Origin of the sequence: Pseudomonas sp. Ag1, from assembly GCF_000278565.1 — a bacterium.
In the GTDB taxonomy this organism is placed as follows: Bacteria; Pseudomonadota; Gammaproteobacteria; order Pseudomonadales; family Pseudomonadaceae; genus Aquipseudomonas.
In genome coordinates this window covers 227745-284797 of the sequence record NZ_AKVH01000110.1, presented here as the reverse complement: position 1 = coordinate 284797, position 57053 = coordinate 227745, and the positions used below count along the sequence as shown (strand labels likewise).

55 protein-coding genes (2 of these 55 cut by a window edge) are annotated in these 57053 nt (G+C 61.7%); 33 read left to right on the top strand and 22 right to left on the bottom strand.

Annotated elements, in window-relative coordinates; all coding sequences use genetic code 11:
- On the top strand, positions 1-256 hold the end of the coding sequence (locus tag A462_RS04835; protein ID WP_008438573.1) for a Leu/Phe/Val dehydrogenase. Its footprint begins 764 nt before the window's first position; 256 of the gene's 1020 nt are visible here — the last part of the coding sequence; its start codon lies beyond the left edge, outside the window; it ends in the stop codon at positions 254-256.
- Between the two features lie 6 nt (positions 257-262).
- Here A462_RS04835 and A462_RS04840 read toward each other — a convergent pair whose 3' ends face one another.
- On the bottom strand, positions 263-1570 hold the full coding sequence (locus A462_RS04840) for an acetamidase/formamidase family protein (protein WP_008438572.1): 1308 nt from the start codon (positions 1568-1570) through the stop codon (positions 263-265).
- Positions 1571-1787: 217 nt separating this feature from the next.
- Between A462_RS04840 and A462_RS04845 the strand changes: the two genes are divergently transcribed.
- Positions 1788-2513 carry a dienelactone hydrolase family protein gene (locus A462_RS04845; RefSeq protein WP_008438571.1) on the top strand — a complete coding sequence of 242 codons (726 nt, stop codon included), beginning with the start codon at positions 1788-1790 and terminating at the stop codon, positions 2511-2513.
- A 189-nt stretch (positions 2514-2702) separates the two neighbouring features.
- Here the strand turns inward: A462_RS04845 and A462_RS04850 are convergent, their stop codons facing one another.
- Complete coding sequence (locus A462_RS04850) at positions 2703-2963, bottom strand: YebG family protein (RefSeq protein WP_003212789.1); 261 nt, start codon at positions 2961-2963, stop codon at positions 2703-2705.
- Positions 2964-3268: 305 nt separating this feature from the next.
- Between A462_RS04850 and A462_RS04855 the strand changes: the two genes are divergently transcribed.
- Positions 3269-3526 (top strand): DUF6124 family protein, encoded by a 258-nt coding sequence (locus A462_RS04855; RefSeq protein ID WP_008438570.1) that lies wholly within the window; start codon positions 3269-3271, stop codon positions 3524-3526.
- A gap of 283 nt (positions 3527-3809) precedes the next feature.
- Entirely contained in the window at positions 3810-4298 is a 489-nt protein-coding gene (locus A462_RS04860; protein WP_003212783.1) for a phosphate-starvation-inducible protein PsiE, read from the top strand.
- On the opposite strand, the gene A462_RS04865 is transcribed toward A462_RS04860, so the two are convergent.
- The 3 genes from A462_RS04865 to A462_RS04875 all read right to left on the bottom strand — a co-directional run bounded on the left by A462_RS04865 (position 4295) and on the right by A462_RS04875 (position 7645).
- Positions 4295-4612 (bottom strand): DUF3509 domain-containing protein, encoded by a 318-nt coding sequence (locus A462_RS04865; protein WP_003212781.1) that lies wholly within the window; start codon positions 4610-4612, stop codon positions 4295-4297. The genes A462_RS04860 and A462_RS04865 overlap by 4 nt on opposite strands.
- Before the next feature lie 300 nt (positions 4613-4912).
- Entirely contained in the window at positions 4913-6208 is a 1296-nt protein-coding gene (locus tag A462_RS04870) for a serine/threonine transporter (RefSeq protein WP_008438568.1), read from the bottom strand.
- A 60-nt stretch (positions 6209-6268) separates the two neighbouring features.
- Positions 6269-7645 carry an L-serine ammonia-lyase gene (locus A462_RS04875; protein WP_008438553.1) on the bottom strand — a complete coding sequence of 459 codons (1377 nt, stop codon included), beginning with the start codon at positions 7643-7645 and terminating at the stop codon, positions 6269-6271.
- A gap of 137 nt (positions 7646-7782) precedes the next feature.
- Here A462_RS04875 and A462_RS04880 point away from each other — a divergent pair, with 137 nt between their 5' ends.
- Entirely contained in the window at positions 7783-8730 is a 948-nt protein-coding gene (locus tag A462_RS04880) for a LysR substrate-binding domain-containing protein (RefSeq protein WP_003212775.1), read from the top strand.
- A gap of 211 nt (positions 8731-8941) precedes the next feature.
- Positions 8942-9352 (top strand): HPF/RaiA family ribosome-associated protein, encoded by a 411-nt coding sequence (locus tag A462_RS04885; RefSeq protein WP_003212772.1) that lies wholly within the window; start codon positions 8942-8944, stop codon positions 9350-9352.
- Between the two features lie 72 nt (positions 9353-9424).
- Here A462_RS04885 and A462_RS04890 read toward each other — a convergent pair whose 3' ends face one another.
- On the bottom strand, positions 9425-10933 hold the full coding sequence (locus A462_RS04890) for an MFS transporter (protein ID WP_008438550.1): 1509 nt from the start codon (positions 10931-10933) through the stop codon (positions 9425-9427).
- A 104-nt stretch (positions 10934-11037) separates the two neighbouring features.
- Between A462_RS04890 and A462_RS04895 the strand changes: the two genes are divergently transcribed.
- Positions 11038-11910 (top strand): LysR family transcriptional regulator, encoded by an 873-nt coding sequence (locus A462_RS04895; protein WP_008438547.1) that lies wholly within the window; start codon positions 11038-11040, stop codon positions 11908-11910.
- On the opposite strand, the gene fecA is transcribed toward A462_RS04895, so the two are convergent.
- The 3 genes from fecA to A462_RS04910 all read right to left on the bottom strand — a co-directional run bounded on the left by fecA (position 11911) and on the right by A462_RS04910 (position 15773).
- Positions 11911-14256: a TonB-dependent Fe(3+) dicitrate receptor FecA gene (gene fecA / locus A462_RS04900; RefSeq protein WP_008438539.1), complete on the bottom strand. Its 2346-nt coding sequence runs from the start codon at positions 14254-14256 to the stop codon at positions 11911-11913.
- A gap of 90 nt (positions 14257-14346) precedes the next feature.
- On the bottom strand, positions 14347-15288 hold the full coding sequence (locus A462_RS04905; protein WP_003212764.1) for a FecR domain-containing protein: 942 nt from the start codon (positions 15286-15288) through the stop codon (positions 14347-14349).
- Positions 15285-15773: a sigma-70 family RNA polymerase sigma factor gene (locus A462_RS04910; RefSeq protein WP_008438527.1), complete on the bottom strand. Its 489-nt coding sequence runs from the start codon at positions 15771-15773 to the stop codon at positions 15285-15287. Before A462_RS04910 ends, A462_RS04905 begins: the two co-directional genes overlap by 4 nt.
- Positions 15774-15932: 159 nt before the next feature.
- On the opposite strand from A462_RS04910, the gene A462_RS0132770 reads away from it, so the two are divergent.
- From A462_RS0132770 to A462_RS04935, 6 genes are all read left to right on the top strand, one after another.
- A complete protein-coding gene (locus A462_RS0132770; protein ID WP_032899785.1) occupies positions 15933-16235 on the top strand; it encodes a DUF3649 domain-containing protein in 303 nt (100 codons plus the stop codon).
- Positions 16232-17806 (top strand): PepSY-associated TM helix domain-containing protein, encoded by a 1575-nt coding sequence (locus A462_RS04915; RefSeq protein WP_008438526.1) that lies wholly within the window; start codon positions 16232-16234, stop codon positions 17804-17806. The genes A462_RS0132770 and A462_RS04915 overlap by 4 nt, the downstream gene beginning before the upstream one ends.
- Positions 17807-18133 (top strand): DUF3325 domain-containing protein, encoded by a 327-nt coding sequence (locus A462_RS04920; RefSeq protein ID WP_003212755.1) that lies wholly within the window; start codon positions 17807-17809, stop codon positions 18131-18133. It begins immediately after the preceding gene.
- 11 nt (positions 18134-18144) lie between these two features.
- Complete coding sequence (locus tag A462_RS04925) at positions 18145-18705, top strand: RNA polymerase sigma factor (RefSeq protein WP_003212753.1); 561 nt, start codon at positions 18145-18147, stop codon at positions 18703-18705.
- Complete coding sequence (locus A462_RS04930; protein WP_008438525.1) at positions 18702-19691, top strand: FecR family protein; 990 nt, start codon at positions 18702-18704, stop codon at positions 19689-19691. The genes A462_RS04925 and A462_RS04930 overlap by 4 nt, the downstream gene beginning before the upstream one ends.
- A gap of 272 nt (positions 19692-19963) precedes the next feature.
- Positions 19964-22204: a TonB-dependent receptor gene (locus A462_RS04935; RefSeq protein ID WP_008438524.1), complete on the top strand. Its 2241-nt coding sequence runs from the start codon at positions 19964-19966 to the stop codon at positions 22202-22204.
- Between the two features lie 135 nt (positions 22205-22339).
- Here the strand turns inward: A462_RS04935 and A462_RS04940 are convergent, their stop codons facing one another.
- The gene (locus A462_RS04940; protein WP_003212747.1) at positions 22340-22690 is read right to left on the bottom strand and encodes a glutaredoxin family protein; all 351 of its coding nucleotides are present in this window, start codon (positions 22688-22690) and stop codon (positions 22340-22342) included.
- Complete coding sequence (gene yejK, locus A462_RS04945) at positions 22690-23694, bottom strand: nucleoid-associated protein YejK (protein WP_003212745.1); 1005 nt, start codon at positions 23692-23694, stop codon at positions 22690-22692. Before yejK ends, A462_RS04940 begins: the two co-directional genes overlap by 1 nt.
- A gap of 396 nt (positions 23695-24090) precedes the next feature.
- Here yejK and A462_RS04950 point away from each other — a divergent pair, with 396 nt between their 5' ends.
- A complete protein-coding gene (locus A462_RS04950; RefSeq protein WP_003212743.1) occupies positions 24091-24372 on the top strand; it encodes an HU family DNA-binding protein in 282 nt (93 codons plus the stop codon).
- Between the two features lie 64 nt (positions 24373-24436).
- Here A462_RS04950 and rlmF read toward each other — a convergent pair whose 3' ends face one another.
- The 5 genes from rlmF to A462_RS04975 all read right to left on the bottom strand — a co-directional run bounded on the left by rlmF (position 24437) and on the right by A462_RS04975 (position 31122).
- Positions 24437-25459, bottom strand: coding sequence for a 23S rRNA (adenine(1618)-N(6))-methyltransferase RlmF (gene rlmF, locus A462_RS04955; protein ID WP_003212741.1), 1023 nt, complete (start codon positions 25457-25459; stop codon positions 24437-24439).
- A gap of 248 nt (positions 25460-25707) precedes the next feature.
- The gene (locus A462_RS04960; RefSeq protein ID WP_008438518.1) at positions 25708-28554 is read right to left on the bottom strand and encodes a valine--tRNA ligase; all 2847 of its coding nucleotides are present in this window, start codon (positions 28552-28554) and stop codon (positions 25708-25710) included.
- Between the two features lie 185 nt (positions 28555-28739).
- Positions 28740-29144: a hypothetical protein gene (locus A462_RS04965; RefSeq protein WP_008438517.1), complete on the bottom strand. Its 405-nt coding sequence runs from the start codon at positions 29142-29144 to the stop codon at positions 28740-28742.
- A 7-nt stretch (positions 29145-29151) separates the two neighbouring features.
- Positions 29152-29580: a DNA polymerase III subunit chi gene (locus A462_RS04970; RefSeq protein ID WP_008438516.1), complete on the bottom strand. Its 429-nt coding sequence runs from the start codon at positions 29578-29580 to the stop codon at positions 29152-29154.
- 51 nt (positions 29581-29631) lie between these two features.
- The gene (locus tag A462_RS04975; protein ID WP_008438515.1) at positions 29632-31122 is read right to left on the bottom strand and encodes a leucyl aminopeptidase; all 1491 of its coding nucleotides are present in this window, start codon (positions 31120-31122) and stop codon (positions 29632-29634) included.
- A 282-nt stretch (positions 31123-31404) separates the two neighbouring features.
- Here A462_RS04975 and lptF point away from each other — a divergent pair, with 282 nt between their 5' ends.
- The 10 genes from lptF to tadA all read left to right on the top strand — a co-directional run bounded on the left by lptF (position 31405) and on the right by tadA (position 41877).
- The gene (gene lptF, locus A462_RS04980; protein ID WP_008438514.1) at positions 31405-32523 is read left to right on the top strand and encodes an LPS export ABC transporter permease LptF; all 1119 of its coding nucleotides are present in this window, start codon (positions 31405-31407) and stop codon (positions 32521-32523) included.
- On the top strand, positions 32516-33595 hold the full coding sequence (gene lptG / locus A462_RS04985; protein ID WP_003210440.1) for an LPS export ABC transporter permease LptG: 1080 nt from the start codon (positions 32516-32518) through the stop codon (positions 33593-33595). Before lptF ends, lptG begins: the two co-directional genes overlap by 8 nt.
- Before the next feature lie 151 nt (positions 33596-33746).
- Positions 33747-35546: a translation elongation factor 4 gene (gene lepA, locus A462_RS04990; RefSeq protein WP_003210439.1), complete on the top strand. Its 1800-nt coding sequence runs from the start codon at positions 33747-33749 to the stop codon at positions 35544-35546.
- Positions 35547-35551: 5 nt separating this feature from the next.
- Complete coding sequence (gene lepB / locus A462_RS04995; RefSeq protein ID WP_003210437.1) at positions 35552-36406, top strand: signal peptidase I; 855 nt, start codon at positions 35552-35554, stop codon at positions 36404-36406.
- A gap of 147 nt (positions 36407-36553) precedes the next feature.
- Positions 36554-37243 carry a ribonuclease III gene (rnc, locus tag A462_RS05000; protein ID WP_003210434.1) on the top strand — a complete coding sequence of 230 codons (690 nt, stop codon included), beginning with the start codon at positions 36554-36556 and terminating at the stop codon, positions 37241-37243.
- A complete protein-coding gene (gene era / locus A462_RS05005) occupies positions 37236-38138 on the top strand; it encodes a GTPase Era (protein WP_003210432.1) in 903 nt (300 codons plus the stop codon). Before rnc ends, era begins: the two co-directional genes overlap by 8 nt.
- 164 nt (positions 38139-38302) lie before the next feature.
- Positions 38303-38992: a DNA repair protein RecO gene (gene recO / locus A462_RS05010; protein WP_003210428.1), complete on the top strand. Its 690-nt coding sequence runs from the start codon at positions 38303-38305 to the stop codon at positions 38990-38992.
- A gap of 52 nt (positions 38993-39044) precedes the next feature.
- Positions 39045-39788 (top strand): pyridoxine 5'-phosphate synthase, encoded by a 744-nt coding sequence (gene pdxJ, locus A462_RS05015; RefSeq protein WP_003210427.1) that lies wholly within the window; start codon positions 39045-39047, stop codon positions 39786-39788.
- A 218-nt stretch (positions 39789-40006) separates the two neighbouring features.
- Positions 40007-41386, top strand: a complete 1380-nt coding sequence (locus tag A462_RS05020; protein WP_008438510.1) for a multicopper oxidase family protein — start codon at positions 40007-40009, stop codon at positions 41384-41386.
- Entirely contained in the window at positions 41386-41877 is a 492-nt protein-coding gene (gene tadA, locus A462_RS05025) for a tRNA adenosine(34) deaminase TadA (RefSeq protein WP_008438509.1), read from the top strand. The genes A462_RS05020 and tadA overlap by 1 nt, the downstream gene beginning before the upstream one ends.
- A gap of 138 nt (positions 41878-42015) precedes the next feature.
- Here tadA and cmoB read toward each other — a convergent pair whose 3' ends face one another.
- The 6 genes from cmoB to A462_RS05055 form a co-directional block, all read right to left on the bottom strand.
- Positions 42016-42972, bottom strand: coding sequence for a tRNA 5-methoxyuridine(34)/uridine 5-oxyacetic acid(34) synthase CmoB (gene cmoB / locus A462_RS05030; protein ID WP_008438508.1), 957 nt, complete (start codon positions 42970-42972; stop codon positions 42016-42018).
- Positions 42969-43712, bottom strand: a complete 744-nt coding sequence (gene cmoA / locus A462_RS05035; RefSeq protein WP_003210418.1) for a carboxy-S-adenosyl-L-methionine synthase CmoA — start codon at positions 43710-43712, stop codon at positions 42969-42971. The genes cmoB and cmoA overlap by 4 nt, the downstream gene beginning before the upstream one ends.
- Before the next feature lie 136 nt (positions 43713-43848).
- Complete coding sequence (locus tag A462_RS05040; RefSeq protein WP_003210415.1) at positions 43849-44493, bottom strand: lysoplasmalogenase; 645 nt, start codon at positions 44491-44493, stop codon at positions 43849-43851.
- A gap of 1 nt (position 44494) precedes the next feature.
- Positions 44495-44887 (bottom strand): protease inhibitor I42 family protein, encoded by a 393-nt coding sequence (locus tag A462_RS05045; protein ID WP_003210413.1) that lies wholly within the window; start codon positions 44885-44887, stop codon positions 44495-44497.
- A gap of 199 nt (positions 44888-45086) precedes the next feature.
- Entirely contained in the window at positions 45087-47507 is a 2421-nt protein-coding gene (lon, locus tag A462_RS05050; RefSeq protein ID WP_008438507.1) for an endopeptidase La, read from the bottom strand.
- A 222-nt stretch (positions 47508-47729) separates the two neighbouring features.
- Complete coding sequence (locus A462_RS05055) at positions 47730-48719, bottom strand: GntR family transcriptional regulator (RefSeq protein ID WP_003210410.1); 990 nt, start codon at positions 48717-48719, stop codon at positions 47730-47732.
- A 336-nt stretch (positions 48720-49055) separates the two neighbouring features.
- Between A462_RS05055 and A462_RS05060 the strand changes: the two genes are divergently transcribed.
- The 9 genes from A462_RS05060 to A462_RS05095 all read left to right on the top strand — a co-directional run.
- Complete coding sequence (locus tag A462_RS05060) at positions 49056-50399, top strand: amidase (protein ID WP_032899782.1); 1344 nt, start codon at positions 49056-49058, stop codon at positions 50397-50399.
- Between the two features lie 11 nt (positions 50400-50410).
- Positions 50411-51289 (top strand): polysaccharide deacetylase family protein, encoded by an 879-nt coding sequence (locus A462_RS05065; RefSeq protein WP_003210406.1) that lies wholly within the window; start codon positions 50411-50413, stop codon positions 51287-51289.
- 42 nt (positions 51290-51331) lie between these two features.
- Positions 51332-52672, top strand: coding sequence for an MFS transporter (locus tag A462_RS05070; protein WP_003210404.1), 1341 nt, complete (start codon positions 51332-51334; stop codon positions 52670-52672).
- Between the two features lie 12 nt (positions 52673-52684).
- Positions 52685-53446 carry an SDR family NAD(P)-dependent oxidoreductase gene (locus A462_RS05075; RefSeq protein WP_003210402.1) on the top strand — a complete coding sequence of 254 codons (762 nt, stop codon included), beginning with the start codon at positions 52685-52687 and terminating at the stop codon, positions 53444-53446.
- Between the two features lie 73 nt (positions 53447-53519).
- Entirely contained in the window at positions 53520-54269 is a 750-nt protein-coding gene (locus A462_RS05080) for an SDR family NAD(P)-dependent oxidoreductase (RefSeq protein WP_008438505.1), read from the top strand.
- Between the two features lie 13 nt (positions 54270-54282).
- Positions 54283-54576: a hypothetical protein gene (locus tag A462_RS0132765; protein WP_003210398.1), complete on the top strand. Its 294-nt coding sequence runs from the start codon at positions 54283-54285 to the stop codon at positions 54574-54576.
- 85 nt (positions 54577-54661) lie between these two features.
- Positions 54662-55636, top strand: coding sequence for a CobW family GTP-binding protein (locus A462_RS05085; RefSeq protein WP_008438504.1), 975 nt, complete (start codon positions 54662-54664; stop codon positions 55634-55636).
- Complete coding sequence (locus A462_RS05090; protein ID WP_008438503.1) at positions 55633-56808, top strand: ABC transporter substrate-binding protein; 1176 nt, start codon at positions 55633-55635, stop codon at positions 56806-56808. The genes A462_RS05085 and A462_RS05090 overlap by 4 nt, the downstream gene beginning before the upstream one ends.
- 201 nt (positions 56809-57009) lie before the next feature.
- Positions 57010-57053, top strand: partial view of a putative bifunctional diguanylate cyclase/phosphodiesterase gene (locus tag A462_RS05095; RefSeq protein WP_008438502.1) — the beginning only. Its footprint extends 2293 nt past the window's final position; 44 of the gene's 2337 nt are visible here — the first part of the coding sequence; its start codon is at positions 57010-57012; its stop codon lies off the right edge, out of view.

Below are 57053 nucleotides of genomic sequence, written 5' to 3'. Positions count from 1 at the left end.
TGCGCAACTGACCAACCTGCAAGTGGCCGATCAGTTGGAAGGGCGTGGGATTCTTTACGCGCCGGACTACGTGATCAACTCCGGTGGGCTGATCTACGTGGCCCTCAAGCACGGCGGCGCGGAGCTGGAAGCCATCACCGCGCACCTGTCGAACATCGGCACGCGCCTGACCGAGATCTTCGCCCATGCCCAGGCTGAAAAACGCTCACCCGCGCGGGTAGCGGATGAGCTGGCGGAGCGCTTGCTGTACAGCTGAGGCGGGTCAAAGCTGATATTTCTCCCGGGCCAGTTGGCCCACGCCCATACGATCAAGGATGTGCATCGGGCACAGAATCGTGACCCGCACGGTTCCCGGCAGGCGGCTGATTTCAATCGAGCCGTTGATGGTCGCGCGGTTGCGCACTTCGTCGAGCGGCAGCCCGGTCACGGCGGCGGCGCGTTCCAGTCCGTTGTCTGTCGCGACGTTGAGATTGATCCCACTGCCGATGAAGGTGATGGGCGCGTTCTCCTCGATCTCCACCTGGCCCCAGCGCTCCCCCAGTGCCTTCACCCGCAGGCGCTGCTCCGCGGTCATCGGGCGCGCCATGGGCGGCAGGTCATCGAGGTTTTGCAGCAGGATCGGCCCGTCCAGGCTCAGGCCCTTGATCACCTGCACCGTCAGTTCGGTTTCCCCCGACACATCGGTGGCATGCCCGGCAATTTCGCCATTGCCCTGTTGAGCATGCATATCGCCCATGTACACCCCGGCGCCGGGGACCTTCACCGGGCAGATCAGGATGCAGCCTTCGCGCACTGAGTTTGTGTCCATGTGGCCATCGGTTTTCGCGGCGTGCAGTTCATCGTGGGTCATGCTGTAGCGATGGGGCGCGCCCACCAGGTACTGGCCGAAGTCGCCGCAGTTGTGGGAATCCGGCAGATCCCGTGAAGGCGTGGTGCCGATGTTGCCCAGGAATGGGCGCATATGCGCGGCCAGGCCCGGGATATCGGCGCGGGCCAGGGACAGGATCGAGTGCTGGGCAGACAGTTCGGGCAGCGCCGACATGTCCGATGCCTTGCCGGCCAGGCGATCCGCCACGGCCTGGTTGACCGTCAGGCTCACCTGATGCTCGGCATCCAGAACGATCACGTAACCATTGCTGAAACGAAACGCACTGACCTCGGCGCCACAGGCATCGCAACGAATGGCGTCATCGCCAATGCCTTCGACGTGGCTGGCGGGATGCTCTTGCCCGCAGTTGGAGCAGAACTTCGCGACGAACGGGTCGCCGTGGTACCGCCCTTCGACAAAACTCATGACCCCCGAGGACGTGGCCAGGGAGGTGACGCGCATGCGCTTGATCTTCAGCGCCACCGCGTCGCCGATGTCGGCGCCGGCGATGAACACGGGCTGGGTCACTTCATGGCCACCCTCAAAGGCCGGCGTGATCATCGGGCCCCAGCAACCGGGCGGGGTGCCGGTGATCAAGGTGCCACCGTCGGCCAGCGGGCCGAGCATTTTCTGGCTGGGGCCGAGCAGCCCATTGGTGTAGGAGGTGACGGTGAGACGGTCGACAGAAGGGAGGTTATTCATTTTATTTTCCGGGCCCTGGGTGATTGAATGTTGAACAGGCTTCATCACTTAAGCGCCGATGTGTATCTGTCGTGTGTCGCGCTGCCGCGATTGCCGGTACGTGTGTATCTCAGGGGCATCCATACACACTCTGATACACCCGCAGTGGCGGACACGTGCAAATACAGATATCTCTGTTATCGGCTTATTTTTTCAAACCCATCAGAACGAGGTTGGCATGTCCAAACAAACAGCAGGGCGCTCCAGCGGGCGCATGATCACCTTCAAACGCCCGGATGGCGCTGACGTCAACGGCTACCTGGCCAGCCCGGCGGTACTCGAAGGTGCGCCAGCAATTGTGGTGATCCAGGAGTGGTGGGGCCTTAACGACCAGATCAAGGGCGTGGCCAATAGACTGGCCGAATGCGGCTACCGGGTGCTGGTGCCGGACCTTTATCGCGGCGTGTCGACCGTGGAAGAGGAAGAGGCTCACCACCTGATGGATGGGCTGGATTTTGGTGACGCGGTTTCCCAGGACATCAAGGGTGCTGTGCAGTACTTGCAGGCGGATTCGAAAAAAGTTGGTGTGACCGGTTACTGCATGGGCGGGGCGTTGACGTTGCTGGCGTTGAACGCGATTCCGGAAGTGGCTGCGGGCGTGGTGTGGTACGGCTTCCCGCCGCTGGAGTATCTGGATGCTTCGAAGATCAAGGCGCCGCTGATCGGGCACTGGGGCACGCAGGATGCCTTCTTCAATATCGACACCGTGGCGGAGCTGGAGGCAAAACTGCATGCTGCGGGTGTGGACGCGACTTTCCATCGCTACCTGGCGCGCCATGCGTTTGCCAACGAGACGGCGATTGGTGATGGTCGGATTGCAGACACGCAATACGATGCCGCCTGGTCGCAACTGGCGTGGGACCGCACGTTGACGTTCTTCGGCAAGACCTTGTGGCAGGCATGACACATGTGAAAGGCATCAACGCATAACCTGTGGCGAGGGAGCTTGTTGTGGCGAGGGAGCTTGCTCCCGCTGGAGTGCGCAGCGCTCCCAAGCTTTTGGGTCTGCTGCGCAGCCCAGCGGGAGCAAGCTCCCTCGCCACAGCAAGCTCCCTCTGCCACAGCAAGCCCTTTCGCCACTACTGGCAATGCATCACTCAGCCGCTGGCTGCCCAATCTCCGCCAATGCACTCGCATTGTTCTTGAACGCCGCCGCAAACGCCGCGCGGTTCTTGGCCATGAAAATACCGGCATCTTCTGCCTGCTTCTCGCTCAAGCCTTCGACGTTTTTCAACAGCACTTCCATCAGGGACTCTGCCAGCTCAAGCATCTGGTCGTGTGCGTCGGCAAGTTTGCGATCCACGAATGTAGTCTCCAGGTCACGGGTACTGCGATACAGGGTTTCAACAGCCATTTTTCGGCCTCGTCATCGGTGCAGTATTGAAGGGAGTTGCCCTTGGTTCGAGTGTCGCCAAGCGTTTTTGCGACTACTGTATTTATATACAGCTAAAAGCATAAGCCAATCCATGGGGTTTGGGTAGTGGCTTTTTAATGTAGCTGGCAAATGCTGGTTTGCCCTATCGGAAACTTCTCACAGGTTGGTGGGGTTGCAGGAGCGTCATTCAGTGGCTTACCTTCTCCGGGCTTCGCTTATGCGGTACACGAGTTTGGCGGCTCGAATTTAAGGAGCAAACATCTTGTAAATCCAAGGAATGCACCATGGTAAAAATGACTGCCTGTTTTTCTGAATCGCCTATAAAGCCGCCTACCGCGCTTTTCGCTGTGACCCCAAATACTGACACTGAAACATTACTCGCCAACGCCAGCGAAACCTTGAACAGTGCCCGTGAAATGGCCAGTAGCCTGGCTTTTGAGCTTGAAGGACCACAGCGCAGCTTGTTGCTGGCGATCCATCAACTGCTGGAAATGAGTGGTTTGTTGGTTGATCAGGCGTTGGACCAAGTCGCCCCGACCTGACCTGAATCACCCGGTCACCTGGATCGTTCCCACGCTCTGCGTGGGAATGCATACCGTGACGCTCCGCGTCACCTCTATCCGAAACCGTGGGGCATTGGACGCGGAGCGTCCGGGGCGGCATTCCCACGCAGAGCGTGGGAACGATCATCAAGCAGCAAGATAAGTGCCTCATATCACCCCGCCACCATCTCACTTCCTGTTCCCTGGCCTTTTTTCTGCATGCAGAGAAACCGTCACGTCCAACCCGCATTATCCGGTCGAGCCGACCTAAGGAAGCATCATCGTGAAAATCAACTGGGCTGAAAACCTGCGCAAGACCGTGCACCAACTGGCCGAGTCCTTGGGAAATCTGTTCGTCGAGACGTTCCACTACCTGGCGTTGTTCGCCATTGGTGCGGTGACCGCCTATGCCGCGGTGATGGAATTTCTGGGGATGCTGGAGACGGGGCACATCAAGATCGATGACATCTTGCTGCTGTTCATCTACCTGGAACTGGGGGCGATGGTCGGGATTTATTTCAAGACCAACCACATGCCGGTGCGTTTCCTGATCTACGTGGCGATCACGGCGCTGACCCGTCTGCTGATTTCCAACGTGTCCCACCACAACCCGCCCGACATCGGCATCATCTACCTGTGCGGTGGGATTCTGCTGCTGGCGTTCGCGATTCTGGTGGTGCGGTATGCGTCGTCGGCATTTCCGTCGGTGAAGGTCGAAGGCCCGCGCCGCAAGGGCGAAGCGAGCCTTGAAACAGAGAAGGGCGAGCTCTAGAACCCTGCGTTGAGCGGCGGCCTGCTGACCGGCGGCCGCTGCAGTACCTGGTGGCTGTCCCCATCGGTCATCACCGCCAATATCTCCATCGCGCTGTGCCCCTGCTCGATCGCAATCCCGAATTGCACACTCTGCACCAGCCGTTTCAGGCGCTGGGGGTCGTTGCGTTGTTCGGCGCTGATCATGCGTTTGGCCACGACGCCGTCTTCATCGGACAGGGTCAGCATGATGCTGCCGTCCAGCCGCTGGATGCTTAAATTGACCCGGTATTTCGGGGCGAAGGTGTCGGTGATGATCTGAAAAGGGTTGTCCATGGTGCGTTACCGCCTGATAAGAACATGCAGTCATTGACGACCGGTGTCGGGATTAGTTCGCGTTTCCTGACCACCGGCCATTCGCTCGCTGAGGTTTTCACAAGGTCCGTTTTCCTCAAGTGCTGTACAGCAAGGGGCGTGCCGTACAGCAATCTGCCTGCCATCAAATTTCCCCTGTGGGAGCGGGCTTGCTCGCGAATGCGGTGTGTCAGCCAATGATTGCTCAGCTGAACGACCGCTTTCGCGAGCAAGCCCGCTCCCACAGTGGGTGGGTGGTGTTTTTGAGTTCGGTGATCCGTTTCAGGGCATGACCGAAAAAACGATCGCAGACAGCGCAATCAAACCGATCAACACCACAAACACGTTGGACGCCTGGCCCGAGTACTGGCGCAGGGATGGCACTCGGCGGATAGCGTACATCGGCATCAGGAACAACAGGCAGGCGATGATCGGCCCGCCCATGGTTTCGATCATGCCGAGGATGCTCGGGTTGAAGGTGGCCACGGCCCAGCAGGTGAGCACCATGAACAGCGCGGTGCAGCGCTCCAGCCACTTGGCCGACATGCTGCGGTTGCGCCCGCGCAGGGATTTGACGATCAGGCCCTGGAAACCTTCGCTGGCGCCGATGTAGTGGCCCAGGAAGGATTTGGTGATCGCCACCAGCGCGATCAACGGTGCGGCGTAGGCGATGACCGGGGTCTGGAAGTGGTTCGCCAGGTACGACAGGATCGAGATGTTCTGCGCCTTGGCGGCGGCGAGGTCAGCCGGCGACAGGGCCAGCACGCAGCTGAAGCAGAAGAACATCACCGTCAGCACCATCATGCTGTGGGCCATGGCCAGGATGCCGCTGCTTTTGCGTTCGGCTTGCGGGCCGTACACGCGTTTCTGGTCGACGGCGAAGGCGGAGATGATCGGCGAGTGGTTGAAGGAAAACACCATCACCGGGATCGCCAGCCACAAGGTCTTGAAGAAGGCCGGCAGGGGCATGCCTTCGCTGGCGGAGGCGAAGAATGCGCCGTTCCAGTTGGGGATCAGGCTCACCGCCAACAGCAGCAGGGCGGCGACGAAGGGGTACACCAGCACGCTCATGGCCTTGACGATCACGCCCTGGCCGCAGCGCACAATGGCCATCAGGCCGAGGATCAGCACCAGCGACAGGATTGCCCGGGGCGGTGCAGCCAGGTGCAGTTGGTGTTCCATAAAGCTGGTCAGGGTGTTGGTCAGCGCCACGCTGTACACCAGTAAAATCGGGAAGATCGCGAAGAAGTACAGCAGGGTGATCAGCTTGCCGGCGCCGATACCGAAGTGTTCTTCCACCACTTCGGTGATGTCGCCGGATTTGCCCGACAACACAAAGCGCGTCAGCCCACGGTGGGCGAAGAAGGTCATCGGGAAGGCCAGCAGCGCCAGCACGATCAACGGCCAGAAGCCGCCCACGCCAGCGTTGATCGGCAGGAACAAGGTGCCGGCACCGATGGCGGTGCCGTAGAGGCCGAGCATCCAGGTGGTGTCGTGTTTGTTCCAGCCTTGTGTAACGGTGGTCGGCGTCAGGTCTACAGCGGTATTTTCGGCAGCAGGTGTACGTACATCGGTCATCGTTATTGCCTCGTTATTATTTTTGCGCGGGCTCACGTTGGGGCGATCAGGGAATGCTCCTCAGCACTCCACCCAGCTGACGGCCAGGCCGCCCCGTGAAGTTTCTTTGTATTTGTCGTGCATGTCGGCGCCGGTGTCGCGCATGGTGCGGATCACCCGGTCCAGGGAGATGAAGTGCTTGCCGTCGCCGCGCAGGGCCATTTGCGTGGCGTTGATCGCCTTGACCGCGGCGATGGCGTTGCGCTCGATGCACGGCACCTGGACCAGGCCGCCAACCGGGTCGCAGGTCAACCCCAGGTTATGTTCCAGGCCGATTTCGGCGGCGTTTTCCAGTTGCTCCGGGGATGCGCCGAGCACGTCTGCAAGGCCGGCAGCGGCCATGGCGCAGGCGGAACCGACTTCGCCCTGGCAGCCGACTTCGGCGCCGGAGATCGAGGCGTTTTTCTTGCAGAGGATGCCGACGGCGGCGGCAGCCAGGAAGAAATTCACCACGTCATCGTCGGACGCGTCCGGGTTGAACTTCATGTAGTAGTGCAGCACCGCCGGGATGATTCCCGCCGCGCCATTGGTCGGCGCGGTGACCATGCGCCCGCCGGCGGCGTTTTCTTCATTGACGGCGAGGGCGAACAGGTTGACCCATTCCATGGCCGACAAGGTCGAGGTGATGACGTTGGGTTTGCCGATTTCCAGCAGGCTGCGGTGCAATTTCGCGGCGCGCCGTGGCACATCCAGACCGCCGGGCAGGATGCCTTCGTGGCGCAGGCCTTGTTCGACGCATTCACGCATCACCGACCAGATATGCAGCAGGCCGCTGCGGATCTCGGCATCGCTGCGCCAGGCCCGCTCGTTGGCCATCATCAGCTCGGAAACCCGCAGGCCGTGCTTGTTGCACAAGGCCAGCAGTTCGACGGCGCTCGAAAAGTCGTAGGGCAATTGCACTTCGCTGGTAGGCGCGATGCCGGACTCGGCTTCTGCCGCTTCGATGATGAAACCGCCGCCCACCGAGTAGTACGTTTGCTCGCTCAACGGGCCGTTTTCGCCGTAGGCATGCAGGGACATGGCGTTGGGGTGGTAGGGCAGGCTTTCGTCCAGCAGCAGGAGGTCGTGTTGCCAGTTGAAGGCAATCGACGTGCGGCCGCCGAGCAGCAATTGGCCTGACTCGCGCAGTTGCTGGATGCGTGGGCCGATACTGGTGGGGTCGATGCTGTCAGGCCATTCGCCCATCAGGCCCATCACACAGGCGCGGTCGGTGGCGTGGCCGACACCGGTGGCGGACAGCGAGCCGTACAAACGCACCTCTACGCGACGGGTTTCGTCGAGCAATTGCTGGTCGATCAGCGCTTGGACGAAGGTCGCCGCGGCCCGCATCGGGCCGACGGTATGGGAGCTGGAAGGACCAATGCCCACTTTGAATAGATCGAAAACACTGATAGCCATGCTAAACCCTTACAAGCAATGGAGTAGGAATCGCTGCCATGTTTTGTAGGACAAGCGGAATTGGCGCGATACTGAGCCTCTGGATCGGCACTGACCAACGAATTATCCTAAGACACCCTTTAGCAGGACTAAACCCTATGGCTCGCCCGCTTCATGGCCAGACCTACGTCTGGTTGCACGTTTTTTCCTGCGCGGCACGGCATTTGTCGTTCACCCGTTGCGCCGAGGAACTGCACATCACCCCGGGCGCGGTCAGCCAGCAAATCCGTCAGTTGGAGGAGCGCCTGGGCTTTCGCCTGTTCCATCGGCGCGCACGCGGGGTTGAGCTGAGTGCAGAGGGCCAGCGGTTGGCGATCACCGTGGGCGAGGCCTATGGCAGCATCGATGCCGAGCTGCAGCGGCTGGACGCCGGGATGATCAGCGGCACCTTGCGCCTGCGTTCGATCCCGTCGTTTCTCGGCAAATGGCTGACCCCGCGTTTGCCGCGTTTGCAGCAGCGCTTCCCGGATATCCAGTTGCGCATGGTTGCCGAAGACAGCAGCGTCGCCCTGCACGAGGGCGACTTCGACCTGGCCATCGACCTTAACGACGGCAGCTATCCCGGCTTGTTGTCCACAGCCTTGCTGGACGAGCAGATTTTCCCGGTGTGCGCACCGAGCCTGCTGCGGGGGCGACCGCCACTGCATGGCCCCGCTGACCTGGTGCATTTCCCGCTGCTGCACGACATCACTGCCTGGCGTGGGAGTTATGAGTACGCAGAGTGGGAGTTCTACCTGAATGCCATCGGCTACGACGCTGCCGACGTACGGCGCGGGCATACCTTCAACCGCAATCACCTGACTATCGAGGCGGCGATTGCGGGCATGGGCGTGGCGATTGCCCGGCGAACCTTGCTCAATGACGAACTGGAACGCGGCACCTTGATCGTGCCATTCGGCCTCGCCGTTCCCAACCACAAACGCTATGTGCTGCTGTACGCGCCGGGTGCGTTGAGCCATCCGGGCGTGCGGGCGGTGCATGACTGGCTGGTGGAGGAAGCGGAGATTTTTCGCGGATTGCACCCGTTGGGAGAGGGGCAATTGTAAGGAAGTTGGCGGTAAGAAGATGTAACCAACTCCCCACCCTAACAGCGTTTTTGGTTGTAGTCAGAGTTAATTTGTAATGTGGGATTTATCTTTGCAAAGGGGTTGAAATGTTCCTCTGTCTGCTCAATTGTGTAATCAGGAGGTCATGGTTTTCACCCATCCGGTGAAGCAGGAATGGCCTTCGGCGAGCTAGCTGAAATAAGGGAAAACTATGCAAATCCAAGTCAATAGCGATAACCATATTGAAAGCAGCATCCGACTGGAGGAGTGGGTACGTACCACCATTGAGAGCACGCTCGAACGTTACGAAGAAGATCTGACCCGCGTCGAGGTTTACCTGCGGGACGAGAACGGTGACAAGCCCGGCCCACACGATCTGAGTTGCCGACTGGAAGCACGGCCAAAAGGCCATCAACCGCTTTCGGTCCTCCATAAAGCCGATACGCTGGAACAGGCGATCGATGGCGCAGCGACCAAGCTGGAGCATGCCCTGGAGCATCTGTACGGCAAACTGCGCGGCAAACCACGCGCCGCGGGTCAAAGCCTGCCCAATACCAAGGCCGACGAGGCCGAGCTAGAAGAGGAATTCCTGGAAAACGAACAGGCTGCGCTTAACGGCTGATAGCTGATACTTTTTTCAACCCCACTGAAAACGGGCCTGCAGATGCAGGCCCGTTTTTTTATGCGCAAAAGGTCAGCGCGGGCTGCGCCGGAAAAAACAGGCGCTCAAGGCCGCCAGTGCGCACGCTCCAACGCCGGCATACAACATGGCCCATCCCGCACCGTTGCGCAGCGCGGCCTGGGCGATCAGTGGGCCCTGCGGCAACACGTCCAGCTTGCCGGCGGCGATGTCCTGACTGAGGGTCGCCAACTGTGCCGTGCCAGGCAATACGCCAGCCAGATAATGAGCGATCCCGAGTATCAACACCAACCCCATCAACGCGATATTCAGCGCCAGGGTGATCAGACGTGCACTGAAGTCGATGCCCGAGGCCATCCCTGCGCGGTCGGATGAAACTGAGCCGGTGGTGGTGTTGGTGGTGGGCGAGTTGGTAAACGCCAAGCCGCTGCCGGCAATCCCACAGGCGATCAGGACCCATACCACACTGGGCTGGCCGCTATGATTGATCGCCGCCATTGTCACAAACCCCACGCCCATCAGGCCCAGGCCCAATGGAATGATGCGTTCGGCGCCATAGCGCAGGGCCAGGCGTTCAGCCAGCGGCGGCACCACCAACGTGGGCAGGGTATAGGCGAGCAGGGCGAGCCCGGTGAGCATGGTGTCGTAGCCCAGGCCGGCCTGGAAATACAGCGGCAGGTAGATCATGAAGGGCCAGAAGCTGAAGTTCATGCCGATCGAGCCCATCAGCGCGCCGTTGAAGCGCGGGATGCGAAACACCGAGAAGTCGAACATTGGATGCAGGCTGCGCCGCTCGACAACCACGAACAACAACAGGCTGCCCACCGACAGTCCGGCCCAGCCGAGCATGGCCGGGGTGGCAAAGCCGCTCTCGGTGCCCTGGGTGATGAAATAGACCAGGGCGAACACTGCCAGGGTGAGGGTGGCCATACCGGCTATATCGAGGCGATGGGCCGCCGGGTCACGGGATTCCTGCACGCTGATGCGCAGCAACACCAGAGTGAGCAAGGTCAACGGCACATGCACCAGGAACACCCAGCGCCAATCCGCCACCGCCAGGATCAATGCCCCCACCATCGGCCCGAAACCCAGGCCCACCCCGGCGATCACGCCCCACACCGCAAAGGCCCGGGCCCGGGCCGCCGGCTCGCGGAACTGGTGCGAAAGGATCGCGAACTGGCAGATCATCATCGCCCCGCCTCCCACGCCCTGGACAAAACGCGCCGCGATCAGCGTGGACGCATCGTTCGCCAGCCCGCAGGCGAGCGAAGCCAGCCCGAATACCCACAGGCACAGCACCAGCATGCGTCGGCGGCCAAAGCGATCGGCCAATGTGCCGGCGGCCATCAGCACGCTGGTGCAGGCCAGGGTGTAGGCGTTCATGATCCATTGGGCGTCCTGGAAGCCGGTGCCCAGTTGCTGCTCAAGGGTGGGCAGGATGACCGGCACGCTGGAGATCTCCAGCCCGAACATCAACGCCACCAGGCACACGGCGGTGAGCGCAAGGCCGTCCCGGGCGGTACGTGGCGGGTTGATGGCGGATACAACTGCGTCGGGTGGCATGGCCTCTTCCTTTCAATGGGGGAAGGTGTCATTTTCACGGGAATCTGATTCTTTATTAGCGATACTTCTTCCTGTGATAAGGGAATATAGGGCGACAAACGACCATGGCCACTCCGCGTTTTGATGGTGTTGAACTGTTTTTGCAGATCGTCGAGAGCGGCAATCTGACGGAGGCCGCCGAACGGCTGAACCTCACGCGCTCGGCGGTGGGCAAAGGCCTGGCGCGGCTGGAGGCGCGGCTGGGGACGTCTTTATTGCAACGCTCCACCCGGCGCCAGCGTTTGACCGAAGACGGGCAGGCCTACTACGAGCACTGCCTGCGTGCACTGGCAGAGCTGGAAGCGGCTGAATCCGTGCTGGAAAGTGGCCGCCAGCAGCCACGAGGGCGGTTACGGGCGAGCCTGCCTTTGGCATTCGGCCACCACTATGCGGCGCCTGCGTTGTGGGGGCTGATGGACCGTTTTCCACAACTGGAGATTGAAATTTCCTTTTCCGACCGACTGATCGACCTGGCCCAGGAAGGCTTCGATCTGGCGGTACGCATTGGCGCGCTGCCTGATACCGACCGTCTGAGCGCCCGCCGCCTGGGGGAACAGGCGATTGCCCTGGCGGCGTCACCCGCGTACTTGCAGCGCACACCTCGGATTGACTCCATCGACGACCTGGCCGGGCACCGGGGCATTGCCTATCGCAGCAATGCCCCGCACCGCGAGCGAGTCGCCTCGCCGTTGATCCTCGATGACCTGCAGGCCGTGGCCGATGCCGCCATCGCCGGGGTCGGCCTGGCCTGGTTGCCCAGTTGGCTGATCGCCCACTACGTGTTGCGCGGGCAACTGCAGGCGGTGCTGCCGGGCCACCGCGAGCAACCGATGCCGATCCATGTCATCTGGCCCACGGCGACGCACATGCCGGCCAAGACCCGTTGCGCCATCGACGCGTTGGTGGCCGGCACACCGTCGTGCCTGGCGGGTAGCTGATCAGAACGCGATGGACGTCTGCACATACAGCGTGCGCGGCTCGCCGACGTATTTGCCCTTGTTGTTATCGTCAAACGAGCGGGTGTAGTACTGCTTGTTGAAGATGTTTTTCACACCCACCGCCACGTTCAAATCCGACAGCTGCGGGCCAAAGTCGTACGCCGCGCGGCTGCTGAACAGCATGTAGCCAGGAATGCGTCCGGTGCTGCCATCAGCACTTTCTGCTTCAGTGTTGGCGTTGTCGGCAAACTGGCTGCTCTGGTAGCTGCTGTCCACGTTCAACTTCCAGCGACCTTCGGTGTAACCCACACCCAGCGTGCCCTTGTGCTTGGAGGAGAAGGGTACGCGGTTGCCTTTGTTAGGGCCGTCTTCGCGGATGGTGGCGTCGACGTAGGCGTAGGTGGCGTACACATCAAAACCGGCGAGCGCCGGGCTCAAGCCGTCGAGGGCGTAGTTGATGCTGGACTCGATGCCCTGATGGCGGGTTTCGCCGCGGGCGATCACGGTGTCGTTGGTCTGGTTGCTGTCGTACTGGTTGTCGAAGTTGATCAGGAACGCGCCGATCTCGGCGCGCAAGGTGCCGTTGTCATAGCGTGTGCCGAGTTCCCAGGTGCGGGCTTTTTCCGGCTTCACTTCGCCACTGGTCACGCGGTTGGGCATCTGGCTGTACTGCACGCTGCCGAACGATCCTTCGGTGTTGGCATAGAGGTTCCAGTCGTCCGTCAGGTGGTAGAGCACGTTCAGCGCCGGCAGGGCGGTGTTGTAGTCGCCTTTGTATTTGACGTTGCTGAGGTTGTTGGTCTGCTGGGACTCGATCATCTCGTAGCGGATGCCCGGGGTGATGGTCCATTTGCCGATATCAATCCGGTCGTCGACGAAGAACGCATTGGCTTCGGTGCTGCCCCGGGTGTCGCGGTCGTTGCGGCTGTCGGTGGTCGGCAGTTGCTGATTGGCGGTAATTGGCGTGCGGTAGCGCAGTTCGTGGCCGGCCTCGTTGATGTAGCGGTAGCCCACGCCGACTTCGTGGCTGGTTGGGCCGAGGTCGAAGCCTTGGGCGAAACGGGTTTCCAGGCCGCGTACCCAATACTCGCGGGGCGACAGGGAGAGGAAATTGCCCTGGTCCAGGTAACCGCTGCGCAGGGTGGTGGTGAAGAAGCTGTTGACCGTGAATTCCCGGCGATCTTCCTGGTAGCGATAGCCCGCGTTGAACATGGTACGCCGGCCCCAGAACTGGTCGTAGGGGCGGGTGGACTGATACGGGTCGGCCTTGTAGGCCGCAGTGCTCAAACCACCGGGCATATCCGCCTTGCCTTCGTAGTACTGCGCCATGGCGTTGAAGCTGTTGGCGTCGTCCAGCTGGTATTTGCCCTTGAGGATCAGGTCGTCGATGCGGGTGTCGCTGTTCTCGCGCCAATCACCACCACGGGTGCCGGAATACAGGATCGCGCCGCCCAGGCCGTTGTCCGCCGTGCCGCCGGCCAGCAGGTTGCCGGTGGTCTTGAAGCCATCGTGGCTGGAAGACGGGCTGGTTTCGGTTTGCAGGCCGCCTTTCACCGTTGGCGCATCGGGAATCGCGCGCGTGACGAAGTTGACGATGCCGCCGACGTTCTGCGGGCCATAACGCACTGCGCCGCCGCCGCGTACCACGTCCACGGCATCCATGTTGCCCATGCTGATGGGCGCGAACGACAACTGCGGCTGGCCATACGGCGCGAACGGCACCGGGATGCCGTCCATCAAGACCGTGGAGCGCGAGGCCAGGCGTGGGTTGAGCCCGCGAATGCCGAAGTTCAGCGCCATGTCGTGGCTGCCGGTGCCGTTGTTTTCCGGGGCGTTGACCCCGGGAATGCGGTTGAGCACGTCGCGGGCCTGGGTGGCGCCCTGGCGTTCGAATTCTTCGCGGCGGATCACGTCCCGGGCGCCCGGGTGCTCGAAGACGTTGGTTTGTGCCGCGTCCCCCAGCCAGTCGCCGACCACGTTGGAGGTGCCCAATTCGAGGGTGGCCGGAGCATTCGCCGGTTGCAGGCTGAAGGCGTTGTTGCCCTCGGCACGGGCTTGCAGGCCGGTGCCTTTGAGCAACGCATTCAAGCCTTCTTCAGCGGTGTAGTTGCCCGACAGGCCAGGGCTTTGCACGCCGGCAGTCACGTCCGAGCCAAATGAAATCAGCACGCCGGCTTCCCGGCCAAATTGATTCAGCGCCGCTTCCAGTGACGTAGGGGCGATGCGGTAGGGCTTGGCGTCGGCCGCCATTACGTAGGGAACGGTGCTGAAACTGAGGCTGGCCCCCAGCAACAAGTGGCGCAGGGTGCGGGCGAGTGGCGTCAGGCGAGTCGGTTGCTGGGGCATGAAGTGCGGTCCTGAGAAGGAAGGATCAAGGTGGCTTTCCTTCTCTGTCACGCGAGGTGCGGAAAACGGCTCACGGGGTTTGAAAATATTTCAGGCACGCGCTTCGACAGTGACCCAGTAGCGGGTAAACCGCCGGACCCTGACCGGCAGGCTGACTTGCAGCAGGTCCAGGATTCGTTCGCTGTCGTCCAGCGGGTAGCTGCCGGAAATCAGCAGGTTGGCCACCTGCGGGTCGCAATTGAGCTGGCCACGGCGATAACGGCTCAATTCGGCGAGGAAATCTTCCAGGCGCATGTGGGCCGCCACCAGCATGCCGTCGGCCCAGGCGCCGCTGCCGGCGTCGGTGGGGCGGGCGGTGTCCCAGCCTTTGCGGGTGAAATTGACCTGATGGGCTTTCTCCACCGACAACGGCAAACCGCTATAGGTGTTGGGCATCACGTCAACGTGCCCATCAAACACCGCCAGTTGTGTGTGATCGTTGAATTGCCGCACGTTCAACCGCGCCGCCTGGGCGCTGAGCAGGCCCTGGGCGGTGACGATCCGCAGCGGGCTGTTGCCGGTGTTGGCGGTCAGCTGGATTTCGCCTTCGAGCAGGCGGATCAAGCGTTGTTGACCCTCAAAATGCACATCCACCGCACTGCCGGTGTTGAGCTGCAACTGGCTGCCATCCGCCAGCTGGAACTTGCGCCGTTGGCCGATGGGGCTGCGGTAGTCGGCACTCAACGGCGGCAATATATGTTGCTGGCGCAAACCCCAGGCCGCTGCCGACCCGGCGCCGAGTATCAGCAACAACTTCAGGGCCTGGCGGCGACTGTTGGATTTCGGTGCATTCAAGGCGGCGTGGGCCAGGGGTGATGGCATCCCGCGCAAGCGCTGGTTCACTCGCTGGATGTGCTCCCAGGCCCGCTGATGTTCGCTGTGGGCGTCCAGCCACTGTTGCCAGGCCGCTTGTTTGCGTGGGTTGAGCGGGCCCTGCTGCATTTCCATCAGCCAGTGCACCGCTTGTTCGGCGACTTGCGTTGAGAAACTCATAGGGCGAAGTAGCAGCGCATCGCCGCTTTATTCAGATGGCGCTTGACCGTGGCGATGGAGATGCCCAGTTCCGCGCCGATTTGCGCGTAGGTCAGGCCGTCGAGCTGGGACAGCAGGAACGCGCGTTTGACCGGGGGCGCCAAGCCGTCCAGCAACTGGTCCAGCTCCATCAGGGTTTGCAGGATGATTGCCCGCTCTTCCTCCGACGGCGCCACGTGTTCGGGCATTTGCGCCAGGGCGTCGAGGTAGGCGCGCTCCAGGTCCTGGCGGCGGTAATGGTTGCACAGCACACGCTTGGCGATGGTGGTGAGGAAGGCGCGAGGTTCGATCAGCGTCGGTGTTTCCCGTGCGGTGAGCACGCGGATGAAGGTGTCCTGGGCCAGGTCGGCGGCGCTTTCCGGGCAGCCGAGCTTGCGTCGCAACCAGCCGGTAAGCCAGTGGTGATGGTCGTGGTACAGGACTTCGACGGTGTTGGACGGCTGCAACGCGCACACTCCGGCAGCATGGGCATGCTTTAGAGAACAAGAATTGTTCGCATTGTAGGGCGCGCAGGCGGGTTCGGCAATTGCCAGTGATGCGTTCTCTTTTGCTTATGAGAACCTTTATCATTAATATTGCGCGCTGACGAACCTGGCGCCTTGTGCATGAAACGCAAAACCTCACTTCCCGTTTCCTACCGTCTTGCCGTGACTTCGCGGGTACTGGCGGCTGTGGTCGGCGGTTACCTGCTGGCCTCGCTGGCCAGCGTGTGCATGACGCTGTGGCTGCCCGCCAGCCGCGCCGATGCGGTGATCAGCGGCATGCTGAGTTCGTTTGTGTTCTACCTGTTGGCGGTCATCTGGTGCTTCGCCTGCCGCACGGCCTGGCGCGCCTGGTTTGGCGTGTTGCTGCCCAGCGCGATAATGGCCACGTTCGCCGGGTTGGCGTACTGGATGGCGCGCACATGAAAGAGGGCTTCCGCCAGGCCATGGCCTGGTTGCACACCTGGGCCGGGCTGATCTTTGGCTGGCTGCTGTTTGCGATTTTCCTGACGGGCACCCTGTCGTATTTCAAGGACGAAATTACCCACTGGATGCAGCCCGAAGTGCAGGCGCATCCCGTCGATGACGCCCGTAGCCTGGCCGCCGCCCAAACCTATCTGCAACACCAGGCGCCCAATGCCGCGCGCTGGTTTATCACCTTGCCGAGCAGCCGTGAGCCGGGCCTGTCGGTGATGTGGCAAGACAAGGTCGACCCGGGCAAACGCGGCAATTTCGTCGAAAAACTCCTCGATCCCGTCAGCGGCCAGCAGGTCCAGGCCCGGGAGAGCATGGGCGGCGAATTCTTCTATCGTTTCCACTTCCAGCTGCAGATGCCCTATCCGTGGGGGCGCTGGCTGTCGACCATCGCCGCGATGGTGATGTTCGTGGCGTTGATCACCGGGATCATTACCCACAAGAAAATCTTCAAGGACTTCTTCACCTTCCGCCCGCGCAAGGGCCAGCGTTCCTGGCTCGACGGGCATAACGCCGTGGGCGTGCTGGTGTTGCCGTTCCACTTGATGATCACCTACAGCAGCCTGGTGATTTTCATGAGCATGGTGATGCCGGCGAGCATCCTAGCTTCCTACGGCAACGACACCCGTGCGTTCTTCAACGATGTGTTTCCGGCCACCGACAATGCGCCGGCCCTCGGCCAGCCGGGGCAATTGCTGCCACTGGGCCCGATGTACGAGCAGGCGCGCGGGCAATGGGCCGGCGGGCATGTCGGACGGCTGGTGGTGAATAATCCAAGCGATGTAAACGCTTCGGTCAATGTGTTCCGCGCCGGGTCGGATCGAGTGGTGCATGACTTTGGCAGCACCGTGTCATTCAACGGCACTACCGGCGAACTGTTGCGGGTGAGCGGCGAGCAGTCGCTGCCGGCGGCGATTGGTGGCAGCTTCTACGGTTTGCACATGGGCCATTTCGCCGGCCCGGTATTGCGCTGGCTGTATTTCATCTGCGGCCTCGCGGGCACGGCAATGATCGGCACCGGGCTGGTGATGTGGCTGGGCAAGCGTCAGCTCAAGCACACCAAAACCGGTGTGCTGCCCTTTGAGCTGCGGCTGGTGGACGTGCTGAACATCGCCAGCATGTCCGGCTTGATGATCGCCATCGCTGCATTCTTCTGGGCCAACCGCCTGTTGCCGGCCAGCTTTGCCGGGCGCTCGGACTGGGAAGTACAAGCCTTCTTTATTGCCTGGGGCTTGAGCGTCGTGCACGCGATTGTTCGCCAGGGGCGCCGCGGCTGGGTTGAGCAATTGAGTGTGGGCGCGCTGCTGTTTATCGGCGTGCCGGTGCTCAACGCGCTGACCACGACCCAGCATTTGGGTGTGTCCCTGGCCAACGGCGACTGGGCCATGGCCGGTTTTGACCTGACGTGCCTGGGCAGCGGCGTGTTCCTCGCCTGGGCTGCCTGGAAAATGCAGCACCGCCGTGTCCCTCAGCCCAAGGCCGAACGTGCCCGGCCATTGACCCTCAAGGGCGAGGTGAACTGAATGCTCCTGGCGCTATTGCTGTGTTACGCAGGGTTTACCGCGTTGTGCCTGTCCATGGACCGGCACCATGGCGAACTGCTGCACAGTAAACCTTCGCCTCGTCGGCGCCTGGGTTTGCGCGTGGGCGGCTGGCTGCTGTTGATTGTCTCGATCTGGCCGGCGGTGCTCGCGACCGGGTGGAGCCAGGGGTTGGTGGAGTGGTGCGCGGTCTTGATGCTCAGCGGGTTGTTGCTGGTGTTGCTGTTGCCGTATCGGCCAAGGCTGGCCTTGATCCTGGCGGGCCTCGGCCTGCTGGCCAGTCCGGTTGCGGCCTTCGCGACCCTTTGAGTCCACCGTTGATGATCACCACGCCCCCCGAACATCCAGAGCAGCACGCAGACGCGGCGGGCGGACGGGCGCATTTCCTGCAGGTGTTCCTGTCCCAGCGCTCGCAGATGGAAGCGCTGGTCAGCCGCCGCGTGGGCTGCCGTGCGACGGCGGCGGACCTGGTGCAGGATTTGTTCCTGCGCTTCTGGCGCCGGCCGCTGGTGCAGGTCGAGGAGCTCAGCACCTACCTGCTGCGCTGCGCCGGCAATATCGCCATCGACCACCTGCGCAGCGAAGGCGCCCGGGTGCGCAGCAGCGAAGGCTGGCTGCCGGAACAACAGGATAACCAGGGCTGCGAACCCCAGGCCGCGCTGGAGGCGGGCAATGATCTGCGTCACGTTGAAGCAGCCTTGCGCAGCCTGCCGGAACGTACCCGGCAGATTTTCCTGCTCAACCGCATCCATGGCCGCAAGTACGCGGAAATCGCCAAGGCCATGGGCCTGTCCCAAAGCGCCGTGGAAAAACATATGATGCGTGCCCTCGAAGCCTGCAAGGCCAGCCTTCGTGAACCATCGCCAAGGAAAGCCCCGTGAACCCCACCGCCCGCGTCACCCCGACGCCCGACCAGGAACAGGCCGCACTGGCCTGGTTGAGCCTGTTGCACGACCAGCCCAGCAGTGGCGACCAGGCCACGTTCAGCCGTTGGCTGCGGGCCGATCCTGCGCATGTGGAAGCCTATGCCCAGGCCCAGGTGCTGTGGGAATTGAGTGAAGTACCGGCCAGAACGTTGGCGGATGAGGATGCCCTGGCGCTGCAGGGTTACTTGAACGCGATGAATACCTCGAAACGCTCCAGCGTGCGGCGCTGGTCTGGCGCCCTGGCCATGGCCGCCTGCCTGCTGGTGATGATCTCGATGGGCGCCGGCTGGCAGCCGTCACGCTGGGTCGATGACTTCGGCGCGGATTACGTCACCGCGCCGGGTGAGGTGAAGACCGTGACCCTGGCCGATCAAAGCCAGGTCACCCTGGACGCCGACAGTGCGATCGCAGTGGATTTCAAGCATGGCGAGCGCCATATCCAGCTACGCCGTGGCGCCGGTTTTTTCAGTGTGACCCACACTGGCGAGTCCTTTGTGGTCGAGGCCGGCAGCGGCGAAGCACGGGTGCTCGGCACGCAGTTTGAGGTGCGCCTGCAACCGGCAGGTGCGCAGGTGACGGTGTTGTCCGGTCGGGTTGGGGTAACGCCGTCGAAGTATGCTCAGCAACAGATTCTGACGGCCGGCCAACAAGTGGCCTACGCCGATGGTGTCGCCGATGAGCTGCACGCAGTTGACAGCGAGTCGCGCCTGGCCTGGCGTGACGGTTGGCTCAACTACTACAAGGCGCCGCTGGCCGATGTGGTGCAAGACCTCGGCCGCTACTACCCCGGGCGTATTCTGCTGCTCAACGAAGACCTCGGCGCCCGGCGTGTCAGTGGCAGTTTCCCGAGCAAGGACCCCCAGGCGGTGCTCAATGCGTTGCAGGCAGTCTTGGGGTTTGAACAACACTCGCTACTCGGTCGGATGATCGTATTGCGCTAGATACAGAGCGCTACGCTGCAATGGCGTGGCGCTGTCATTACTTGCACCACCTTCCCTTGAAAATCCCCATGCCTTGGCACATCCGTGTGTGTGGACCTTCATTTAACCTTCATCGCAATCGCCAAAACCTGTAACCAAATCGTTACGTGATGCACGGATGATCCTCGGATTCCTGAGCAGGTGGTCAGGAAGATTGGCGGCGCTGTTCACCCGGCCGAGATCGCCAATACCTCCCCCATAACAACAGATAGATGCATGTAAGGGATCTACTCGTGACCTACAACAAACTCTATGCCCTGCTTTTAGCATCGGGCCTGGGCGGCTTTGCGCCGCTGGTTCTGGCAGACGATTCCCAGGATGTCGGTTCGGTGCACGTCGCCGGCGAACGTACCCTGGGCACCGGCCACATGATTCAGGAAGAAAGTGCCAAGGCCCGGTCCACGGTGACCAAGGAAGCCATGGACGAAATGTCCCCGACGGCCAACGCCATCGACAAGCTCAAGTACACCCCGGGCATCAACGTTTCCAACGACGACGCCAGCGGCATGAGCGGCACCAGCTTCACCATGCGCGGCATGAACTCCGACCAGGTCGGGGTTTCCATGGACGGCGTGCCGATCAACGACTCCGGCAGCTACGGTGTTTACGCCAACCAATTGGGCGACCCGGAAAACGTCGGCGAAGTATTTGTCACCCAGGGCTCCTCGGAAGCGGACGGCCCGCACATTGGTTCCAGCGGCGGCAACATCGGCATGGTCACCATTCGGCCGACCAAGGAGCCGGGGCTGTTCGTCAAGCAATCCATGGGTTCGAACAACCTGACAAAGTCCTTCGCCCGCATCAACACCGGCGACCTCGGCGGCTTCAAGACCTGGGTGTCGGCCTCTCACACCGAGGGCGACAAGTGGCGCGGCAAGGGCACCTTGCGGGGCGACAAGGTGGAGTGGAGCACGCTGTTCGAAGACGACAACGGCAACACCAGCAACTTCACCATGAAGTACAATACCCAGGAAAACTACAACTACAACACGCTGAGCAAGAGCCAGTTCCAGCAACAGGGCCGCCGCCTGGATTACGCGGAAACGCCGGTCTACAAGAACGGCTTGCTGTCGTCTTCCTACAAGCTCAACCGCAACCCATTTGAAAGTGTCATGACCACCTTCACCCAGCGCTGGCGCCTGCGTGATGACCTGGCCCTGACGGTTGCGCCTTACTACTACTGGGGCAACGGCGGCAGTTTCAGCGGCCAGACCGCGACCAACCTGGGGCCGAAGTCCGACAAGAGTGGCAACTACGACCTGAGCAACCTCAAGTCGGCCAACTACTATCGCCCCTCGTGGACCGAAACCTGGCGCCCTGGCGTGACGGTCAAAATGAAATGGGACATCAACGAGGAACACAGCCTGGATTACGGCTACTGGTACGAGCGCGCTCGCCAGCGCCAGACCCAGCCGTATATCGGGATCAACAGCGAAGGTGCACCGGACGACGTCTGGGGCGATTACAACAGCGGCGGCCAGGTGGTCGACAAGAACGGCAAGACCGTTCAGGGGCGTCATCAATACACCGTGACCCCGGCCCAGAAGCTGTGGGTGCAGGACAGCTGGCAAGCCACGCCAGACCTGAGCTTTGTCGGCGGCCTGGCGTACCAGTACGTCGAACGTGACGGCGACAACCTCGGTAGCCTGTACGACAAGCCGGAAAAGCGTAACGCCCGCTACCATCAGTTCCTGCCGAACTTCAGCGCCAAGTACCAGGTCGACGAGAGCAACCAGGCGTTCTACAACGTCACTCGCAACATGCGCACACCGCAGAACTACGTGCTGTACAACAAGGGTGATTCCCTCAACCTCAACCCCGAGCTGAGCTGGAACCAGGAACTGGGCTGGCGCTACACCGAAGAGAAAATGGCCCTGAGCGCCACCCTGTTCTACATCACCTTCAAGGACCGTCAGCTGTCGACCACCGACTTGAACGGTGACTACGTGATGGCCAACGTCGGTGACGTGACCAACAAAGGCTTGGAGTTGGAGTGGAGCGGCCTGCTGCCGTACAACTTCAACTACTACGCGTCGTACACCTATACCAAGTCCGAGCAGCAGGACGACTTTGTCAGCAAGAACGTGTTGTTGCCGACCAAGGGCAACCAGTTGGCCAACGTGCCGGAAAACATGCTCAACCTGGTGTTTGGTTACGACGACAAGCGCTACTACGGCAACATTGCCGGCAAGTATGTCGGGGCGTTCTACGGTGATTTGACCAACAACGAGAAAATCTCCGGGCGCACCGTGTTTGATCTCAACGCCGGTATCTACCTGCCGGTGGACAAGAAGGTCTTCAAGTCGGCCGCGCTGCGCTTCTCGATGCTCAATGTGTTTGATAAGGAATACTTGAGCTCGGCGCGCACCGTGTCGTTTAACTCGGCGCCAGTGAATGGCCTGGCGGCCAGCTCGGCTTACTACAACGTAGGAGAGGAGCGTACGGCGATGGTTTCCCTGGAGGCCAATTTCTAACGCGTACGCAAACCCAATGTGGGAGCGGGCTTGCTCGCGAATGCGGTGGATCAGTCGCCAGATGTATTGACTGAACCAGCGCATTCGCGAGCAAGCCCGCTCCCACATTTGATCTGCGGTATTTTACAGAGTGAGTTACTTCAGCGCCGCCATGATCGCTTCTGGGTTGTAGTCGCGAATCAGCGTGCCGTTCACGTCCACAAACGGAATCCCGCCGCCCCCCAACGCCTCGTACGCCTTGCGCGCCTGGGCGTCCTTCTCGATATCAAACGCCTGGTAGGGAATCCCCTTGGAATCCAGAAAGCGCCGGATCTGTTTGCAGTAGCCGCACCACTCGGTGGAATACAGCACCACGCGCGCCGCCGCGCGTGTCTGCTCCGGCACCACCTGGGAGGGGTTGAACAGCCGCTCGATCTTGCCCCAGTTCTGGAAAACCACCACCACCAGCAACACCAGCAGGACTTTCTTCAGAACCCCGCCCAGCATCAGTTGCGACGCTTGAGCTGGTCGGTCAACTGGGTCGGCAGGCCCTTGATGATCAAGGTGCCGGCGGCTTCGTCGTATTCGATCTTGTCGCCCAGCAGGTGCGCTTCAAAGCTGATGGACAAGCCTTCGGCACGCCCGGTGAAACGGCGGAACTGGTTGAGGGTGCGTTTATCCGCCGGGATTTCCGGCGACAGGCCGTAGTCCTTGTTGCGGATGTGATCGTAGAAGGCTTTTGGCCGATCTTCATCGATCAACCCGGACAGCTCTTCCAGGCCCATCGGCTCGCCGAGCTTGGCCTGGCTGCTGGCGTAGTCCACCAAGGTCTTGGTTTTCTCGCGGGCGGATTCGTCCGGCAGGTCTTCGCTCTCGACGAAGTCGCTGAAGGCCTTGAGCAGGGTGCGGGTCTCGCCTGGGCCGTCGACGCCTTCCTGGCAGCCGATAAAGTCGCGGAAGTACTCCGAGACCTTCTTGCCGTTCTTGCCCTTGATAAACGAGATGTACTGCTTGGATTGCTTGTTGTTCTGCCACTCGGACACGTTGATGCGCGCGGCGAGGTGCAGTTGGCCAAGATCCAGGTGGCGCGACGGCGTCACGTCCAGCTGGTCGGTCACGGCCACGCCTTCACTGTGGTGCAGCAGGGCGATCGCCAGGTAATCGGTCATGCCCTGTTGATAGTGGGCAAACAGCACGTGGCCGCCGGTGGAGAGGTTGGACTCTTCCATCAGCTTCTGCAGGTGTTCCACCGCAATGCGGCTGAAGGCGGTGAAATCCTTGCCGCCGTCAAAATACTCCTTCAACCAGCCGCTGAACGGGTGCGCGCCGGACTCGGCATGGAAAAAGCCCCAGGCCTTGCCTTGTTTGGCGTTGTAGCTCTCGTTGAGGTCGGCAAGCATGTTCTCGATCGCGGCCGACTCGGCAAGCTCGGAGTCGCGGGCGTGGAGAACTGCAGGGGTGCCGTCGGGTTTTTTGTCGATCAGGTGGACGATGCAATGACGGATCGGCATGGGCTTCTCGGCTGGTTGAAGGGGAGGGGGGGGCTCCCGGAAAAAGTCGTCAGTGTACCGCACCCGCTGGGGATGGCGCTGTTCGGAGGGCGTTTTGAGCGCCATCCGACGGGCCATATGCCTTTTTTTCACGGTTTAGAGCGATAAAGCTGACCAAATGGGTATGTTGAGGCGGATATTTCCCCGTCTCTGTGCTAGTTTTGCCCCGTCTTACGCGCAGTCTGGGCGTTAAGCGTGCATTCAGCATTTGTCAGGTCGAACCAAACCCGGTTTCAGGTATCTATAACCCCGATCTTCGTGGTTATAGCCCTTGGGTGCCAGGCCTTGATGGCAGGGCTCGATGGCTGACACTGCACTCTGCAATCCAAATGAATTTGATAGGGAAGGAACACCACAATGGCTATTACTAAAGACCAACTGATCGCTGATCTGGCTGAAGCTGTAGACGCACCGAAAACCACCGTGCGTGCTCTGCTGGACCAACTGAGCCAGATCGTTGCTGATCAGCTGGAAAACGGCGGCGAAATCACTCTGCCAGGCGTTGGCAAACTGAAAGTGACCGAGCGTCCTGCCCGTACTGGCCGTAACCCTTCGACTGGCGCTGCCATCGAAATCGCTGCCAAGAAAGTTATCAAGCTGGTTGTGGCCAAAGGCCTGACCGACGCTGTTAACAAGTAAGACGCAGCAAAAAAAACCGTGCTCCGGAGCGATCCGGGCACGGTTTTTTGTTGCCTGCGATTTATCAGTCCTTACGGGCCCAACGCTGGCGCCACACCTGTTGCTCGCTCGGGGTCTGGAAGGTCCAGGCGACGAAGCGGCTCTGCTTCTGGCCCTGGGACATCTCCACTACCTGGCTTTCCAGCACACCGGCCTTTTTCAGCGCTGTCTGAATGGCCGGCAGGTTTGACGCTTTCGACACCAGGGTGCTGAACCACAGCACTTTATGTTGGAAATGCGCGCTTTCAGCGATCAACTGCGTCACAAACCGCGCTTCACCGCCTTCACACCACAATTCCGCCGACTGGCCACCGAAGTTCAGCACCGGCAGCTTGCGTTTCGGATCAGCCTTGCCCAGTGCGCGCCATTTACGCTCGCTGCCCTTGGTCGCCTCATCCATGGACGCGTGGAAGGGCGGGTTGCACATGGTCAGGTCAAACCGCTCGCCTGGCTCCAGCAAGCCCAGCAGGATCTGCTTGGGGTTGGTTTGCTGGCGCAGCTGGATGGCCTTGTTCAGCCCGTTGGACTGCACGATCGCCTTGGCGGCGGCCACGGCGGTCGGGTCGACTTCCGAGCCGAGGAAGTTCCAGCGGTACTCGCTGTAGCCGATCAACGGATAGACGCAGTTGGCGCCCATGCCGATGTCCAGCACCTTCACCGGCGCGCCACGGGGGATCACGCCTTCGTTGACGCTGGCCAGCAGGTCGGCGAGGAAGTGCACGTAGTCGGCACGCCCCGGTACCGGTGGGCACAGGTAGTCAGCCGGGATGTCCCAGTGATTGATGCCGTAGAACGCCTTGAGCAACGCCCGGTTGAACACCCGCACCGCGTCTGGGCTGGCGAAGTCGATGCTTTCCTTGCCGTACGGGTTGATGATCACGAATTGCGCCAGTTCGGGCGTGGTCTTGATCAGCGCCTGGAAGTCGTAACGGCCCTGGTGGCGGTTACGCGGGTGCAAGGTGGCCTCTTTGCGCGGAACGACGGGCTTGGCCGGCGTACTGGATTTTGGCTTCTTGCGCGGTGCTTTGGGTGTGCTGGGGGCGGTCATGGGCTGCGTCGATTCTGCGTTTGTTTCAAAAGTGGTGGGTATTGTCACACATTCCTTGGTCGAACTCGGTCAAATGTGGGAGCTGGCTTGCCTGCGATGCAGGCGACTCGGTGTATCTGCCAGACCGAGGCGATGCCATCGCAGGCAAGCCAGCTCTCACATTGGTCGGGTTTCCAAAGAGAAATAGCGGTGTTTTTCCAAGCAAAAAAAAGAGACCCGAAGGTCTCTTTTTCCACACGGGCAGCCTCTTACAGGCTGGAAATCCGTGCGTGTTGCTCCGCCAGCTTGCCCAAAGCCTGTTCAGCTTCAGCCAGTTTGGCGCGTTCTTTCTCGATCACTTCAGCCGGAGCCTTGTCGACGAACGCCGCGTTGGACAGCTTGCCGCCCACCCGCTGCACTTCGCCTTGCAGGCGCAGGATTTCCTTGTCCAGGCGCGCCAGTTCGGCACCCTTGTCGATCAGGCCGGCCATCGGCACCAGCACTTCCATCTCGCCCACCAGTGCGGTGGCGGACAGCGGTGCTTCTTCGCCAGCGGCCAATACGGTGATCGACTCCAGCTTCGCCAGCTTCTTGAGCAGCGCGTCGTTCTCGGTGAGGCGACGCTGATCTTCAGTGCTGGCGTTCTTCACGAACACGGCCAGTGGCTTGCCCGGACCGATATTCATCTCGGCGCGGATGTTGCGTGTACCCATCATCAGGGTCTTGAGCCACTCGATATCGCTTTCGGCTGCCTCGTCAATGCGGGCTTCGTTGGCCACCGGCCAAGGTTGCAGCATGATGGTCTTGCCGTCTTTGCCCGCCAGCGGCGCGATGCGCTGCCAGATTTCTTCGGTGATGAAGGGCATGAACGGATGCGCCAGGCGCAACGCCACTTCCAGTACGCGCACCAGGGTTTGACGGGTGCCGCGCTGACGTTCGATCGGCGAGTTCTCGTCCCACAGCACGGGCTTGGACAGTTCCAGGTACCAGTCGCAATACTGGTTCCAGATGAACTCGTACAGGGCCTGCGCCGCCAGGTCAAAGCGGAACTGGTCGAGTTGACGGGTCACTTCGGCTTCGGTGCGCTGCAGCTGGGAGATGATCCAGCGGTCCGCCAGGGACAGCTCGATGGTCTCGCCGTTCTGGCCGCAGTCTTCGCCTTTATCCAGCACGTAGCGCGCGGCATTCCAGATCTTGTTGCAGAAGTTGCGATAGCCTTCGACGCGGCCCATGTCGAACTTGATGTCGCGACCGGTGGACGCCAGCGAGCAGAAGGTAAAGCGCAGGGCGTCGGTGCCGTAGCTGGCGATGCCATCGGCGAACTCGTCGCGGGTCTGCTTCTCGATCTTCTTCGCCAGTTTCGGCTGCATCAGGCCCGAGGTGCGTTTCTGCACCAGGGTTTCCAGGTCGATGCCGTCGATGATGTCCAGCGGGTCCAGGACGTTGCCCTTGGACTTGGACATCTTCTGGCCCTGGCCATCACGCACCAGGCCGTGCACGTACACGGTCTTGAACGGTACCTGCGGGGTACCGTCTTCGTTTTTCACCAAGTGCATGGTGAGCATGATCATCCGGGCAACCCAGAAGAAAATGATGTCGAAGCCGGTGACCAGCACGTCGGTGGAATGGAATTTCTTCAGGAATTCGGTCTGTTGCGGCCAGCCGAGGGTGGAGAAGGTCCACAGGCCCGAGCTGAACCAGGTGTCCAGTACGTCGTTGTCCTGTTGCAGCGCCACGTCCGCGCCAAGGTTGTGCTTGGCACGTACTTCTGCTTCGTCGCGGCCCACGTAGACCTTGCCCGACTCGTCGTACCAGGCCGGAATCCGGTGGCCCCACCACAGCTGGCGGCTGATGCACCAATCCTGGATGTCACGCATCCACGAGAAGTACATGTTTTCGTACTGTTTCGGCACGAACGCGATGCGGCCGTCTTCCACGGCAGCGATCGCCGGCTCAGCCAAAGGCTTGGTGGACACGTACCACTGGTCGGTCAGCCAGGGCTCGATGATGGTGCCGGAGCGGTCGCCCTTCGGCACTTTCAGGCCGTGGTCGTCAACGCTCACCAGCAGGCCGGCGGCGTCGAAGGCGGCAACGATCTGCTTGCGCGCTTCAAAACGGTCGAGGCCCGCGTATTCAGCCGGGATCTTGCCGTCGATGCTCTCGTTCAGCGTGCCGTCGAGGTTGAACACCTGGCAGGCCGGCAGAACGGCGGCGTTTTTATCGAAGATGTTCAGCAGCGGCAGGTTGTGGCGCTTGCCGACTTCGTAGTCGTTGAAATCGTGAGCCGGGGTGATTTTCACGCAGCCGGTGCCGAATTCAGGGTCGCAGTAGTCATCCGCGATAATCGGGATGCGACGGCCAACCAGCGGCAGCTCGACGAACTTGCCGATCAGCGCCTGGTAGCGCTCATCGTTCGGGTTGACCGCGACGGCGGCGTCGCCAAGCATGGTTTCCGGACGGGTGGTGGCGACGATCAGGTAATCATTGCCTTCGGCGGTCTTGGCGCCGTCAGCCAACGGGTACTTGAGGTTCCACAGGAAACCTTTCTCGTCGTGGTTTTCCACTTCAAGGTCGGAAATCGCCGTGTGCAGCTTGGTGTCCCAGTTGACCAGGCGCTTGCCGCGGTAGATCAGGCCGTCTTCATGCAGGCGCACGAAGGCTTCCTTCACGGCTTCCGACAGGCCGTCGTCCATGGTGAAGCGCTCGCGGCTCCAGTCGACGGACGAGCCCAGGCGACGGATCTGACGGCTGATATTGCCGCCGGACTGATCCTTCCATTCCCAGATTTTCTCGAGGAATTTCTCGCGGCCTAGGTCGTGACGGTTCTGGCCGGTGGCTTCCAGTTGGCGTTCCACCAGCATCTGGGTGGCGATACCGGCGTGGTCTGTACCTGGTTGCCATAGGGTATTGCGACCCTGCATGCGGCGGAAACGAATCAGGGCATCCATGATCGCATTGTTGAAGCCATGGCCCATGTGCAGGCTGCCAGTGACGTTCGGTGGCGGAATCATGATGGTGTAGGCATCGCCCGCGCCTTGCGGAGCGAAATAATTCTCGGACTCCCAGGTCTGGTACCAGGAAGTTTCAATAGCGTGCGGCTGGTAGGTCTTATCCATGCGCGGCGGGACCCTAGTTGGCATTAATTCAGGAAAGCCGACAAGTATAACGGGGGATAGGGGAGAGGGGTAGGAGCGAGCTTGCTCGCGAAAAACCTGAGGGCGGCGCGTTCATTCAGGATGTACGCGTTATCGTTCACGCCCTTCGCGAGCAAGCCCGCTCCCACAGGGGATATGTGTCAGCCTTAGTTCTGGTACTGGCTCAACAACCGCTCCATGCGCGCATCCAGCCGGCGCTTGATCTCGGTTTCGATATGCGGGGCAAAATCGTCGATCACGTCTTGCATGATCAGTTGCGCGGCGGCGCGCAGTTCGTTGTCCAGGTGCAGCAGCAGGGCGTCGGGGGCTTTTTCGGCGGCAGGTACGGCAACAGCCGCAGCCGGCGCAGCTTGTGCCACGGGCGTTTCGACAGGTTCCGGCGTAACCGGCTTGCCACCCACCATATCGAACAGCAGGGGAATTTGTACGTCACCGTTGACCGCATCGGTCAGCAATGGCGGTTGCAGGTCATCATCACCGAGCAGCTTGCGGATCGACTCGAGGTCGTCCAGCAGGTGGTCAGGGTCTTTTAGCGGGTTTGGAGTGTCCATCGTGTGCTCAAAGTCGTTGTAGCCGGTGATCTTGCAGAGAATAGCCCTGTTCGCGGTAGAAACGGAAACTCTCCCGCGCGGCCTGACGAATAGCCGGGTCTTCCACCACCACTTCCGCCACGCGGGCGAAACCCTTGGCGAAGGCCGGTACTTTCAGGTCAAGGTTGACCAGCAGGTCTGTGTGATCGCCGCAGCTGTCGCCCAAACCCAGTACTACCAGGCCTTCCGGTTCTGATTCGGCGGGACCGTGGGGCACGAAGCTTTCGCCCTTGAAGCGCCACAGGCGGGCGTCGAGGTCGTCACGCTGGGCGGCATTGCTGCAATGCAGGTAGATACGGTGGCCCATGCGCCAGGCTTTTTCGGTGAGCTTGCAGGCAAAGTCCAGGCGCGCGGAAGGATCGGCGCTGGGCAATATATAGAAGTCGACTTGGGTCATTGCGGTTCCTGAGCCCCGGGCGGCTTTACAGGCGCCCGGGGATCTTCATTTTCAGGCTTTGGCGCGGTCCAGCAGGTACTGGGTCAGCAATGGAACCGGACGGCCAGTGGCGCCCTTGTCCTTGCCGCCGCTGGTCCAGGCGGTGCCGGCGATGTCCAGGTGGGCCCAGTTGAAGTTCTTGGCGAAACGCGACAGGAAGCACGCCGCAGTGATGGTGCCGGCTTTCGGGCCGCCAATGTTGGCGATGTCGGCGAACGGGCTGTCCAGCTGTTCCTGGTACTCATCGAACAGCGGCAGTTGCCAGGCGCGGTCGTCGGCAGCCTGGCCGGCGCTGAGCAGTTGGCCGATCAGTTCGTCGCTGTTGCCCAGCAGGCCCGACGTGTGGGCGCCCAGGGCAACCACGCAGGCACCGGTCAGGGTGGCGATGTCGATCACGGCTTGCGGCTTGAAGCGCTCGGCGTAGGTCAGGGCGTCGCACAGCACCAGGCGGCCTTCGGCGTCGGTGTTGAGGATTTCCACGGTCTGGCCGCTGAGGGTGGTGACGATGTCGCCCGGACGGGTCGCGCCGCCGCTCGGCATGTTCTCGGCGCAGGCCAGGATGCACACTAGGTTGATCGGCAGCTTGAGTTCCAGCACGGCACGCAGGGTGCCGAACACGCTGGCGGCGCCGCCCATGTCGTACTTCATCTCGTCCATGCCCAGGCCCGGCTTGAGGCTGATGCCGCCGGTGTCGAAGGTGATGCCTTTGCCGACCAGGGCAAATGGCTTCTCGGACTTCTTGCCGCCGTTGTATTGCATCACGATCAGGCGTGGCGGCTGGTCGCTGCCCTGGCCCACGGCATAGAACGAGCCCATGCCCAGTTCCTTGATCTTCTTCTCATCCAGGACTTCGACTTTCAGGCCCTTGAATTCCTTGCCCAGCGCCTTGGCTTGCTCGCCCAGGTAGGTTGGGTGGCAGATGTTCGGTGGCAGGTTGCCCAGGTCACGGGTGAACGCCATGCCGCCGGCGATGGCCTGGGCGTGGGTCACGGCGCGTTCGACTTCAGCCTGGGCCGCCTTGATGGTCAGCAGGGTGACTTTCTTCAGGGCGCGGGGTTCGGCCTTGGTGCTCTTGAACTGGTCGAAGACGTAGCCGCCGTCCAGCAGGCTTTCGGCCAGCAGGCGGGTCTTGCCGTAGCTGTCGCGGCCCTTGACCACGACTTCGTCCAGCGCCAGGGCCGCGTCGGTGCCGCCCAGGCCCTTGAGGGTGTTGAGGATGCCGGCGATGATCTTGCGGAACGGACGGTCGCCCAGTTCGGCGTCTTTACCAATGCCCACCAGCAATACACGGTCGGCTTTAAGGTTAGGCAGGCTTTGCAGCAGCAGGCTTTGGCCAACCTTGCCGGCCAGGTCACCGCGCTTGAGGACCGCGCTGATGGCGCCGCCGCTCAGTTCGTCCAGTTGCTTGGCGGCAACGCCGAGCTTGCGGCCTTCGCCGACAGCGACCACGAGGGTGGCGGTTTTCAACGTTTCGGGGCTAACGCTTTTTACAACCAGTTCCATTTTCGGGTCCCTTATAAAGGTCAGTGAGCCAGGAGTCTGTACTCCGGCTTGTAAGCTTGGCAGCCTGTAGGCCGCCCGCGACAAAGGCCGCAGTTTGAACCTCGCCGCCCGAGCCTGACAACCCTTGTGGGCAGCTTTGTGCACGCGTATGAGCAAGCTCCGTGACAGGTGCGGTCAATCACAGGATAATGCGCCATCTTTTTAGCCGGCCTGCAGCAATGGGTCGTCTCGATATGCTTGCTTGTTTGGCCGCCTTAGCCTGACAACCCTGGAGTGTCTGGTTTGATCGTCTTCCGTTATCTGTCCCGCGAAGTCCTGTTGACCCTGAGTGCCGTGAGTGCGGTATTGCTGGTCATCATCATGAGTGGTCGCTTCGTCAAATACCTCGCTCAGGCTGCCTCGGGTGCCCTGGATCCGGGTTCGCTGTTCCTGATCATGGGCTTTCGCCTGCCGGGCTTCCTGCAGTTGATCCTGCCATTGGGCCTGTTTCTCGGGATTCTGCTGGCCTACGGCCGCTTGTACCTTGAAAGCGAAATGACCGTGTTGTCGGCCACCGGCATGAGCCAGCAACGTTTGCTGGCCATGACCATGGTTCCGGCCACCGGTATCGCGCTGGTGGTGGCCTGGCTGAGCTTGAGCCTGGCACCCCAGGGTGCCCTGCAGTTCCAGCTGGTGCTGAACAAACAGGACGCCATGACCGAATTCGACACCCTGGAGCCGGGCCGCTTCCAAGCGCTCAACGATGGCACCCGGGTGACCTATACCGAGCAAATGTCGGATGACCGTGCCAACCTGGGAGGGGTGTTCATCTCCCAGAAAAACCTCGGCCAGAACCAGAAAGACCGTGGTATTTCGATTCTGGTGGCCGACAAGGGGCGCCAGGAAGTGCGTCCGGATGGCAGCCGTTACCTGATCCTGGAAGATGGCTATCGCTATGACGGCAGCCCCGGTCAGGCCGATTACCGCGCAATCAAGTACGACACCTATGGCGTGATGCTGGCCCGGCCGGATGTCAGCGATGAGGTCACCGACCGCGACGCGATCCCGACCCCAGACCTGATCGGCAGCAAGGAACTGCGTTCGATCGCCGAGCTGCAATGGCGGATTTCCCTGCCGCTGCTGGTGTTCATCGTGACCTTGATGGCCGTGCCGCTGTCCCGGGTCAACCCGCGCCAGGGCCGCTTCCTCAAGCTGCTGCCGGCCATCCTGCTTTATATGGCTTACCTGACCATCCTGATTTCCGCCCGCGGCTCCCTGGAGAAGGGCAAACTGCCGCCGGCCCTCGGGTTGTGGTGGGTCCACGGGGTCTTCCTGGCCATTGGCCTGGGGCTGCTTTATTGGGAACCGATGCGGTTGAAGATGCGGAGTCGTCGCAGCGTGAAGGAGATGGCCCGTGGTTAAGCTCGACCGCTACATTGGTAGCAGCGTCCTGGTCGCAATCCTTGCGGTATTGGGCATTATTCTGGGGCTGGCCTCGTTGTTCGCCTTCATTGATGAAGTCGGCAACGTCAGCGATACCTACACCGTTACCGACGTCCTGAGCTACGTGGCGCTGACGGCGCCCCGTCGCCTGTACGACATGATGCCGATGGCTGCGCTGATCGGCTGCCTGATCGGCCTGGGCAGCCTGGCCAGCAACAGCGAGCTGACCATCATGCGCGCGGCGGGTGTTTCCATCGGTCGCATCGTGTGGGCGGTCATGAAGCCCATGCTGTTGCTGATGGTGGTCAGCGTGCTGATCGGTGAATACGTGGCGCCTCCAGCCGAGTCCACGGCCCAGGCCAATCGTGCCCTGGCCCAGGGTTCGGGCGATGCCCAGAGCTCCAAGCATGGCCTGTGGCACCGCCAGGGTGAGGAGTTTATCCACATCAACGCCGTGCAGCCGGGTGGTTTGCTGGTGGGTGTCACCCGCTACCACTTCGACAAGGAACGTCACCTGCTGTCGTCGAGCTTCGCCAAACGTGCACAGTACGCCGACGAAAAGTGGCAGCTGAGCGATGTGACCACCACCTATTTCCGTGATATCGGCAAGGGTGCGGCATCGACCACCGAAGTGATCAATGTGCCGACGGAGCAGTGGGATATTTCCCTCAAGCCCGAATTGCTGAATACCGTGGTGATGATCCCGGAAAGCCTGCCTATCTCCGGCCTGTGGGGGTATATCCATTACCTCAAGGACCAGGGCTTGAACAACGGCCGTTACTGGCTGGCGTTTTGGGTCAAGGTGTTGCAGCCGGTGGTGACGGCTGCGCTGGTGCTGATGGCGATCTCGTTCATCTTTGGCCCGTTGCGTTCCGTGACCCTCGGCCAGCGCGTGTTTACCGGCGTACTGGTGGGTTTCACCTTCCGTATCGCCCAGGACCTGCTGGGGCCGTCCAGCCTGGTATTCGGTTTCTCGCCGCTGTTTGCGGTGCTGGTGCCGACCGCCATCTGCGCCGTGGCCGGCTTCTGGCTGTTGCGTCGGGCCGGTTGAGCCCGCGCTTATGAAAAAAAATGCCCCGTTCGAACGACCGGGGCATTTTTGTTCTTGGTCGCCATGGATGACGTCTGGTCTGCGCATCAGGTACAATTCCCGGCTATTTTTCAGCGGGCAGTCTGCCTGCAGCCTTTTTGAGTGTTGATCCGTGAGTGATTTGAGTCATATCCGCAATTTCTCCATCATCGCCCACATTGACCATGGCAAGTCGACGCTGGCCGATCGATTCATCCAGATGTGCGGCGGCCTTGCCGAGCGTGAAATGGAAGCCCAGGTGCTGGACTCCATGGACCTCGAGCGCGAGCGCGGGATCACCATCAAGGCCCACAGCGTAACCCTGTACTACACCGCCAAAGACGGTATCAAGTACCAGCTCAACTTCATCGACACCCCGGGCCACGTCGACTTCACCTATGAAGTCAGCCGTTCCCTGGCGGCCTGCGAAGGTGCGTTGCTGGTAGTGGACGCGGGCCAGGGCGTTGAAGCCCAGTCCGTGGCCAACTGCTACACCGCCATCGAGCAAGGCCTGGAAGTGATGCCGGTGCTGAACAAGATCGACCTGCCTCAGGCCGATCCGGACCGCGTCAAGGAAGAGATCGAGAAGATCATCGGCATTGACGCCACCGACGCCGTCGAGTGCAGCGCCAAGACCGGCCTGGGCGTCGACGAGGTGCTCGAGCGCCTGGTCAAGACCATTCCAGCCCCCACCGGCAACTACGAAGATCCGCTGCAAGCGTTGATCATCGACTCCTGGTTCGACAACTACCTGGGCGTTGTTTCCCTGGTACGCGTGCGCCACGGCCGTGTGAAGAAGGGCGACAAGATCCTGGTCAAGTCCACCGGCAAGATCCACCTGGTGGACAGCGTCGGTGTATTCAACCCGAAGCACACGGCTACCACTGATCTGAAAGCCGGCGAAGTAGGCTTCATCATCGCCGGTATCAAGGACATCCACGGTGCACCGGTAGGTGACACCCTGACCTTGAGCTCCACCCCTGACGTCGACGTGCTGCCGGGCTTCAAACGCATCCAGCCGCAGGTTTACGCCGGCCTGTTCCCGGTCAGCTCCGATGACTTCGAGGACTTCCGCGAAGCCCTGCAGAAGCTGACCCTCAACGACTCGTCGTTGCAGTACACCCCGGAAAGCTCCGACGCCCTGGGCTTCGGCTTCCGCTGCGGGTTCCTGGGCATGCTGCACATGGAAATCATCCAGGAGCGCCTCGAGCGCGAATACGACCTGGACCTGATCACCACCGCGCCGACGGTTATTTTTGAGCTGGCGCTGAAAACCGGTGAAACGATTTACGTCGACAACCCGTCCAAGCTTCCGGATCTGTCTTCCATCGAAGACATGCGCGAACCGATCGTGCGGGCCAATATTCTTGTGCCGCAAGAGCATCTGGGCAACGTCATTACCCTGTGTATCGAAAAGCGTGGCGTACAGCACGACATGCTGTTCCTCGGTACCCAGGTGCAAGTGACCTACGATTTGCCGATGAACGAAGTGGTCCTGGACTTCTTCGACCGTCTCAAATCCACCAGCCGCGGCTATGCTTCGCTGGATTACCATTTTGACCGTTACCAATCAGCTAATCTGGTGAAGCTGGATGTACTGATCAACGGCGACAAGGTGGATGCCCTGGCGCTGATCGTGCACAAGGACAACGCGCACTACAAAGGTCGCCAGTTGACCGAAAAGATGAAAGAACTGATTCCGCGCCAGATGTTCGACGTCGCGATCCAGGCCGCCATCGGCGGGCAGATCATTGCACGGACTTCCGTCAAGGCACTCAGAAAGAACGTACTGGCCAAATGCTATGGCGGCGACGTCAGCCGTAAGCGCAAGCTGCTCGAGAAGCAAAAGGCCGGTAAAAAACGCATGAAGCAAGTGGGTAACGTGGAAATTCCACAAGAAGCCTTCCTTGCGGTGCTCAGGTTGGATAGTTAGGTCCTATGTCACTAAATTTCCCGCTGTTGCTGGTCATCGCCGTTGCCGTTTGCGGTCTATTGGCGTTGCTCGATCTGGTGTTCTTCGCCCCGCGTCGCCGGGCAGCCATCGCGTCCTATCAGGGCAGCGTCAGCCAGCCCGATGTGGCGGTGATCGAGAAACTGAACAAAGAGCCGATGCTGGTTGAATACGGCAAGTCGTTCTTCCCGGTGTTGTTCATCGTGCTGGTGCTGCGTTCGTTCCTGGTGGAACCGTTTCAGATCCCTTCGGGCTCGATGAAACCTACCCTGGACGTGGGCGACTTCATCCTGGTGAACAAGTTTTCCTACGGGATCCGCTTGCCGGTGATCGACAAGAAAGTGATCGAGATCGGTGACCCGCAGCGCGGCGATGTGATGGTGTTCCGCTACCCAAGCGACCCGAACGTCAACTACATCAAGCGTGTAGTGGGCCTGCCGGGCGACGTGATTCGTTACACCAGTGACAAGCGCCTGTTCGTCAACGGCGAGTCGGTGGCAGAAAAACTGATCGGTTCCGAGCCGAACACCCTGGGCAGCGCCGAGCTGTACCAGGAAAAACTCGGGGCGGTAGAGCACGAAATCCGCAAGGAGATGAGCCGCTACCGTTCGCCGCCTGACAACCAGTGGACAGTGCCTGCCGGGCACTACTTCATGATGGGCGACAACCGCGACAACTCCAACGACAGCCGCTACTGGGATGACCCGAATATTCCCAAGGACCTGCTGGGCATGGTCCCCGACCAGAATATCGTCGGCAAGGCCTTCGCGGTCTGGATGAGTTGGCCGGAACCCAAGCTCAGCCACCTGCCGAACTTCTCGCGGGTCGGGCTGATCAAGTAATCCATGCGGCGCTGTGAACACAGCGCCGAATGCTTTTCTGGGGCTTGGACAAAACCAGGCCCCATGCAGCAACCACCAGGATTTGAATTTGAACACAGCGTTAATCGTCGCAGGCCACCGGTGCCTCGAACTGAATGTGGGTAAACCGTGAGCGTTTCTCTAAGCCGTCTCGAGCGCCAGCTCGGCTACACCTTCAAGGATCAGGAATTGATGATCCTTGCCCTCACACACCGCAGTTTTGCCGGGCGTAACAACGAGCGCCTGGAATTCCTCGGTGATGCCATCCTCAATTTCGTCGCCGGCGAAGCCCTGTTCAATCGCTTCCCGCTGGCCCGCGAAGGCCAGTTGTCGCGCTTGCGTGCGCGCCTGGTGAAAGGCGAGACCCTGGCTGTACTGGCCCGTGGTTTCGACCTGGGTGATTACCTGCGCCTGGGCTCCGGCGAGCTGAAGAGCGGCGGTTTCCGTCGCGAGTCGATCCTGGCCGACGCCCTTGAGGCACTGATCGGCGCGATCTACCTCGACGCGGGCATGGAAGCGGCCAAGGAGCGCGTCGTCGCCTGGCTGTCGACCGAAATCGAAAGCCTGACGCTGGTAGACACCAACAAAGATCCAAAGACCCGCCTGCAGGAATTCCTGCAGTCCCGTGGTTGCGACCTGCCGCGTTACGAAGTGGTGGATATCCAGGGTGAGCCGCATTGCCGAGTGTTCTTCGTCGAATGCGAAATCACCTTACTGAATGAAAAAAGCCGAGGTCAGGGTGTGAGCCGTCGTATTGCCGAACAGGTAGCGGCCGCTGCAGCACTGATTGCCCTGGGCGTGGAGAATGGCCATGACTGATTCAACCGCAACTCGCTGTGGCTATGTTGCCATCGTCGGCCGTCCGAACGTGGGCAAGTCCACGTTGCTGAACCACATCCTGGGACAGAAGCTGGCGATCACCTCGCGCAAGCCCCAGACCACCCGCCACAACATGCTGGGCATCAAGACCGAAGGCGCCGTACAGGCTGTCTACGTTGATACCCCGGGCATGCACAAAGGCGGCGAAAAGGCCCTCAACCGCTACATGAACAAAACCGCTTCGGCAGCGTTGAAAGACGTCGACGTGGTGATCTTCGTGGTCGACCGTACCAAGTGGACCGACGAAGACCAGATGGTTCTGGAGCGCGTGCAGTATGTCACCGGCCCGTTGATCGTCGCGTTGAACAAGACTGACCGCATCGAAGACAAGGCCGAGCTGATGCCGCACCTGAGCTGGCTGCAGGAACAACTGCCGAACGCCCAGATCATGCCGATCTCGGCCCAGCACGGGCACAACCTTGAAGCCCTGGAACGTGTGATTGCTGGCTACCTGCCGGAGAACGAACACTTCTTCCCGGAAGACCAGATCACCGACCGCAGCAGCCGTTTCCTCGCCGCCGAACTGGTACGCGAGAAAATCATGCGCCAGATGGGTGCCGAGCTGCCGTACCAGATCACCGTCGAAATCGAAGAGTTCAAGCAGCAGGGCAAGACTCTGCATATCCATGCGTTGATCCTCGTTGAGCGTGACGGCCAGAAGAAAATCATCATTGGCGACAAGGGCGAGCGCATCAAGCGCATCGGCACCGAAGCGCGCAAGGACATGGAATTGCTGTTTGATTCGAAGATCATGCTCAACCTGTGGGTGAAGGTTAAGGGTGGTTGGTCCGATGATGAGCGCGCGTTGCGTTCGTTGGGTTACGGCGACCTGTAACAGGTCTCCGGAACACCGCAGGACAAATGTGGGAGCGGGCTTGCTCGCGAATGCAGGGTGTCAGTCACCAGATGTGTTGACTGACACCCTGCATTCGCGAGCAAGCCCGCTCCCACATTGGATAGTCGTTGTTTTCCAGACCGTGTTCCCGCAGCGAGAACCCCATGTCTCAAACCCCACCCACCGGCCAACCCGCCTACGTCTTGCACAGCCGCGCCTACCGCGAGACCAGCGCCCTGGTGGACTTCCTCACGCCCCAAGGCCGCCTGCGCGCGGTCTTGCGCAGTGCACGCGGCAAGGCCGGCACCCTGGCGCGGCCCTTCGTGGCCCTGGAAGTGGAGTTTCGTGGACGCGGCGAGCTGAAGAACGTCGGCCGCATGGAAGCTGCCGGCGCCTCCAACTGGCTCAACGGTGAGGCGCTGTTCAGCGGCCTCTACCTCAACGAATTGCTGATCCGCCTGCTCCCCGCCGAAGACCCGCACCCCGGCGTCTTCGATCATTATGCCGCCACCTTGCTCGCCCTCGCCGAAGGCCGTCCCCTGGAACCGCTGCTGCGCGCATTCGAATGGCGCCTGCTGGATGACTTGGGCTACGGCTTCGAACTGAGCAACGACCTGCACGGCGAGCCCATCGCCGCCGACGGCATGTATCGCCTGCAAGTGGACGCAGGCCTGGAGCGGGTCTACCTGCTGCAACCCGGCCTGTTCCAGGGCACCGAATTGCTCGCCATGAGCGAAGCCGACTGGACCGCCCCCGGCGCCCTGTCCGCCGCCAAGCGCCTGATGCGCCAAGCCCTGGCCGTGCATCTGGGCGGTCGGCCACTGGTCAGCCGCGAGTTGTTTCGAAAGCCCTGACATCCCCGTGTATGCTGTGCAGCGATTCCTTCCCTCTTCAGGAGCGCTTTTCGTGACCACCAGCAATCGCATTCTTCTCGGCGTGAACATCGACCACGTAGCCACCCTGCGCCAGGCCCGGGGCACCCGTTACCCGGACCCGGTCAAGGCCGCGCTGGACGCCGAAGAAGCGGGCGCCGACGGCATCACCGTGCACCTGCGCGAAGACCGCCGCCACATCCAGGAGCGCGACGTGCTGCTGCTCAAGGACGTGCTGCAAACCCGCATGAACTTCGAAATGGGCGTCACCGAGGAGATGATGGCGTTCGCCGAGCGCATCCGCCCGGCGCATATCTGCCTGGTGCCGGAAACCCGCCAGGAACTGACCACCGAAGGCGGCCTCGATGTGGCTGGCCAGGAAGCGCGGATCAAGGCTGCCGTGGAGCGCCTGTCGAAGATCGGCAGTGAAGTCTCGCTGTTCATTGATGCCGACGAGCGCCAGATCGAAGCTTCGCGCCGTGTCGGTGCCCCGGCCATCGAACTGCACACGGGCCGTTATGCCGATGCGACCACACCGACCGAAGTTGCCGACGAATTACAGCGCATCATCGACGGCGTCAACTGCGGCCTGGGCGAAGGCCTGATCGTCAACGCCGGCCACGGCCTGCACTACCATAACGTCGAAGCCGTGGCTGCGATCAAGGGCATCAACGAGCTGAACATCGGCCATGCGCTGGTGGCGCACGCGCTGTTCGTCGGCTTCAAAGGCGCCGTCGCCGAGATGAAAGCCTTGATTCTGGCCGCCGCCAAACATTAAAAGAGCGCTGAAGATCCAATGTGGGAGCGGGCTTGCTCGCGAAGGCGGTGGGTCTGTTACTCATGCATCGTCTGACACGCCGCTTTCGCGAGCAAGCCCGCTCCCACACAAGCCCGCTCCCACATGTGGCAATGCGAACCCTTACTGTTTAGGTGATGCCGGTGTATGGTATCTGCCCTTTGCGGGTCTCGGACCCGCGGCAGATACGTGAGGTTGTTGTGTCCCAATCGTTTTCCCGTCGACAAATCCTGGGTGGTCTTGCCGGTCTCGCGGTGGTGGGCGTCGGTGCCGGTGGCGCCTATCGCTACTGGCTCGGGAAGGTGGCCGAGGCCGAGGCGGGGCACGATTACGAGCTGATCGCCGCGCCGCTGGACGTGGAGCTGGTGCCGGGGCACAAGACCCAGGCCTGGGCCTTCGGCCCTTCGGCGCCGGGCACCGAGTTGCGAGTGCGCCAGGGTGAATGGCTGCGGGTACGCTTTATCAACCACCTGCCGGTCGCCACTACCATCCACTGGCATGGCATTCGCCTGCCGCTGGAAATGGACGGCGTGCCGTATGTCTCGCAATTGCCGGTACTGCCGGGCGAATACTTCGACTACAAATTCCGCGTGCCCGATGCCGGCAGCTATTGGTATCACCCCCACGTGAACAGCAGCGAAGAACTGGGCCGTGGCCTGGTGGGCCCGCTGATCATCGAGGAGCGCGAACCCACCGGTTTCAAGCACGAACGCACCCTGAGCCTGAAAAGCTGGCACGTGGACGAAGAGGGCGCTTTTGTCGCCTTCAGCATTCCCCGCGAAGCGGCCCGGGGCGGCACCGCCGGACGCCTGCCGACCATCAATGGCGTGTCCCAGGCGGTGATTGATTTGCCGGCCGGGCAGATCACCCGTGTGCGCCTGCTCAACCTCGATAACACCCTGACCTATCGCATCAACATCCCCGACGTTGAAGCGCAGATCTATGCCCTGGACGGCAACCCCATCGAACCGCGCCCGCTGGGCAAGGAATACTGGCTCGGCCCTGGCATGCGCATCTGCCTGGCGATCAAGGCGCCGCCCGCCGGTGAAGAATTGTCGATCCGCAACGGCCCGGTACGCCTGGGCACCTTCCGCTCGGTGGCCAGCACCGACACGGCGACCGAATGGCCGCCTGCGTTGCCGGCGAACCCGATTGCCGAGCCGGACCTGGCCAATGCCGAGAAACTCAACTTCAATTTCGAATGGGTTGGATCGGTCTCGGTGAACGTGGACAATAAGCCACCGAGCCTGTGGCAGATCAACGGCCAGGCCTGGGACATCACCGACAAGACCTGCGCCGACCGCCCGATTGCCAAGCTTGCAAAGGGCAAGAGCTACATTTTCGAATTGAAGAACATGACCCAGTACCAACACCCGATCCACCTGCACGGCATGAGTTTCAAGGTCATCGCCTCGAACCGCCACAAGGTGATTCCGTACTTCACCGACACCTACCTGCTGGGCAAGAACGAGCGTGCCCGCGTGGCGCTGGTGGCGGATAACCCGGGTGTCTGGATGTTCCACTGCCATGTGATCGACCACATGGAAACCGGCCTGATGGCCGCCATCGAGGTGGCGTGATGCGCCAGTTTCGCCCCACGGCGATTATCGACCGCAGCCGCGACCAGGACTTCATGCGTGAAGCGCTGGCCCTGGCTGCCCAGGGGGCCGCGCTGGGCGAAGTGCCGGTGGGCGCGGTGCTGGTGCAGGATGGCGAAGTAATCGGGCGCGGCTTCAACTGCCCCATCAGCGGCAACGACCCCAGTGCGCATGCCGAGATGGTCGCGATTCGGGCCGCTGCTCAGGCTGTCAGTAATTATCGACTGCCGGGCAGTACGCTCTACGTCACGCTGGAGCCGTGCAGCATGTGCGCCGGGCTGATCGTGCATTCACGGATTGCCCGGGTGGTGTACGGCGCGCTGGAGCCGAAAGCCGGGATTGTGCAAAGCCAGGGGCAGTTTTTTACCCAGGGCTTTCTCAACCATCGGGTGCTGTATGAGGGCGGGGTGTTGGCCGAGGAGTGCGGGAAGGTGTTGAGCGAGTTCTTCAAGGCGCGAAGAGCCAAAGGCTGACGCGATACCCTGTGGCGAGGGAGCTTGCTCCCGCTGGAGTGCGCAGCGCTCCCCAGATTTTGGGGCCGCTACGCAGCCCAGCGGGAGCAAGCTCCCTCGCCACAACAGCAGTCTTATTTCTTCAACACAACAGCAGTCTTATTTCTTCGCGACAATCACCGCCCGCATCGGCGCCGGCAGCCCTTCGATGGTCTTGCTGTGATCTTCAGGGTCCAGGAAGTCGCTGAGGGACTGATACTTCATCCACGCCGTGCCGCGCTGTTCCTCGACCGTGGTCACGCTCACGTCCACACAGCGTACCTCACTGAAGCCCGCACGCCGCAGCCACAGCATCAGCGCCGGCACCGACGGCAGGAACCAAACGTTGCGCATCTGCGCGTAGCGGTCTTCCGGCACCAGCACTTGCTGCTGATCGCCTTCAACCACCAGCGTCTCCAGCACCAGCTCCCCACCCTTGACCAGGCAATCCTTCAGCGCCAGCAAATGCTCGATGGGCGAGCGGCGATGGTAGAACACGCCCATGGAAAATACCGTGTCGAAGCCTTCCATGTTCGACGGCAGGTCTTCAAACGGAAATGGCAGGTGCCAGGCCTTGGGCGTCGGCAGATAACGCTGCACCGCCTGGAACTGGCAGAAGAACAACCAGTTAGGGTCGACGCCAATCACACTGTCGGCGCCGGCGCCGAGCATGCGCCACATGTAATAGCCGTTGCCGCAACCCACATCGAGGATGCGTTTGCCCTTGAGGTGCAGGTGCGGCGCGACCCGCGACCATTTCCAGTCCGAGCGCCATTCGGTGTCCACGTGCACGCCGAACAGATCGAACGGCCCCTTGCGCCACGGGCAAAGGCCCATCAGCGCAGTACGCATTTGCGCACGGGTGTCGTCGTCGCAATCGGTATCGAGCACCAGGCCGTTCAGCAGGTCGATTTCACTGGGCATGATCTTCGGCAGCGCATCCAGCGCGCTCTGCCAGCGTTCCAGGTCGCCATGACCCTTTTCCATCTTCGCATCGAGTTGCGCTTGCAGGCCCTGGGCCCAGACGGCCAGGGGAGTGCCGACCAGGTGGCGGGCGAGGGGAGACAGATCAATCATGGCAAGGCAATCAACGAAGCAAAGTTAAGACACTGGAACCACGGCACGACTTTCGAGAACCCGGCCGCCAGCAGGCGTTCGCGGTGTTCTTCGAGGCTGTCGGGCTTCATGACGTTTTCGATGGCGCTGCGCTTCTGGGCGATTTCCAGTTCGCTGTAGCCGTTGGCACGCTTGAAGGCGATGTGCAAATCGGTGAGCAGCGCATGTTCTTCCGGGTCATTGAAGCGCAGCTTTTCCGAAAGGATCAGCGCGCCGCCCGGCAGCAGCGATTGGCGAATGCGCGAGAGCAACGCCTGGCGTTGTTCGGGGGCGATGAATTGCAGGGTGAAGTTCAGCGCCACTACCGAAGCCGGCTGGAATTGCAGGGCGAGGATATCGCCCTCGATCACCTCCACCGGCAGCAACTCCTGGAACATCGAGTCCTGGCCGTTGAGGTATTCGCGGCAACGCTCGACCATCGCCGCCGAGTTATCCACAGCGATCACCCGACAACCGTCGGTGCGCACGTGACGGCGCAGGGCCTGGGTCACGGCGCCGAGGGATGAACCGAGGTCGTAGAGCACACTATTGGGCTGGGCAAACTGCGCCGCGAGTACGCCGAGGTTCTCGACGATGGTCGGGTAGCCGGGCACCGAGCGCTTGATCATGTCCGGGAAAACCCGCACCACGTCTTCGTTGAAGGCGAAGTCCGGCACCTGGGGCAGGGGCTGGGCGAATAGGCGATCGGGTTCTTTGCTCACGGCTGTTCCGGCGACGAAGGGGGAAAGCCGGGCATTTTAGCGTAGGAGCTGGCTTGCCGGCGATGTTCGTTAACGATGACGCGGACTTTCTGGATGAACGCGGCAACTGTGGGTTTTTTCGCTGGCAAGCCAGCTCCTACAGGTTGACGGTTTTTTTCTGAGGAAAGGAAGAGGCCGTAATGCCCCACTGCCCCAGCCAGTAGCTGACAATCAGCAAATACGGCGCCGCTTCAAACGCCACCACAAACCGATTGATCCCGATCAGCGTGTCGGAAAACACGAACGACGCCGCACCTGCGGCCGCCAGGTATGCCGAGCGCTTGGGCACGCCGCTGCCCAACCGCGCAAGCGCTCGCCACAGCATCGCGCTGATCACCAGCGCATACACCACCACCGGCACCAGCAATGGGCCCAGGCCATGGGAAATCAGAATGCTCAGCAAGATCGCGCCCACCACCAGCGCCAGTACCAGCGGCAAAATCGCCGGGCGGCGGCAGTCGCTCAAGTAGGCTTTCAGGTACGCCAGGTGCGCGAACAAAAACGCACCGAGGCCGAAGATGAACAGGTCGCCGGGCCAGGCCAGCAGCACGTCGCCCACCAGGGAAAAAATCAGCCCCAGGCTGATCCAGCGTCGATAGTCAGTGGGCGGCGCATCATGCAGCCAGCCCAGCAGCGCCAGTACCGGCAATGGCTTTACCAACAGGCAGAGCAGGGTGGCGTGGGTGCTCAGGCCGTAGATAAAGGTTACCGCCCCCATCAACGCAAGGATCATCCATGGCATATCAGTTCACCGTAATGGCGCAGTCGAAGGTTTCGGCCGGTTCAGCTTCCGGCTCCCAGGGTTGTTGTGAGGTGAGGCGCAAACGGCCCTGGCCGGCGTTGAAGGCCTGGAAGCGCCAGGTGGATTGGCCGCCACTGCCGACCACGCCGGTGTCGTCGGTGTTGCTGTAGACCTCGGGGCTCAGGCTGCGCAGCACGCCGCCGGCCGAGTCCTGGATGGCCCAGCGGTAACCGGTGGTGGGATTGCTGGGCAGGGTCAGGATCAGGTTTTGCCCGGTCTTGAGTTGCAGCGGGCAGGCGCTCTGTTTTTCCACGGTGACGTTTTGCTTCGGCGCACTGGCGCAGGCGGCGAGCAGGCAAAGGCTCAGGGGGAGAAGCAGGCGGGCAGCGGTCATGGAGGCTCCGTTGTTTGACGACGAAGGGCGAGCATAACCGAAGATGAGACAAGGTGTGACAGATGGCGTTGTGTTGGCTGCACCGGCCTCTTCGCGAGCAAGCCCGCTCCCACATTCGACCGCATTCCAAAGCATGGACTCGGTCAAGTGTGGGAGCGGGCTTGCTCGCGAAGAGGCCAGCTCAGGCGCTACATAACTATCAGAACAACACCTTCGCCACATCCGCAAAGCGCTTGGCAAAGTGCACCGTCATCCCTTCCTTCAGGTACTCCGGCAGCTCTTCAAAGCTCCCCCGGTTAGGCTCCGGCAAGATCAACTCGTGAATCTTCTGACGCCGCGCCGCAATCACCTTCTCGCGCACCCCGCCAATCGGCAGCACATGCCCGGTCAGCGTCAGTTCACCGGTCATGGCCACGCCTTTTTTCGGCGGCTGGTTACGCGCCAGCGACAGCAGCGCACTGGCCATGGTCACGCCCGCGCTCGGGCCGTCTTTCGGCGTGGCGCCTTCCGGCACGTGCAGGTGCACGAAGGCTTCATCGAAGAACTTCGGGTCACCGCCAAACGACTTCAGGTTCGAGCTGATGTAGCTGTAGGCAATCTCGGCCGATTCCTTCATCACTTCACCCAGTTGCCCGGTGAGCTTGAAGCCACGGTTCAGCGTGTGGATGCGCGTCGCCTCGATCGGCAGGGTCGCGCCGCCCATGCTGGTCCAGGCCAGGCCGGTGATCACACCGGTGCCCGACAGCACTTGCTCGTTACGGAACACCGGCATGCCCAGGGAGGCTTCCAGGTCCTTGTTGCCGATCTTGATCACCGAGTCCTGCTCATCCAGCAGCTTGACCACCGCCTTGCGCACCAGTTTGCCCAGCTGTTTCTCCAACTGACGCACCCCGGCTTCGCGAGCGTAACCATCGATCAGGGCGCGCAGGGCGCCGTCGCTGATGGACAGGCTGTTTTTCGACACGCCGGCTTTTTCCAGCTGCTTTGGCCACAGGTGACGCTTGGCAATCGCGACCTTTTCTTCGGTGATGTAGCCCGACAGGCGAATCACTTCCATCCGGTCCAGCAACGGGCCGGGGATCGAATCCAGGGTGTTGGCGGTGCACACGAACAGCACTTTGGACAGGTCCAGGCGCAGGTCCAGGTAGTGGTCGAGGAATTCGACGTTCTGTTCCGGGTCGAGGGTTTCGAGCAGGGCCGAGGCCGGGTCGCCCTGGTAGCTCTGGCCCATCTTGTCGATCTCGTCGAGCATGATCACCGGGTTCATCACTTCCACATCTTTGAGGGCTTGCACCAACTTGCCCGGCATCGCACCGATGTAGGTGCGGCGATGGCCCTTGATCTCGGCCTCGTCACGCATGCCGCCGACGCTGAAGCGGTAGAACGGCCGGCCGAGTGATTCGGCAATCGATTTGCCGACACTGGTCTTGCCCACGCCTGGCGGGCCCACCAGCAACACGATGGAGCCGGCGACTTCGCCCTTATAGGCGCCCACGGCGAGGAACTCGAGGATGCGACTCTTGATGTCATCCAGGCCGGCGTGGTGTTTGTCGAGCACCTTGCGAGCGTGCTTGAGGTCGAGTTTGTCCTCGCCATACACGCCCCACGGCACCGAGGTGGCCCAGTCCAGGTAGTTGCGGGTGACCGCGTACTCCGGCGAACCGGTTTCCAGGATCGACAGCTTGTTCATTTCTTCGCTGATGCGTTTCTGCGCCTGGGTCGGCAGGACCTTGTCCACCAGGCGTTGTTCGAATTGCTCGACGTCGGCGCTGCGATCGTCCTTGGTCAGCCCCAGCTCTTGCTGGATGACCTTGAGTTGTTCCTTGAGGAAGAACTCGCGCTGGTGTTCGCCGATCTTGCGGTTCACTTCGGCGGAGATTTCTTTTTGCAGGCGCGCGACTTCGACTTCCTTGCGCAGCATCGGCAGGACTTTTTCCATGCGCTTGAGCATGGGCACGCAGTCCAGCACTTGCTGCAGTTCAGTGCCGGTGGCCGAGGTGAGGGCGGCGGCGAAGTCGGTCAGCGGCGACGGGTCGTTGGGGCTGAAGCGGTTGAGGTAGTTCTTCAGTTCTTCGCTGTACAGCGGGTTGAGCGGCAGCAGTTCCTTGATCGCATTGATCAGCGCCATGCCGTAGGCCTTGACCTCGTCGGTCGGCTGGGTTGGCTGGTGCGGGTATTCGACTTCCACCAGGTACGGTGGGCGGTGGTGTTTGAGCCAGGTCTTGATCCGCACGCGGGTCAGGCCCTGGGCGACAAATTGCAGCTTGCCGTTTTCGCGGCTGGCGTGGTGCACCTTCACCAGGGTGCCGTACAGCGGCAGGCTGGAGGTGTCGAAGTGGCGCGGATCTTCAGGCGGGGTTTCCATGAAGAACAGGGCAAGGGAGTGGTGGTCGGACTTGCTCACCAGCTCCAGGGTTTCGGCCCACGGCTCTTCATTGACGATCACCGGCAACACTTGCGCCGGGAAGAAAGGCCGGTTGTGGATCGGGATGATGTAGACCTTGTCGGGCAGGTTTTGCCCTGGGAGGGCCAAGCCAGTGTTGGCGGAAGTGTGTTCAGCGTTTTCCGGGTCGGCGTAGTCGTTGAGGTCGATGTCCGGGAATTCTTGCTGGTCGCTCATGGGGCACCTGCATAGGGAAGTATGCAAGTTAGATGGGGCGGGTCGGCAGTGGTTTCAATGGGGGGGGTGAGATAGCAACATATTGCACAATATTTTCAAAAGCACCGCTGAACAAATGTGGGAGCGGGCTTGCTCGCGAAGGCGGTCTGTCAGTCAATGCATCTGTGACTGATGCGCCGCCTTCGCGAGCAAGCCCGCTCCCACATTTTCGATTGCATTTCGTCAGCTGAGTTTGTGCAGGTAGGCCGGTAAAGGTTGTTCAGGCAGCACCGACAGCACTTTCAAGCGCTGCAACATCCGCTGCCGGGCCCGTTGCAGGTGCTCGCGCAGGTTCAGGGCGGCGGCGTCGAAGGCGCCATGCAGCAACAGCTCAAGGATCAGCCGGTGCTCGGCCAGCATCGCCGGATCGGCACCGATGCCCAGCAGCCGGTAGAAAATCCGGCTGATGATCATCGGGCTCTGCCCCTGGCGAATCAGCGCGGCGATCTTGCGATTTTGCAGGCCGGCGAGGCAGTGCTGGTGCAGGTCTTCCTCGATCTGCTCGATCTCTTCCAGGCTGCAATGGGCGCTGTTTTGCGCATCGAGCACGCGCTGCAACATGGCGTGCAGCAGGTCGCGGTCGAGGTTCGGCGCGCTCTGGCGCAGGGCCTCGGGCTCCAGGCAGGCGCGCAGTTCGTAGTCTTCGGTGACTTCCCGGGCAGTCAGTGGCCCGGCCAGCCATTGGGAATAGGGTTCCTTTTCCACCAGGCCACGGTCCCGCAGGCGCATCAGCGCTTCACGCACCACCGCGCGGCTGACGTTGTAGTGCTCGGCGGCGGCCTGTTCATCGAGGCGATAATGCCCGAAGGCGATACAGGTCGAGAGCGCTGCGCCGATTTCCTCGACGATGCGCTCCCCCAGTGGCCGGGTGTCCACCAACTCATCTTCACCGTTGAGGCCCAGGTGCGCATGGCTCAGGGGCAAGCGCAGCGGCTCCATGTCCAGGCCGTCGGGGTTGATCAGGTAACCCCGGCCATCAAAGCGGCAGATCAGTCCTTCGTCATGCAACAGGTTCAGCGCCTTGCGCACCGGCACCCGGCTGGTGCCGAACAATTCGGCCAGCGGCGCTTCCAGCAACACCAGGCCATGGCGGGCGGTGCCGTGGGTGATGGCGTCGCGCAGAACCTGGTGAATCATCGCGTAACGGGAAGCCGAGGCTGACACTGCTTTCATCGGGCTCTCTGGAGCAAACGGGTCGGTGGCCGGGGATTCTCTCATAGTTGCGCCTGTCACTCTGCGCCACGTCGGTGGCACTTTTTTGGGGCCTTCAGAGGGTTGATGTTACTTTTCTGCACCAAAATGTATTTATTAATAAAAGATACATTATTTCATTCCTGGCGAGCCTTAAACACCAGCCGATATTTCTTTTAATGCCTGAAACCCATCTAGCCCGTGGATCTGCTCCAAAGTGCCAGGTGTGGCAACCGAGCTGTCCACAAGACTGGCACGAAAGCTGCCTTTGTAAAATGTACATTTTATTAATATGTACATTTTTTAAAGGTCGTTCCCATGTCAGACGCCACTTCAATGGCCGAGGATTTCGCCAGCGGTCGCAGCGACCCGGTGCAGGTCCTGGAACAGGCAATTGCCCACGCGAGCATGGCCCCCGGCGTGTTCATCTCCCTGACCGCCGAGCGCGCTCGCCGTGAGGCCGAAGCGTCGGCCGCCCGTTGGCGTGCCGGCCAGCCGTTGAGCGTGTTCGACGGGGTGCCACTGGCCTGGAAAGATCTGTTCGATGTGGCCGGCAGCATTACCACGGCGGGCGCGGCCTATCGCCGTAATGCGCCGGCCGCCTTGCTGGACGCGCCAAGTGTGGGCCTGTTGTGCCGCGCCGGAATGGTCAGCGTCGGCAAGACCAACCTCAGCGAGCTGGCCTATTCCGGCCTGGGCCTGAACCCGCATTTCGGCACGCCGCACAACCCGGCCAGCGTCGATCAACCGCGGATTCCCGGCGGCTCGTCGTCGGGCTCGGCGGTCGCCGTGGCAGCCGGCATCGTGCCGATCGCCATGGGTACCGACACCGCCGGCTCCATCCGTATTCCGGCTGCGCTGAATGGCGTGGTCGGTTATCGCAGCAGTTGCCGGCGCTACAGCCGCGACGGCGTTTTTCCGCTGGCTCACACCCTCGACAGCCTCGGCCCGCTGACCCGCAGCGTGCGCGATGCACTGGCCATCGACGACCTGCTCAATGGTCGCGACCAGCGCCCACCACGCCCGCCCCGCAGCCTCAATGGCCAGCGGTTCTGGGTCGAGCAAAGTGTGCTGGAAGACGCACGGGTTGAACCTGCGGTGCGCGATAACCTGCAACGTTGTGTGGACCGATTGAAGGCAGATGGCGCGCTGATTGACGTGCGCCCCTCGAAGACCTTCCAGGCCACCCTCGACCTGATCCTGCACCAAGGCTGGCTCGGCGCCTTCGAAGCCTTCGCCCTCCACGAAGCCCTGCTCGACAGCCCTGATGCCGAGCAACTCGACCCCCGCGTTCGCCGTCGCCTTGAAGCGGCCCGCACACTGCCGGCCAGCCAACTGCTGGCGCTGTACGACGCCCGTCGCCGCCTGCAACAGCAGCTTGTCGACGAACTCGACGGCGCGATCCTCATCACCCCCACCGTGGCCCATGTGGCCCCGGCCCTGGCGCCGTTGGAAGCCGACTTTGAGCTGTTCGTCAGCACCAACCTCGCCACCCTGCGCCTGACCATGCCCGGCAGCCTGCTGGACATGCCCGGCGTCAGCCTGCCCAGCGGCCGCGATGCCCTGGGCCTGCCCACCGGCCTGCTGCTCAGCGCCCCCAGCGGCGAAGACGCGCGCCTGCTTCGGGCCGCGCTGTCAGTAGAAACCGCACTCACTTTTTAAGGAGACACATCATGGCTAAAGACATCCTCTGTGCATTTGGCGTCGACGTCGACGCGGTCGCCGGCTGGCTCGGTTCCTATGGCGGCGAAGATTCCCCGGACGACATTTCCCGCGGCCTGTTCGCCGGTGAAATCGGTGCGCCACGCCTGCTCAAATTGTTCGAGCGCTACGGCCTGCGCACCACCTGGTTTATTCCCGGCCACTCGATGGAAACCTTCCCCGAGCAGATGAAGGCGGTGGCCGACGCCGGTCACGAAATCGGTGTGCACGGCTACAGCCACGAAAACCCGATTGCGATGACGGCCGAGCAGGAAGAAATCGTCCTCGACAAGTCCATCGAGCTGATCACCCAGGTCACCGGCAAACGCCCCACCGGCTACGTCGCGCCGTGGTGGGAATTCAGCAAGGTCACCAACGAACTGCTGCTGAAAAAAGGCATCAAGTACGACCACAGCCTGATGCACAACGACTTCCACCCGTACTACGTGCGCAAGGGCGACACCTGGACCAAGATCGACTACAGCCAGCACCCCGACACCTGGATGAAACCCCTGGTGCGCGGCGAAGAAACCGACCTGGTGGAGATCCCGGCCAACTGGTACCTAGACGACCTGCCGCCGATGATGTTCATCAAGAAAGCCCCCAACAGCCACGGCTTCGTCAACCCGCGTCACCTCGAAGAAATGTGGCGCGACCAGTTCGACTGGGTCTACCGCGAGCACGAACACGCGGTGTTCACCATGACCATCCACCCCGACGTGTCCGGCCGCCCGCAAGTGCTGCTGATGCTTGAGCGGCTGATCGAACACATCCAGAGCCATGCCGGCGTGCGCTTCGTCACCTTCGACGAAATCGCCGATGACTTTATCCGCCGCCAACCGCGTACCTGACACCCGTACCTAAACCCTGGCCAACCTCCCGAGGCGCGATTCATGTCTATCTACAACAAGCTTGATCTGACTGGCTGGAAACCCCGGCAACTGACGCCCAAGGAAGTGCGTTTCGCCACCTGGATCGCGTTTTTCGCCTGGGTGTTTGCGGTGTATGACTTCATCCTTTTCGGCACCTTGCTGCCGGAAATCGGGCGGCACTTTAACTGGGGTGAAGTGGAGCAGGCGGAGATTGCGACATGGGTGGCGGTAGGCACCGCCGTGGTCGCGCTGGCCATCGGTCCGATCGTGGACAAACTGGGTCGGCGCAAAGGGATTATTTTCACTGTGGCCGGTTCGGCGATCTGCTCGGCGCTCACCGCCATTGGCGGCGCGTGGGGCAAGTCGTCGTTGATCCTGATCCGTTCGCTGGGCGGCCTGGGGTATGCCGAGGAAACCGTCAACGCGACTTACTTGAGCGAGCTGTACGCGGCTTCCGATGATCCAAAATTGGCCAAGCGTCGCGGCTTTATCTACAGCCTGGTGCAGGGCGGCTGGCCGGTGGGCGCGTTGATCGCGGCGGGTTTGACCGCGCTGTTGCTGCCGGTGATTGGCTGGCAGGGGTGCTTCGTGTTTGCGGCGATCCCGGCGATTGTGATCGCGGTCATGGCGCGCAAGCTCAAGGAAAGCCCGCAGTTCCAGATTCACCAGCGTATCAGCGAGCTGCGTAAAAGCGGCGCGGTGAAGGAAGCGCAAAACGTCGCCGTGACCTACGGCGTGGACTATGACGAACACAGCAAGGCCGGCCTCAAGGCCGCATTCCGTGGCCCGGCCCGCCGTGCAACCCTGGTGATCGGTGCGGCGCTGCTGCTCAACTGGGCGGCGATCCAGGTGTTCAGCGTGCTGGGTACGTCGGTGATCGTCAGCGTGCACCACATCTCGTTCGAGAACTCGCTGATCATCCTCGTGCTGTCGAACCTGGTGGGCTACTGCGGCTACCTCAGCCACGGCTGGATGGGCGACAAGATCGGCCGGCGCAATGTCATCGGCCTGGGCTGGATGCTCGGCGGGCTGTCGTTTGCCGGGATGCTGTTTGGCCCGAGCAACATGGCGATGGTGGTGGGGCTGTACAGCCTGGGCCTGTTCTTCCTGATCGGGCCGTACTCGGCGGCGCTGTTTTTCATCAGTGAAAGTTTCCCCACCAGCATCCGGGCTACCGGTGGCGCGATCATCCATGCCATGGGGCCGATTGGTGCGGTGGTTGCCGGGTTCGGCGCGACCCAGGTGTTGTCGGCGGGGAGTGACTGGCAGACCGCTGCGCTGTGGTTTGGCGCAGTGCCGTGCTTCCTCTCCGGTGCGTTGATGTTTGCCGCGCGCCATGTGCGTCCGGAAACCGTCCAGTAAGGAGTTGATTCGATGAGTCGTAAAGTTGCATTGATTACCGGTGCCGCCAGCGGCATCGGCCAGGCCCTCGCGGTGGCGTATGCCCGCAGCGGCGTGGCGGTGGTGGGTGGGTATTACCCGGCCGATCCCCATGACCCGCATCACACGGTTGCGCTGGTGGAAGAGGCGGGCGGTGAATGCCTGATGTTGCCGCTGGACGTGGGCGATACAACCTCTGTGGATAACCTGGCGGCGCAGGCGGTCCAGCACTTCGGTCGCCTCGATTACGCGGTGGCCAACGCCGGTTTGTTACGCCGTGCGCCACTGCTGGAGATGACCGACGAGCTGTGGAACGAGATGCTCAACGTCGACCTGACCGGGGTGATGCGCACCTTCCGGGCGGCAACCCGGCACATGCATGAAGGCGGTGCGCTGGTGGCGATTTCGTCGATTGCCGGTGGTGTGTATGGCTGGCAGGAGCACGCGCACTATGCGGCGGCCAAGGCCGGCGTGCCGGGGTTGTGTCGGTCGCTGGCGGTGGAATTGGCGCCGTTGGGGATTCGTTGCAACGCGGTGATTCCGGGGTTGATCGAGACGCCGCAGTCGCTGGACGCGAAGAACTCCCTCGGGCCGGAAGGGCTGGCGAAAGCGGCGCGGGCGATTCCGCTGGGCCGGGTCGGGCGGGCGGATGAAGTGGCGTCCCTGGTGCGGTTTTTGACCAGTGAGGAGTCGAGCTACCTGACCGGGCAGAGCATTGTGATTGATGGTGGCTTGACCGTGCGCTGGCCGGACTAACCCCCAGTTTTAAGCCGGACTCGCTCCCACATTTTTGACCGCGTTCGCCGTTTGATTATTTCAGGAGTTCACCATGCCCCAACTCGCTAACCGCCGTGCCGTGATCACCGGTGCCGGCAGCGGCATCGGCGCCGCCATCGCCCGTGCCTACGCCGTCGAAGGCGCGCGCCTGTTGCTGGCCGACCGCGATGCCGCCACCCTCGCCGAAACCGCCATCACCTGCCGCAACCTCGGCGCCGAAGTCCTCGAGTGCGTGGCCGATGTCGGCACCGTCGACGGCGCCCAGGCCAGCGTCGATGCCTGCGTCACCCACTACGGCGGCATCGACATCCTGGTCAACAACGCCGGCATGCTGACCCAGGCCCGTTGCGTCGACCTGACCCTGGACATGTGGAACGACATGCTGCGCGTCGACCTCACCAGCGTGTTCGTCGCCAGCCAGCGCGCCTTGCCTCACATGATCGCCCAGCGCTGGGGCCGGATCATCAATGTCGCCTCGCAACTGGGGATCAAGGGCGGCGCCGAGTTGACGCACTATGCGGCGGCCAAGGCCGGAGTGATCGGCTTCACTAAATCCCTGGCCCTGGAAGTGGCCAAGGACAACGTACTGGTCAACGCTATCGCACCCGGGCCCATCGAAACGCCATTGGTAGGCGGCATCAGCGACACTTGGAAACGCGCCAAGGCCGCCGAGTTGCCCCTGGGGCGTTTCGGCCTGGCGGACGAAGTCGCACCGACTGCCGTGCTGCTGGCCAGCGAGCCGGGCGGCAATCTGTTCGTCGGCCAGACCCTTGGCCCGAACTCCGGCGACGTCATGCCATGAGCGGGTACTAAGCATGTGCGGACTTTGCGGCCTGCTGGGCGAAGACCTGCACTGGAGCGATCCCTTGGGCGATGAATTGCCGCGCCGACGCGAACGCCTGCGCCGAATCGCGGCGATCAACCAGGTGCTGGCGGTGTTCCGGCTCAAGGTCGAAGACTTCCAGGGCGCGTCCTATCTGCTGCTGGGCGCCACCGGCAAACAGGAACTGGCCAGCGGCCTGGATCAATTGTGGCAGGCGGCAGAGACCATGCTCGGTCGACCGCTGGACCCGTTGGACCCGCGCCTGCTCGATCATCTGGAACTGTAGGAGCCCGGCTTGCCGGCGATGGCGTCCTTGATATCGCCATCGCCGGCAAGCCGGACTCCTGCAGGGGCATCATTGAGGTAGAACTATGAGCATCGCGCTAAACGTCATCACCGGCTTCCTCGGCAGCGGCAAGACCACCTTGCTCAAGCGCCTGCTGCAAGGTGAAAGCCTCGGCGACACGGCGTTGCTGATCAATGAGTTCGGCGACGTCGGCATCGACCACCTGCTGGTGGAAGAAGTCGCGCCGGACACCGTACTGCTGCCCAGCGGCTGCGTGTGCTGTTCGATTCGCGGCGAGTTGAAAGACGCCTTGCTCGGCCTGTTGCAGCGTCGTGAGCGGGGCGAGATTCCGCCCTTCAAGCGGGTGATCCTGGAAACTACCGGCCTGGCCGACCCGGCGCCAATCCTCGCCACGTTGAACAACGACGTGCAACTGCGCGGGCGCTTTCATATCGGCCTGGTGGTGACGCTGGTGGACGCCAGCCACGCCGCTTTGCAAGAGCGCCTGCACCCGGAATGGCTGGCGCAAGTGGCCGCTGCCGATCGCCTGCTGTTGAGCAAGACCGACCTCGTCGAAGACTGTGGCCCGTTGCGCTTGCACTTGCAGGCACTGAACGCCGGTACGCCGATCCTCAATACCTGCGATATCGACAGCGGTGAACAACTGCTGCTTGGCGAAGGCCTGCGCAGTGCCGAGCCCGTTGCAGAAGTCCGCCGCTGGAAACTCCATCAAACCACCGCCGCCAACCACGGCGCTGCGCAAGTCTGTTGCCTGACCTTCGATCAGCCGCTGGATTGGGTCGGTTTCGGGGTCTGGTTATCGATGCTGTTAAGATGCCACGGCGAACGTATTCTTCGCGTCAAAGGACTGCTCAACGTGAACGCCAGTAACGCTCCCATCGTCATTCATGGCGTGCAGCATTGTCTGCATGCCCCGGTTCACCTGCCTGCCTGGCCGGGGACCGATCGGCAATCGCGCTTGGTGTTTATCCTGCGCGGGCTTGACCCGGCTCTGCTGCGGCGCTCCTTTGAAGTGTTCTCCAGAAGGTTCGCCGCATGATCACGCTTCGCGTCCTCGGCACCTCGGTGACCTTGCTCGAAACCTTGCGTGTGCGAGCGGAAAAAGAGCTGGGCATTCGCCTGGTGTACCAGGTGCATGATGTCGAGCAGGCCCAGCGCATTGCGGTGATGCAGCCTGACAGCTACGACCTCTACGACCAGTGGTTTCACAACGTCGACTTCGTGTGGCCGGCGCGGGCGATCCAGCCGATCGACACCCGGCGCATCGCGCTGTGGCACGAGATCAACGACCTGCCCAAGCGCGGACGCTTGTCCGCCAACGACCGTCTGGGCAGCGGCAGTGTGCCCAGCGAGCGCCTCTTCGTGCAGCACGACGGCAGCCTCGGCAGCACCGTCACCGAACGCATCAGCATGCTGCCCCTGACCCACAACGCCGACAGTTTCGCCTACCGCCCCGAGCGCTTGCCCGAAGGGTTCAACCGCGCCAACGAGAGTTGGGGCTGGTTGCTGGACCCGGCCTGGGGCGCACGCACTGCGTTGCAGAGCGACGCCGCCATCGGCGCCCTGGACGCGGCGCTGGCCGTGCAAGGCGCGGGCCTCGCGAGCTTCAAGGACATCGGCAACATGAGCATCGAAGAGATCGATGTACTGGCCGATATCCTGGTGCGTAAACAGAAGGAAGGCCACTTCGCGGCGTTCTGGTCCGATGACGAGGAAGCCGCGCAACTGATGCTCAGCCCGAGCATCGATATCCAGAGCCTGTGGTCACCGACCCTGATGCGCCTGCATCGGGCCGGGGTCAAATACCGCCTGGCGGTGCCCCGTGAAGGCTATCGCGCCTGGTTCGGCGGGTTGTCGCTGTCGCGCCATGCCAAGGGCCCGGTGCTGGATGCGGCCTATGCCTACCTCAACTGGTGGCTGTCCGGCTGGCCGGGTGCGGTGATGGCGCGCCAGGGTTATTACATCGGCAACCCGGCTCGCAGCCGTGATCACCTGAGCAGTGCCGAATGGGACTACTGGTACGTCGGGCTGCCCGCCCGGGAAGAGCTGTTGGGCAGCGATGGCTTGCCGCTGATCGATGTGGGTGACGTGCGCGACGGCGGTTCCTATGAACAGCGCATGGGGCATATCGCGGTGTGGAACTCGGTGATGGATGAGCACAACTATCTCGTGCGGCGTTGGGGGGACTTCATGCGGGCGCGAACGTCGTAACGGCAGCCTGTCGCCAAATTAATGACATATAAACTCCCGTATTTATTGGGTGCACTTCTTCTCTTGCGCAGCTAATCTGGATAATTCAAATATCCCTGTAAAAAGGATATTTATTTGACGCCGGTTCAGCTGTCGCGAGGGACGCGTATGACGAAGGGACGTTTCGGCTGGAGGGGGCAGGCGCTGCCAGAGGGCAACAGAATGAGGTGGCGCCATACGTTTCAAACCCGGATTGCCGGGGTGCT

Bases quoted from the DNA above. Each gene is read 5' to 3' on its own strand.
- A462_RS04970 (WP_008438516.1), bottom strand. From the start codon at position 29,580: ATGACCCAAGTCGACTTCTATATATTGCCCAGCGCCGATCCTTCCGCG.
- A462_RS0132765 (WP_003210398.1), top strand. From the start codon at position 54,283: ATGTGCGGACTTTGCGGCCTGCTGGGCGAAGACCTGCACTGGAGCGAT.
- A462_RS05085 (WP_008438504.1), top strand. From the start codon at position 54,662: ATGAGCATCGCGCTAAACGTCATCACCGGCTTCCTCGGCAGCGGCAAG.
- A462_RS04940 (WP_003212747.1), bottom strand. From the start codon at position 22,690: ATGCTGGGCGGGGTTCTGAAGAAAGTCCTGCTGGTGTTGCTGGTGGTG.
- A462_RS04915 (WP_008438526.1), top strand. From the start codon at position 16,232: ATGAAAGAGGGCTTCCGCCAGGCCATGGCCTGGTTGCACACCTGGGCC.
- tadA (WP_008438509.1), top strand. From the start codon at position 41,386: ATGCGCCAGTTTCGCCCCACGGCGATTATCGACCGCAGCCGCGACCAG.
- A462_RS04845 (WP_008438571.1), top strand. From the start codon at position 1,788: ATGTCCAAACAAACAGCAGGGCGCTCCAGCGGGCGCATGATCACCTTC.
- A462_RS04880 (WP_003212775.1), top strand. From the start codon at position 7,783: ATGGCTCGCCCGCTTCATGGCCAGACCTACGTCTGGTTGCACGTTTTT.
- A462_RS04895 (WP_008438547.1), top strand. From the start codon at position 11,038: ATGGCCACTCCGCGTTTTGATGGTGTTGAACTGTTTTTGCAGATCGTC.
- A462_RS04925 (WP_003212753.1), top strand. From the start codon at position 18,145: ATGATCACCACGCCCCCCGAACATCCAGAGCAGCACGCAGACGCGGCG.
- recO (WP_003210428.1), top strand. From the start codon at position 38,303: ATGTCTCAAACCCCACCCACCGGCCAACCCGCCTACGTCTTGCACAGC.
- A462_RS04850 (WP_003212789.1), bottom strand. From the start codon at position 2,963: ATGGCTGTTGAAACCCTGTATCGCAGTACCCGTGACCTGGAGACTACA.
- A462_RS05075 (WP_003210402.1), top strand. From the start codon at position 52,685: ATGAGTCGTAAAGTTGCATTGATTACCGGTGCCGCCAGCGGCATCGGC.
- A462_RS04875 (WP_008438553.1), bottom strand. From the start codon at position 7,645: ATGGCTATCAGTGTTTTCGATCTATTCAAAGTGGGCATTGGTCCTTCC.
- A462_RS05090 (WP_008438503.1), top strand. From the start codon at position 55,633: ATGATCACGCTTCGCGTCCTCGGCACCTCGGTGACCTTGCTCGAAACC.
- A462_RS04840 (WP_008438572.1), bottom strand. From the start codon at position 1,570: ATGAATAACCTCCCTTCTGTCGACCGTCTCACCGTCACCTCCTACACC.
- A462_RS0132770 (WP_032899785.1), top strand. From the start codon at position 15,933: ATGAAACGCAAAACCTCACTTCCCGTTTCCTACCGTCTTGCCGTGACT.
- A462_RS04950 (WP_003212743.1), top strand. From the start codon at position 24,091: ATGGCTATTACTAAAGACCAACTGATCGCTGATCTGGCTGAAGCTGTA.
- A462_RS04865 (WP_003212781.1), bottom strand. From the start codon at position 4,612: ATGGACAACCCTTTTCAGATCATCACCGACACCTTCGCCCCGAAATAC.
- A462_RS04975 (WP_008438515.1), bottom strand. From the start codon at position 31,122: ATGGAACTGGTTGTAAAAAGCGTTAGCCCCGAAACGTTGAAAACCGCC.
- A462_RS05070 (WP_003210404.1), top strand. From the start codon at position 51,332: ATGTCTATCTACAACAAGCTTGATCTGACTGGCTGGAAACCCCGGCAA.
- A462_RS05055 (WP_003210410.1), bottom strand. From the start codon at position 48,719: ATGAAAGCAGTGTCAGCCTCGGCTTCCCGTTACGCGATGATTCACCAG.
- yejK (WP_003212745.1), bottom strand. From the start codon at position 23,694: ATGCCGATCCGTCATTGCATCGTCCACCTGATCGACAAAAAACCCGAC.
- A462_RS05040 (WP_003210415.1), bottom strand. From the start codon at position 44,493: ATGCCATGGATGATCCTTGCGTTGATGGGGGCGGTAACCTTTATCTAC.
- lon (WP_008438507.1), bottom strand. From the start codon at position 47,507: ATGAGCGACCAGCAAGAATTCCCGGACATCGACCTCAACGACTACGCC.
- A462_RS04855 (WP_008438570.1), top strand. From the start codon at position 3,269: ATGGTAAAAATGACTGCCTGTTTTTCTGAATCGCCTATAAAGCCGCCT.
- A462_RS04960 (WP_008438518.1), bottom strand. From the start codon at position 28,554: ATGGATAAGACCTACCAGCCGCACGCTATTGAAACTTCCTGGTACCAG.
- rlmF (WP_003212741.1), bottom strand. From the start codon at position 25,459: ATGACCGCCCCCAGCACACCCAAAGCACCGCGCAAGAAGCCAAAATCC.
- A462_RS04890 (WP_008438550.1), bottom strand. From the start codon at position 10,933: ATGCCACCCGACGCAGTTGTATCCGCCATCAACCCGCCACGTACCGCC.
- cmoB (WP_008438508.1), bottom strand. From the start codon at position 42,972: ATGATTGATCTGTCTCCCCTCGCCCGCCACCTGGTCGGCACTCCCCTG.
- lepB (WP_003210437.1), top strand. From the start codon at position 35,552: ATGTCACTAAATTTCCCGCTGTTGCTGGTCATCGCCGTTGCCGTTTGC.
- A462_RS04920 (WP_003212755.1), top strand. From the start codon at position 17,807: ATGCTCCTGGCGCTATTGCTGTGTTACGCAGGGTTTACCGCGTTGTGC.
- era (WP_003210432.1), top strand. From the start codon at position 37,236: ATGACTGATTCAACCGCAACTCGCTGTGGCTATGTTGCCATCGTCGGC.
- A462_RS05060 (WP_032899782.1), top strand. From the start codon at position 49,056: ATGTCAGACGCCACTTCAATGGCCGAGGATTTCGCCAGCGGTCGCAGC.
- A462_RS04965 (WP_008438517.1), bottom strand. From the start codon at position 29,144: ATGGACACTCCAAACCCGCTAAAAGACCCTGACCACCTGCTGGACGAC.
- A462_RS05080 (WP_008438505.1), top strand. From the start codon at position 53,520: ATGCCCCAACTCGCTAACCGCCGTGCCGTGATCACCGGTGCCGGCAGC.
- A462_RS05045 (WP_003210413.1), bottom strand. From the start codon at position 44,887: ATGACCGCTGCCCGCCTGCTTCTCCCCCTGAGCCTTTGCCTGCTCGCC.
- fecA (WP_008438539.1), bottom strand. From the start codon at position 14,256: ATGCCCCAGCAACCGACTCGCCTGACGCCACTCGCCCGCACCCTGCGC.
- A462_RS05065 (WP_003210406.1), top strand. From the start codon at position 50,411: ATGGCTAAAGACATCCTCTGTGCATTTGGCGTCGACGTCGACGCGGTC.
- A462_RS04870 (WP_008438568.1), bottom strand. From the start codon at position 6,208: ATGACCGATGTACGTACACCTGCTGCCGAAAATACCGCTGTAGACCTG.
- A462_RS04885 (WP_003212772.1), top strand. From the start codon at position 8,942: ATGCAAATCCAAGTCAATAGCGATAACCATATTGAAAGCAGCATCCGA.
- A462_RS04905 (WP_003212764.1), bottom strand. From the start codon at position 15,288: ATGAGTTTCTCAACGCAAGTCGCCGAACAAGCGGTGCACTGGCTGATG.